The following is a 57,432-nucleotide window of genomic DNA, read 5'->3' as shown; positions in this document are numbered from 1 at the left end:
CCGTGTGCCCCGAGCGGATGGCGGTCAACCTGGAGGCCACTGGCGGGCAGCTCGTCTCCGAGCGGGTCTGCGCCGTGCTCGCCCCGAGGCTGGGCAAGGTGGCCGCGAAGGAACTGCTGACGCGGGCGTCGCTGCGGTCGGCCGAGACGGCACGCCCGCTGGCCGCCGTGCTGGCGGAGTCCGACGCGCTGCGGGGGGTGCTCACGCACGCGGAGCTGACCGCGCTGCTCGACCCGGCCGGTTACACCGGTGCGGCCGGGCCGCTGGTCGACCGGGCGCTGGCCATCGGCCGCTTCGACGCCGACACCTGACTTGATCTTCGACCCCGGGACCCCGGGGTCGAAGATCAGGTCAGGCCGTGTCCGCGGAGTCCCGCCCGCCCCGCGCCCGGCTGTTCCTCCTGGACGGTCGAACCGACGCAGGAGCAGCGTCGATCTCAGACCGCCGGTACCGGAGGAACTCGGTCCACGGGCGCGGGGGCCAGGCGTCAGACGGTGCCGAGGCGGAAGCCGACGCCGCGGACGGTGACGATCCAGCCGGAGTTGCCCAGCTTGCCGCGAACGCTGCTGACGTGGGTGTCCACGGTGCGGCGCGACCAGGAGTTGCCCCACACCTGCTGGAGCAGCTGCCTGCGCGGGACGACGGTGTCGGGGTGCTGCGCCAGCACGCACAGCAGGTCGAACTCCTTGCGCGTGAGGGTGACCGGCGTGCCGTCGACGGTCACCTCGCGGGAGCCGACCTCGATGCGCAGCCGGCCGTGCCGGATCTCCTGGGCCGGGCCCGCGGCCGCCGCCGGCTGCCACTGCGTGCGGCGCATGACGGCCTCGATCCGGGCCATCAGCTCGCGGATCCCGAAGGGTCTGGTGACGTAGTCGTCCGCGCCCGCCTGGAGTCCGAGCACGCAGTCGATCTCGGACTCGCGGGAGGTGACGATGATGAGCGGCACCCGGCTGACCGACCGGATCGCCCGGCACACCTCCAGCCCGTCCAGGTCCGGCAGTTCGAGGTCGAGCAGAACGAGGTCGGCGCTGCCGTAGGCCTGCAGGGCCGCGCCGCCGTGGGTCGCCCTGGTACAGGTGTGGCCGTGTCGGCGCAGCTGGTGCGACAGCCCGTCCCCGGCGTCGGCGCCCACGACCAGGACGTGCCGACCGCAGACCGCGGGCGCCGGCCGGGGTGCGGCCCCGCCCGGTCCGTCGCGGGGCGACGTCTGACCGAGGGCGCCCGGTCCGGGCACGCTCTGGACGGGGCTCCTCTGGCCGGGGGGCCACGCACCAGGGGATCCGGGGCGCGGCGGCCACGCCTCCCGTACCGGCGCGGGGGCCCGCGGCTCATCGTGCTCGGGGTGCGGAGCGGACGTCTGGTGCTCCGGCAGTGCCTGCGCCTGAACCTGACTCATGCCTCCCCCGGGGGTCGTGGCGAGGCCGGCCCGGTTCGGCCGCCTCCCGCGCCGACGCTAGCGGTGTGCGGTCGAATCCTGGTGCAGGGCCGGTCCAGGTCCGCCCGGCCGCTCGCCGGTCCGGTCCGCGGCCGGCCCGTCCCCTACACCGCGAACACCTCGGTGGCGCCGTGGTTCGGGTCGCCCGCCCGCAGGTGCAGCTCGCCCGCCCCGGGCAGCATGACCACCGAGGCCACCGTCTTCTCCAGGCGGTAGATCCCGTGGTCGGCGATGCATACCGGCGGCCGGGACAGCACCGCGAAGTGCTCCTCCGCCGTGGCCTGTGGGTCGAGTCCGGCCAGCCCCTTCGTCACGGCCTCCAGCCGGTCGTCGGAGTTGACGCGGTCGGGGGCCGACTGCCGGTCGAGCGGGGTGAAGTCCTCGTGCAGGTAGTGGTTGGTGTGCACGGCCTCCCGCGAGGCGGGCTCGGTCACCCGCAGCTCGGTCCCGCACACCTCGGCGTACACCGCGCGCCGCCGGTCGCACAGCACCAGGTTGCGCGAGCTGGACAGGGTGAGCCCGGCCAGTATCTCCAGGGCCTCGTCCACGCTCCCGGCACGGTCCAGCAGGTGGCGGATGGTCAGGTACGGCGTGACGCCGGGCCGCCACAGGCCGTCGGTCACCAGGTTCAGCCCGATCGCGAGCCCGTCGCTGTTCATGCCGAGGTACCCGAGCAGGCCCGCGAAGCTGAGCACCGTCACCCGGCGCGGCCCGCCCGTCCGGGCCAGCGACAGCACCGCGATGTGGCTGTCGATGTCCGCGTTGAGGTCCACCGTCTGCGCCAGCACCGGCCGGGCGGCCGGCCCGGTGCGCGCGTACGCCGTGCAGTCCCCGGCGCTCGGCACCCCGGTGTAGCCCATGACCTCGCGGCGCAGCTGCAGCAGCCACGCCTCGTCCTCGGAAATCCCGGCCCCCGCCGCCAGCCCCGCGACCTCCTCGGCGAGGTCCGGGACCGCCGCCGTGATCTCCGCGCGGTACGTGGTGATCGACGGCAGCAGCCCGGCGAACGTCAGCGGCCGGTCGGCGAGGGGCTCCAGCCGCGCCAGGCCGTCGCGGAGGAAGCCGCGCAGCGGGCCGGCGAGTGCCGCCCCGTGGGTGCGGCCCAGCTCGAAGGGGGTGCCGGCGGCCCTGACGTACGCGACGCTCATGCGGAGGCGGCCGCCTTCTTCGGGCCCTGGGAGAGGGCGTCGAGCACCTGCGGCCACTCGGCGCGCAGGATGCTGTAGAAGACCGCGTCGCGGCGGCGTCCGCCCGGCATGTAGTTGAAGGAGCGCAGGGTGCCCTCCTCGGTGGCGCCGATGTTGCGCAGGCCCTTGCGGGCCTGGACGTTGAGCTCGTCCGTCTTGAACTCCACCCGCTCGGCCTCCAGCACCTCGAAGGAGTGCTGGAGCAGCAGCAGCTTCGCCCAGTGGTTGACGCCCTTGCCGCGGAAGTCGTGGCCCAGCCAGGAGGCCCCGATCTCCAGTCGGCGGTCCTTCTCGGCGAAGCTCAGCAGGCTCATGCTGCCCGCGACCCGGCCGCTCTTCCTGTCGCTGATCACGTAGACGGCGCGGCGGCCGGCGGTGTGCTCGGCGAGGTTCGAGTCGAAGAACGCCTCGAAGTCCGCGTCGTCGCCGACGACGACCGTGAAGTAGCGCCAGATCTCGGGGTCGAGGGCCACGGCGCGGATGCCCTCGCGGTCCGCCTCGCTGAGCGGGGTCAACAGGACGTGCTCGTTCTCCAGCGTGGTGGCGGCTTTCTCGGACCAGCTCATGGTGAGGGACTCCATAGGGCGAAGAGGGGATGGCAAGAGATGGGTGGGGCAAGTCTGGACAGCGGGTCGGCCTTTTCCAAGATCAGTCCGTCAGCACACGAAGTTTCTCCAACCGGCTGTGCACCACGTCGTGGTGGACGAGGAAGTCCTCGGGCTCGCGCGGGCTGCTCTGCACGCCCTCCTCGGCCAGGGCCTCGCCGAAGTTCTGCCCGTACTCCGCGGTGCGTTTGGCCGCCGCCTGCACCGCCCGGTAGGCCTGGTCGCGTTCGACGCCGGCCTCCAGCAGCTCCACCAGCACCGACGACGAGCACACCAGCCCGTTCGTGGCGGCGATCGAGTCCCGCATGCGGTCCTTGTCGATACGCAGGTTCTCCAGCAGGTCCGCGGCCTTGACCGTCTGGAAGTGCGCCACCATCAGCGCGTCCGGCAGCAGCACCTTCTCGACCGCCTGGTGGGCCAGGTCCCGCTCGTGCCACAGCGCCACGTTCTCGAGCGCCGTGCCGGCGTACCCGCGCAGCAGCCGCGCCAGTCCGCACAGCAGCTCGCTGCCCGTCGGGTTGGCCTTGTGAGGCATCGCGCTGGAGCCCTGGTAAGCCTCGACGCGCTGCTCCTCGACCTCGCGCACCTCGGTGCGCTGCAGCAGCCGCAGCTCCAGGGCGATCTGCTCGATGCAGGCACCCAGCACGGCCACCGCCTGGATCAGCTGGGCGTGCCGGTCGCGGGCCACGACCTGGCTGGGGGAGGGCTCGACGCCCAGTCCCAGTTGCTCGCACACGTAACCCTCCACGGCCGGGTCGATCAGCGAGTACGTGCCGACCGCGCCCGACACGGTGCCCACGGCGACGGCCTCGCGGGCGGCGGCCAGCCGCTGCAGGGACCGCTCGACGGCGAAGGCGTAGCCGCCCAGCTTGTGGCCGAGCGTGGTGGGCTCGGCGTGCACGCCGTGGGTGCGGCCCACCATCACCGTGTCCCAGTGCTCGAAGGCCCGGTCGACGAGCACCTTGCGCAGCCGCTGGGCGGCGGAGGTGAGCACGTCCGTGGCGCGGGCCAGGATGAAGCCGAGGGCCGTGTCGACCAGGTCGTAGCTGGTCATGCCCAGGTGCACCCAGCGAGCGGAGGACTCCGGCATCTGCTCGGTGTACGCGGTCAGGAAGGAGATCACCTCGTGGTCGCGTTCCTTCTTGATCTCCACGACCCGGGACGGCCGCGGGGCCGTGGCCGCGCGCATGTCGTCGAGGACCGCGGCCGGTACGCGGCCGAGCCGCACCTGTGCCTCGGTCGCGAGGATCTCCACGCGGACGTAGGTCTCGTACCGGTACTCGTCCGAGAAGAGGTGCGCCATCTCAGGCAGGGTGAAATGAGGAATCATGGGACAGCCTTCGTCGGTTGCGGTGGTCGTGGTCGGGGCCTCCCGGGCGTCAGAAGGCCGCGAAGTACTCGCGCTGCTCCCACTCGGTGACCTGGCCCGGCACCGGGGCGGCCTGCAGGGTCCAGGCCTCGTACCGGCGCACCTCGCTTTCCTTGAGCCTGGCCAGACAGGCGGCCAGCGGGTCGCCCAGCAGCCGGGCGGCCCGGCCCGCCGTGAACGCCTCCAGGGCCTCGCGCAGGGACTGCGGGACGGTGTCCGAGCCCTCGCGGGGCCCGTCGGCCGAGCCCCCGTCGAGGCCCTCGAGGCCGGCGAACAGCTGGGCGGCGATGTTCAGGTACGGGTTCGCGCTCGGCTCGCCGATGCGGTTCTCGATGTGCGCGCCGGCCCCCGAGCCGACCACGCGCAGCATGGCCGTGCGCGACTCCAGGCTCAGGCTCACCCGGGTCGGGGACAGGGCGTGCTGCGTGCCCAGGCGCTGGTAGCCGTTGACCGTGGGCACCGACAGCAGGAACAGGTCGCGCAGCCAGTCCTGCAGGCCCTCGGCGTACGCCTTGCTCGTGGGGGAGAGCCCCACCGAGAGGCCCTCGGCGCCGAAGACGTTGCGGCCGGTGGCGGTCTCCAGGACGGACTGGTTCAGGTGCCAGCCGCTCGGGTCCGCCCCGGCGATCGCCGGTTGCGACATGAACGAGGCGTGCAGGCCCCGGGCCGCGCACCAGCGTTTGGTGAAGACGCGGAAGAAGAGCATCGCGTCCGCGGTGTCCAGCGCCGACATGGGGTCGAACGTGGTCTCCACCTGCCCGGGGCCCATCTCGTGCTCCATCGACCGCACCGGCAGCCCCAGGCCGAGCAGGGCGAGGGCCAGCGGGTCGGTGACCGGGGCGACCGTGTCGTACGCGGCGTCCAGGTTGAACTGGTAGCCCGCGTTCATCGCGGCCACCCGCGGGGCCGGACCCTGCAGGCCGAAGCCGTTCCCCTCGTTGCCCGGCTCGTCGTCCAGGCGGCGCGCCAGGTACCACTCGACCTCCAGGCCGAGTACGGGCGTCAGCCCGCGGCCGGCGTAGCGGTCCAGCACCCGGTGCAGCACGTGCCGCGAGGACAGCGGGTGGGGGCGGCCGTCGCGCAGGTACTCGTCGCCGATCACCCAGGCCGTGCGCGCCCCCTCGCCGGGCAGCACCAGGAAGGTCAGCGGGTCGGGCACCAGCACGAAGTTGCCCAGGCCGGCGATCTCGTCGACGCCGATGCCGTGCTCGCCCCGGTAGTCCACCGCCGTGGTGCAGGCGGTGTCCTTCAGGAACGGGCCGGGGCTGTAGTTCATGCCGTTGCGCAGCACCCCGCGGAAGGTGCGGGCGGTCAGCGTCTTGGAACGCACCAGGCCGTGCGGGTCGCCCCACACCAGACGGACGAAGTCGATCCCGTCCAGCCCCGCCCCGATCCGCTCGGCGGCCGCCAGCCGGGCGTCGTCCCACAGCCCGTGTTCGGCGACGAACGCGTGGCTCCCGACGCCGCCCTCCGTGGCAGGGGTCGACCATGATCTGGAATACATGACGGGAGCGTCCTTTCGTCAGGAGGTCGACAGGGGGCGTGTCAGGGCGACGGGGGTCGTCCCGGGCCGGCCAGGGCGGCCCTCTCGACCGGGGTGCCGGTGACGGACCTCCAGTGCCAGGCCGAGTCGAAGGCCGTCACATCGGCCTGCTCCCCCTGCTCGGCGAGCGCGGCCGCCTGCTGCGTCATCCGGGCGATGAAGGCGGCCACCTGGTGCGCCGCGAGCATCTCCTGCTCGGTGTACGGCTCCCCGTCGGCGCGGACGATGCGCAGGTCCATGAATCCGTTGAAGGGCCGGCCGCACACCTCGACCGACTGGGGGCTGCGGATCGTGAAGCGCACCATGTTGTTGACGTGCCCGTGGTGGTGCTGGTCGGAGAAGTGGGCGATGTCGGGGATGGTGGGCGGCACGAAGTGGTCGCGCTCCAGGACCTTCGAGGTCCGCGGCAGGTTGCCGGCGATGAAGTGCCAGGAGTTGTACTGCATGCGCGAGGACATCGCCCAGGCGGTGTCGGCGAGCGCGGCGAGCGAGTCGCCGTAGTGCCGCCGGGCCTCCTGCGCGGGGACCACGCAGCAGAAGAAGTCCGTGATGCCCCAGGCGCTGATCTCGTCCCAGGCCTCCGCGCGCAGCGCGCGGACCAGCTCCGGCAGCGACCGGATGCCGCGGCTCATCGAGAAGTCGGCCCCGAACGCGGCGGTGGTGGCGGCGACCGCCTCGTACACGACCGCCTCCAGACCGGTGCCGAACTCGCCGTAGGGGCGGGCCAGCCAGGCCGGGTCGGCGTCGTCGGCGAGCCGCAGCCCGGCCAGCCGGTCGCCGGCCACGGGCAGCGTGGCGCGCAGGCGGTCGGTGACCTGCCGGTCCCGGTCCTCGGCCACCTCGCCGTACGGGGCCGCGATCTTCTCCACCTTGTGGATCAGGGCGCCGTGGATCTCGCGGTACAGCTGGACAGTGCGGGTCACCTCGGGGCGGTGCGCGCCCAGCGCCGTGGCCAGGGCCATCAGCGCGTCGATGCCGGCGCCGGGACCGGCCGCGGGGATCCGCTCCCCGCCCAGGGCCCCGTTGTAGTTGCGGCGGGTGCGCTCCAGCAGCCGGCCCACGTTCTCCGCGGTGAGCTGCGAGCCGTTGACCTCTTCGATGCGGCCGTACCCGGCCGAGCGGATGAGCAGGCCGATGCCCACGACCAGCAGGGCGTCGTGGTCCGACCACAGCTCCAGCGGCAGGCCGGCCAGGCTGGCGAACACGCAGTCCGGGTGGCCCGGCCACAGCGTCTTGCCCACGACCGTGTTGGTGTCGCGGAAGTTCGTGTACTGCTTGTCCTCGATGTAGAGCATGAAGGGGGCGGTGCGCTGCGCGCCCTCGGTCAGCTGCGCCAGCAGCGCCTCGCGGTCCTCGCGGCCCTGCTCCGCCAGCCAGCGGCGGCTGTCGGCCGCGTCGCGGTCGAACCGCTCCTGAGCCGTCGTCACCTCGCGCTGGTAGTCGTCCAGGTGCCGCAGGGTCCACGGAACCCGCAGCACGCCGGCGACCAGCGTGTGCTGCTTGGCGAGCGGCTGCTGGGAGGGGACGCGGACGACGACCCGGCCGCCGGTGGTCAGGCCGATCTCACCGAGGAACACGGTGCGCTCCACGGGGTCCGCGACGGCCCCGGCCGGTTCGGATGCGTCTGCGGACAGGCCGGCGACGACCTTCAGCGCGGCGGCGTCCGCGGTGCGCAGGGCGCGCTCCTGGACCTCCGCGGGCACGTGTCCGTCGAGCGTGAGCAGGATGTCCAGGGCCGCGCGCAGGTCGGCGGCGGCCGAGGCCTTCCGCCATACCCGGGCCAGCAGCCCGGGGAACCCGGCGTCCTCCTCGCGTACCCGGTCCGGCTTGGGCGTGGCACCGGCCGCCAGGCCCAGGCGGCTGGGCCGCCGGCTCTGGCGCTTGCGGGAGTTGGCGGCTCGACGGGAGCTTTCGCGGTCTACGGGCGCGGTCATGCGGTACCTTCCCCGGTGAGTGCGATGTGGCTCCACATCGCGTCGTCGGTGGGCGTCCAGTCCTCGTCGACGTAGATGCAGTCGACCGGGCACTCCAGGACGCAGACGGGGCAGCCCGAGCACAGCTCGGGGATGATCACGACGTCGAGCCCGCGGTCGAAGATCGCGCCGAATTGTTCCGGACAGCCGCGCAGGCAGCTGTCGCAGGTGATGCACTCGGACGTCTCGATGCGGCGCGGGGGCTTGGTCCAGTTGTCGGCGCGGCTGCGCGTGGCGATCCGCAGGTCCCGCCCGGACGGCACATCTGACGAAGCGTTGCTTTCCACGGGCATGGGACCCCTTAGGCGTCGTGTCGATGACGGCTCGAACGGACGCTTCGAGCATCCGGGGTTCCTCTCGACCAACTCCTGAACCCCGGTCGGGGCGTGCTGGAGCGTCACACCCGGGACGCCGTCGCATTGGCCGGGCGGGAGCGTTCCGTGGAACCGACGGCTCCGGATCGCCGGCGTCGCTCAAGCCGAGCGCGATGCGTCCACGGCAGGCTGCTGATGGATCTACACGTTGTGAGGTGCGTAATGGACACAGCAATGGAAAGGGCTGTCGAGTGCATTCGGGAGCATTACGGTGAGCCCCTGGCCCTTGCACGGATCGCAGAAAGCGCTCTGCTCAGCCGGTTCTATTTCACGCGGCTGTTCAAAGAGGAGACCGGGCTCACCCCCGGCAGGTTCCTGGCCGCGGTCCGCATGCACGAGGCCAAGCGGCTTATCGAGAAGACCTCGATGAGCATCACCGAGGTTTCCTGCGCAGTCGGATACAACAGTCTCGGCTCGTTCACGAACTACTTCACGGCCAGCGTCGGAGTGTCCCCCAGCCGGTTCCGCCGGCTGGCGCGGGACGGCGGGGACGGCCTGCCGGTAACGGAGCCCGGCCCGTGGTCGGAACGGGGCACGGTCGGCGGAACCGTCAGTCTGCCCGAGGGCCATGGGAACGCGCGCGTGTTCCTGGGTGCCTTCGCCACGCCCGTCGTCCAGCACCCGTGTGTCGCCTCGGCCGTCTTCGACGTACCGAGCGGCCGGCCGTCCTGCTACACCCTGAAGAACGTCCCCGAGGGGAGTTGGCACCTGCTCGCAGTAGCGGTGGCCGACAGCCTCGGGCCCGACCGGACGGCCCGCCGGACCCCGCTCGCCGGGGGGCGCGGCGTGATGCCCGTGACGGTGACCGCCGACGGCGTCACGAGCGCGGCGGTGCGGCTGCGCCCGAGCCGGCCGACCGATCCGCCGGTCCTGCTGGCGTTGCCCGAGCTCGTGCCCCCGGTCACCTTCGTGCCGGCCCCCGGGTGTCCGTCCATCACCCCGCCTCAGGGCGCCGACGACCAGCCCCGGGCCGCGGGCCACCTCCGGCTGGTGTCCACGGCGCCGGTGCCGTGACGGGCGTGCCCGCAGTTCACGGCATCATGTCCTGCTTGGTCTTGAGCCCCTCGGCGAGCAGGCTCCATTCCTTGCCGATGCGCTCGGCGATCGGGGCGATGACGCCGAGCCAGTGAGCCGGAACCGCGTCGATCAGCTCCCGCCAGCCGTCGTCCGGCTCGGCGGCGTGCAGCTGCATCCAGCGGAGGAACTCCCGGCCGCCCGCGGTGTAGCGGATGGTGGGATCGGCGGCCATCTTCGCCGCCACCGTCGTCCAGGCCGGAATCTCGTCGGTGCTGTTCCTGCGCTGCGGCGCGCTGTTGATGCTCGGTGCCACCCGCAGCGGCACATGGGCTGCGCCACCGGAATCCGCGCCGCCGGGAACCGCCGGGGCGGGCCGCGACGGTTCCCCGGACAGCTGTACGGGGTGGACGGATCGCAGGGGCTGCGCCGCCGCGTCGGGTGTCCGGCGGCCGCTGCGCCCGGGGCTTTCGCCGCGCCGCAGCCGGGCGCTCACGTCGTGGACCGTGCCGAGCGACACGTCGGTCTCCCGGGCGACCTGACGGAGCGGGGCGTTCGGGTGCTCGGCGATGTACTCGGCGGCCCGCAGCCGGCCCTCGCCCGGGCCCACCGGACGCCGCCTGCCGTCCCGGCCGATGCGCTTGCCGTCGAGCGGTGTTCCCTCACCCGACTTCTCGCGCAGCGACGCGATCGTCTTCGCGCTCAGCCCGGTGATGCGGGCGACGGCACGGTCGGACCAGTCCGGGTGGGAACTCAGGACACGCTGGGCTCCGGACACGCGGTCGGTCTTCGACAGTGGCAGTCCGTGCGAGCTGTTCGCCTTCATGGCGATGACGAGCGCCTCGGAGTCCGAACAGTCGACGAAGCGCGCCTTGATGCTGGTGTCGCCGCGCAGCCTGGCGGCTTCCAGTCGGTGCAGGCCGTCGATGATGCGGTAGCCGTCGATCCGGACCAGAATGGGCGGCAGCTCCGCCGAGCCGGCCGCGTCGACGAGAAGCTGGATGTGCGCGGCGTCCGTGCCGCTCTGGCGCAGGGACAGGCCCGCCGACAGAGCGTTGACGAGGACGTCGCAGGCGGGAAGCTGCTCGAGGTTCTTCAGATCGAATTCGCTGCGGGCCGACGCGTCGACGCCTTCCGTCCTGACGGAGCCGAACGCGTTCGTGATCAAGATGGCCTGCGCGCTGCTCTGAGCCATTCCTTCACTTCCTCTCTGCTGCCGCTGCCGATGAGCGTCGCAGGAGGGGCTCTAGCTGCAGTTGAGGGGAGATTGAAGTTTCCTGGAAATGCAGGACAGCGGGTGTCCGCCGGACCGGCGGACACCCGCCGCGGCAGCACCGCGGCGACGGCCGGCAGGGCGGCCGCCCGGAGTGCGAGCATCCCTGCGGGCCACGAGGCGGACCGTGCGGCGAGGCGGCCGAATACCTTCGCGGTGAGCGTGCCGGGGAAGACGGTGAACCACAGCGCGGGTAAAGGGGTCCCCGTCTGTGATATCAGGAGGGTCATTCCGTTCAGTAGGCGTCGGCCTGCCGGGTTTTGAACGATGGCCGCCGCTTTACGCAAACGGCTATTTTATTGCCGTTATGACTCTCCGCGGAAGCGGATGTTGCATCTGCCTACTTTCCTCAGTTGAACCCGGAAATCCATGAAGGTGGCTATGAAATCATTCGTGAATGGTTCGGCGAGCACGGGGCGGCCGGTGATCGGGATCTGTGCGCGGACCGCGCCGGTCACGTTCCAGGGCAGCGACATGGTCGTCAGCTTCGCGCTCCAGTCCCACCTGGCCTTCCTGACCGCGGCGGGCTGCACACCCCTGCTGCTTCCGCTGCTGCCCGGCGTCGAGGCCATGGCGGACCGGATCGACGGCCTGCTGATCCCGGGTGGCCCCGATGTGGATCCGGCGCTGTACGGCGAGGACCCGCGCCCCGGCACGCGGGCGATGACCCCGGACGCCGACCGCGCCGAACTGGCGCTGATCCGGGCGGCACTTGACGCCGAGCTGCCCGTGCTGGGCATCTGTCGCGGCATGCAGCTGCTCAACGTGCTGCACGGAGGCACGCTGCACCAGCACCTGCCCGAGGTCACGGGCCACGACGGCCACCGCCCGGATACGCCGTCCTTCACCCTCGGCTCCCACCCGTTGAAGCTGGAGCCGGGCAGCCGGATCGCCGGTGTCCTCGACGAGGACGCGCCGGTGACGGCCTGCCATCACCACCAGGCCGTCGACCAACTCGGTGCCGGCCTCACCGCCACCGGCTGGGCGCAGGACGGGACCGTCGAGGCCATCGAAGTCACACATCGCCCCTTCGCCGTCGGCGTGCAGTGGGAAGCGGGATTCACGCCCGACCAACGACTTCATCACGCACTCGTGCACGCTGCCGGACGCTGACCCGCAGGTCTTCGGCGATCACCGGACGTGCCCCCCGGGGCGAGGTCGTGCCCGGGTCCGGCACCAGGCCGATGTGCTGCCCCGCGACATCGTGGCCGACGTAGTGGTCCCCGTCGGTCTGCGGCTCGCTCATCGGTTCATTCCGACTCCAGCAGGTTTCGAGCCGCTTCAGAGACCCCCTTGCCACGCTGTGTGCGCCGTGCATCCAGAAGGGGTATCCATGAAAAAGCTCGCATTGGCCACTGCGGTGATCGTGATCGGCCTGTCGGTTCCGGCCGTCACCCCCGTGGCGGCGGCCGAGGGGGCTGCCGCGCCGGCCACGGGAACAATCGCCTGGTCGCCGTGTCCTGACATCGACCCGAACCTCGGCGCGTTGCTCAAGGGCCTGGAGTGCGGCTCGGTGGAGGTCCCGCTCGACTACGCCCGGCCCAGCGGTCAGAAGATCAAGCTGGCGCTGACCCGCGCCAAGCACACCGTCACCGACGACCAGTACAAGGGCGTCGTGCTGCTGCACCGCGGCCAGTGGCCCGGCCCGATCAGCCGCGACATGCCCACCCGGTACGCCAAGGGCACGACCGGGCTGGCGAAGGACGTCGGTGCCGCTTACGACTGGATCGGCTTCGACCCGCGCGGCGTCGGGGGCAGCGAGCCGGCGATCGTGTGCGACCCGTCCTACATCAACCCGGTGCTGGCCGACCCCGTGCCGAAGACGGCCGAGGACGAGCAGAACGCCGTGGCCAAGGCCGAGGCGTACGCCAAGAGCTGTGGTGACAAGTACGGCGACCTGCTCAACCACTTCACCACCAGGGACTCGGCGCGCGACCTCGACCAGATGCGGATCGCGCTCGGCCAGGAGCAGATCACCTACTACGGCATTGACTGGGGCGGCTACCTCGGCTCGGTCTACGCGACGATGTACCCGACCCGGGTGAAGCGCATGGTGCTCGACAGCGTGCCCAGCCCCAGCGGCGTGGGGTACCAGAACCAGATGTCCAAGAACATCACGTCCGAGCACAACGGCGGGATCTTCTTCGCCTGGGTCGCCAAGTACGACTCCGTCTACCACCTGGGCACGACCGCCGACGAGGTCGAGGCGAACTACTACAAGGGCCAGGACGCCCTCCGTGCGGCGCCGGTCGACGGCAGGATCGGACCGGGCGAGTGGGCGAACGTCTTCGAGCAGGTCGTCTACCGCAGCTGGACCTGGGTGAGCCGCGCGAAGATACTCTCCGACTTCGTGGTGCGCGGTGACGCGACGGCGCTGCGCGCCGACTCCCCGACCCCTGGCTTCCCGCAGCAGAACCGCGTCGCGACGACCAACGCGGTCAACTGCACCGACGGCCGGTGGCCGAAGGACTGGACGGTGTGGAGCGCCACCCTCGCCAGCCAGTACGCCGCCGGGAACCATCTCCTGACCTGGAGCAACGGCTGGTACAGCGCGCCGTGCGCCTTCTGGCCGGCGCAGGCCCAGGCTCCGGCGCGGGTCGGCAACGGCAGCGCCGACGTCCTGCTGGTGCAGCCGCAGTACGACGGCGCACACGGGATGTTCGGCGCTCTCGACATGCGTATCCGGTTCCCCAACTCCCGTCTCATCATGGAGCTGGGCGGCCACAACGTCGGCTCGGCGCTGTCGGCGAACAACAACCCCTGCCTCAACACCTACGTCAGCGACTACCTGAGGGACGGCACCCGTCCCACCTCGTTGTGGGGCATCGACGCCACCTGCCAGGCGCCCGCGGACCCGGTGCCGCCGACGCCCTGATCCGTCGCCGGCCGGGCCCCGCATGATCACCGTGCGGGGCCCGCCGTATGCCGTCAGCGCGTTGCGGAGGCCGGTCAGTGCAGGGGGCGAACGCCGTGCGCTCGCCCCCTGCACTCCATCTTGATCATGCGTTCCGCAGACGTCTTCTCCAGGTTTGCCCGGTGTTCGCGGTTGCAGCGGTGACCAAGACCGTGATGCCGGCGGCCACGAAGGCCGCGGGCCCGCGAGGTCGCACAGCGCGCCCATGACGAGGATGGACACCGCCACGCCCGAGGGCAGCAGCGTGGCCCGCAGCGCCACCACCGGCAAGAGCTCCCCGTCGGATGCCGCGGCTCGGGCGACGACGTCGCGTACGCCACCGAGGTCGCCGAACACCTGGGCGTACCGCCATCAGCTCCTCGGCCTGCGCCCCGAGGGCTTCCCCTGGATCAAGGTCAACGGGCGTGAGCTGACCGGGACCACGGTCCTCGACCTGGACGCCTCGGTGATACCGGCCCACAGCGACAAGGAAGGCGCCGAGGCGAACTTCAAGGGCTACGGCCACCACCCGCTGCTGATGTTCTGCGACAACACCGAGGAACTCCTGGTCAACCGGCTGCGTCCGGGATCGGCCGGCTCCAACACCGCGGACGACCACATCGAGGGAGTATCGAGGGTCTGCGGCAGCTGCCCACCCGACGGCGCCGCCGCGTCCTGTTCCGCACCGACGGTGCGGGCGCCACCAAGGAGTTCCTCACCTGGATCACCCGCGGCGGCGGCAACACCCACATCTGCTAGGAGTACTCCGTCGGACACACCCGGGACGAGGACTTCTGGACAGCCCTGGCCAAGGTCCCCGCGAAGGCATGGACATCGGCCCTGGACGCCGACCCTGTTGCCCATTCGCTCAGCGTGACCGTGCGGACCGATGCGCTCAGTCCTGTCGGCTGCGGGATCGACATGAAACGGACGCGCGGAATCAGATGCGCGACGCGCCCGGTGACTCGGCGTCGAATGGGCAACAGGGCCGAGGCCAAGGGCAAACCGCGCAAGGACGCGGACCTCGCCGAGATCACCGGCATGCTCGACCTGACCGGCTGGCCCGACGGGATGCGGGTGATCGTGCGCCGCGAGCCGATCCACCCCAAGTACGCACGCGAGCTCAAGCCGCACGAGAAGAAGACCGGCTACCACTACCAGGCCATCGCCACCAACACCGAGGGCGGACAGCTTCAGTTCCTCGACGCCCGGGCCCGCTCGCACACTCACGTCGAGGCCGGCATCCACCGGAGCAAGGCCCTCTCGCTGAACCTGATGCCCTCCAAGAGCTTCGCGATCAACCAGGCCCGGTGCACCCTCCTTGCCCTGGCCATCGACCTCGCCCGCTGGTTCCAACTCCTCGCCGTCCAAGGGAAACTCGCCCGCGCCGAACCCGCCACCCTGCGCAACCGGCTCCTCGACGCTCCCGCGAAACTCACCGCACACGCCCGCCGACGCGAACTCAAACTCGACCCCGACCGGCCCGCCACCGCTCACGTCCCTCCATGCCTGGAACGCGGTCCAGGCCCTGACCGACCCCGACTGACCGCCTCCCGATCGCCCCAAGATCCGGAAGGAGGAGACCCGCAGGACCCCCGGCCCGTGGAAGCCGACGACCACCCGCGACGACACACCTCAACGCCCGGCAGACCACCTCGGGCCGGCGCGCGCACGTGAATGATCGAGGCCAGGATGGTGGCGCCTGAACCTGCCGTTCAACTGTCGAATTCGCGCAGTTGAACAAGGTGGATCGGCTCGATCAACCACGCGAAAAATCCGTGAACTTGACAGAGCGGAGCGCTCAACGGGAACGTTAATGTCCTCGGTTATCGATACATCCCGAGGAGGTGAAAAAGATGAAGACGCTTCGCCAGTGGAACGCTCTGCGCTCGCAGCGCAAGGGTGGTGTCCGTCCGGCCGGTACGCACTTCAAGTGGGCTGCCTGATCGGTCAATCTCTTTTCCTGTGGAGGGTCATATGGCCCTCCACAGGAGGGGTTCCGGGCCGTAGAAATCTATGACCATGGTAATCGAGGTGGAATCCAGTGCATCGATGGAGTTATGAGTGCTTTGCCGTCGACCAGAAGACCTTGAGTGGGCTTGTGGATCGTTTTATGGCCCCCGAGTCAGGGCGGAAATTGCGCGATCCGTTGACCGATGGGGAACGCGCCGAACTGCGTGAGGAGATCGCGGGACTGCGGCATCCCAGGGTCATTGACGAACTCTGTGCGCTGGCGGCGACTCACCCTGGTGCGGATGTCCGCTTGTCGGTGCTTGAGGGGGTCGAGCCGTTCCTGGCCACTCATCCCGCGACGCGGGAGTTCTTGGTCTGGCTGCTCGGCGATGACGAGGACTTCGTCGTGTTCTCTGCCGCGAAGATCGCCGGCCGGCATGGCATCGGCGAGGCCTATGACGAACTGGTGCACATCACCGGACCGGCCGAGGCCGGTTTGTTCCGCAGCACCAAACCGGTAGGCATCGGCGCCGCCATCGTGGCCAAGGCGATGGACCAGATACTGGGTGCCGAGGATCGTGCGGCCCGCCTGGAACTCGAGCGGGAGCACGCTGAGACCGGGAAGCTGCCGCGGGGAACCGCACTGGGTGAGCACTGGGACTACGACCCGGAGAACCTGCCACGTCCTGTCCCCGACGGCATGGTGCGCATCCCGGCGTCGGAGTTCGTCGTCGGAATTGGCATGAACGACGTCGTTCATCCGCTGTATGACGTGGATGACGCGGTCCCCAGGCAGCGACGCTACTTGCCCGAGTTCCTCATCGACCGGTACCCGGTGACCAATCGGCAGTACGACGAGTGGGCACAGAGCCCAGCGGCCGCCGAGCACGACCTCTGCCACCCCGATGAGCCTGAGGACAAAGATCACCGCCGCGGGATCGTCGGGGATACCCGGTTCGGCCCCGACCACCCCGCGACCGGTGTCGACTGGTTCGACGCCCATGCCTACCTCGCTCACCTCGGCAAAAGGCTGCCGACCGAGCTGGAGTGGGAAAAGGCGGCACGGGGCGAGAGCGGATCTTTCTATCCATGGGGTGACGATTTCGACCCGGACGCCTTGCGGTGGTTCGGCGCGTCGTTCGGTGTGCCGCAGAGCCTGGAACACTGGCGCGACACCCTGAGCACCTTCGACGAGAAGACTCCCGAGGTCACCACGGTCCCGGTCGGTTCCCACCCCAAGAACGTCAGTTGTTACGGGGTCGCGGATCTGGTCGGAAACTGCTGGGAGTGGACGGACACCAACTTCTTCACCCGCGACCGGATGAAGCCGATGATCTCCGGTCGGCCCCGTACCGAGTGGGCGACGGCCGAGGAGACCTCGGTGGTCATCCGTGGCGGTGCGTGGACCTCTATGCGGGAGCAGGTCACGACGTTCTTCCGAGGCAAGGATCTCTTCACGGACCGGCATAACGAGATCGGATTCAGAGGAGTGATCCGGTGAGTGCGACGCAGCGCGTTCCGCGGTTCCGGTACGACGGAACGGTGACGGAGGAACAACGCGCCTTCTACGAGCAGTACGGGTTCGTGATCTACCGGGGTGTGTTCGACGCGCAGGACGTCGAGGTCATCCAACGCGATGCCGAGCGGCTGGAACGCGACACGCTCGACGGGAAAGTACCGGCCGAGCATCGCGATCGGGTGATCAAGCCGTCGTACGACGAGAAGGGCCGGGCGACCCTGCACCGGCTGCCCTATTTCACGCTGCACAGTGCGCACACTCGAGAGCTGATCGAACGACGGAAGCTGGATGCACTCGGCCCCGGTCTGCTTGGACGGCCGACGTGGCGGTTCGAGGACGCCATCGACGGAGCCGTGTGGCAGATGAAACGGGGCAAGCGAAGCTCGTACAGCGCGTTGGACTGGCACCTCGACTTTCCGCACGATCTCCCGGTGACACCGCTGGTGAACGTGGGCATCTACCTCGATGCCGCCACCATGCGCAACGGCTGCCTGGTGCTCGTGCCCGGATCCCACCGGTATCCGCCACGGCGGCTGGAGGCCGTGAGTCTTCCGCTCGAAGCCGAGGCGGGTGACGTCATTTGCCACACCTACAACATCCTCCACCGTTCTGGGCCGGTGCTGGACGACACCAGCCGGGCGACGCTGTACGTGTACTACTCCGCGGGGCAGAAGCCCTCGGCGGGCACGGAGTACAGCCACCGGGCGGGCGAGGATTTCGCGAAAATGATCACCGGAGCGGAGGTCGGCGCGCGATGACCACGACCGAGCAGTTCTCCCTCGAGCCTGTCACCCCGGAAGTTCCGTTCGAGGTCATGCGGATCGCCGGCTGGACCGAGGGGACGGCGCAGGAGCGCGACGCCCTGCTCCGCGGCTATCTGCGCACACTGGAGCGGTTCACCGACCCCCAACTGCTCGGGGAGTATCTGGCAGTCGGCCTGCTGCACGAAACGCCCGAGATACGTCGGCAAACCCTGGCGGCCGCCGTACGGCTCTGCCCGGACGTGGCGGCCGAGGCCATCGGGTGGGCGCTGGCCGACCCGGACGAGACCGTGCGGGGGCCCGCACTCGCGTCCCTGGCCGGGAATCCGTCCCTCCTGTCGGCAGGCGGCTCATCGGCACTCGACGCCCTGCTGGCCGTGCTCGGCCGGTCGCCGGAGCAGATCGCCGCGGGCGTCGGCAACTATGTGACGGTGGCGGACGCGCACGCACTTGCCTCGGCACAAACGCTGCTCGCCGATACGGCACTGGCCGACGTGGTCCTGGGCGATCTGCCTGTCCCGCTGTCGGCCGACCGGTTGCCCAGTCGGCTCTCCCGGGGCGGGATGCGGCACATCCCGTCCGGACGGCTGTGTCGCGGGACGCACCCCGGCCAGGAACGCTCCTGGGGTGACCCGGCCGAGCCGACGGTGGGTGAGGTCGTTGTGGAGGGCTTCTACTTGGACACCTGTCCGGTCACCAATGACGAGTACGACGAGTTCGTCGCCGATGTCGGTGTGCGGGGCCACCTGTGGTGCCATCCGGACGAGCCGAGGAACACCGATCACACACGCTCCACCGTCGACGATCCGCGCTGTGCCGGCGATCACCCGGTGACCGGGGTCAGTTGGTACGACGCGGTGGCCTACGCCGACTGGTGCGGCAAGCGGCTGCCCACCGAGGACGAATGGGAGCGGGCCGCGCGGGGGGACAACCATCGTCGTTACCCCTGGGGTGCGCAGTTCCGGCCGGATCTGGTGCGGGGCCTGCACTCGGTCCTCGCGTGGGACGGTACGAGCGACCTGGACCGCCGGGCGTGGCTGCATCGGCTCGCGGACCTGCACATCGGAGAACTGTCCGCGCTGACCGGCCCGGTGAATGACCTGCCGGGCAACGAGTCCCCGTTCGGGGTCCGGGACATGTGCGGCAATGTATGGGAGTGGACGTCTTCCCGGTTCCTGGACGGCCTCCCGATCGAGCCGCGCTTCGGCACGATGGATCCGGGCGACCTGTGGGGTGAGTGGTCGGCCGAGGTCAGTGTGCGCGGCGGGGCGTGGAGCTCTCCTCCCGCGCTGCTCACCGCGGTGAGCCGGGCAGGAAAGACGTTGGTGACCCGAAGCCCGGAGATCGGGTTCCGCTGTGCGGTGAGCGAGTCCGAGGCGCGGAGGCATAACCAAAATGCAGCGAATTGAGCGGATGCTGCCCAAGAGCTACACCCGCTGTCTCGCCAACCCGGACTTCCGTCGGCTGCAGCCCGGCTTCTTGGTCTCCTTCCTCGGCGACGGCATGAGCTTCGTCGGTGTGACGTGGCTGGCCATCGAACTTGCCGCCCCGGCCGACCGGTCCATGGTGGTAGCGCTGGCCGTCGCTGCATACAGCCTCCCTGCCGTGATCGGCTCGCTCACGCTGGGACGCTGGCTGAGCGGACGCAACGCCAGGAGCCTGATCCTGGCGAACTCGCTCCTGCGCGGGGCCGTGTTCGCACTGATCCCGGCGCTGTACTGGATGGGGCTGCTGGACGCCCCGACCTACATCGTCCTGCTCGCGTTCTCCTCGGTCCTGCATGTCTGGGGGACCGCCGGTCGGCAGACGTTCGTCGCCGAGACCCTGCCGGCACAGGACCGCCTGGCCGGTCACTCGCTGGTGGGCAGCCAGGAGCAGTTGTCGTACATCGCTGGACCACCGCTGGCCGGTCTGGTGTCGGCAGCCTTCGGGCCGGCCGCGGTGCTGGCCGGTGACGCGGTCAGCTATCTGTACCTTGCCCGCGTGACGGCCCGGGTGCGCGGCGACAGCACGGTCGGCAGCCGTCCCGCGATCCCGTTGCGGCGCAGCGGCAGGACCCTCGCCCGCCACCGGGACTTGATGGGCCTGCTCGCGCTCACGTTCGTGTTCTACCTGCTGTACGGGCCGATCGAGGTGGCGGTCCCGATTTTCGTGGTGGAGCGGATGGGCGCAGATCCCACCGTGCTGGGGTGGATCTGGGGTGCGTTCGGTATCGGCGCAGTGATCGGGGCGCTGCTTGCTGGATCGCTGCGGCGGCTACCGCTGTGGCCGACCGTGCTGGCCATCGTGGCTGGTTGGGGGCTGGCGATCCTCCCCTTCGCACAGTTCGGCACGCTCGCCGCGGGAATCGCGGGCTTCGGCCTCGGCGGGCTGATCTACGCGCCGTACGGGCCGGTGACGATCACTTTGTTGCAGCGGAAGGCGCCCGTCGAGGAGCTGGTGAGCCTCAGTGCCTTCCGCAGCGCGATCCTGGTGATCGCGACTCCGCTGGGCGCGGTGCTCGGCGGGCTCCTGGTCGGCGCGTTCGGGGCAGCGGGCACGATTCGCATTTCCGGCCTGGCCACCGTCGGCCTCGCTGTCCTGGGCGTGATCTTGATCCTGCTGGTACCGCCGCACCGACACCGCGGGGCGCCGGAGGAACCCCAGGAACCCCAGGTGTCCGACCGACGGCACGTCGATCAGGCCTGAGCGGCCGTTGGTGTGCCTGCGTACCACGGTGAGCGACCTCGCACGGTTCACCCGCCCTTGAGTCGGGAGCACGACAAACCCATATCAGGTTGCGAGGTCAGCGCACGGCGCCGTGACCTCGGCATCGTCATTCTCGGCGCCGGAGACAAGGACCTGTGATGAAACTCGGGCATGACGAGATGCGAAGCCGGTTCGAGCGGGCGCGGGCCGTCCGGGTGGCCACGCTCGACGAGCGCGGATGTGCCCATGTGGTGCCGGTCATTTTCGTGGTTGACGGTGACGTCTTCTACTCACCGACCGACAAGCCGAAAGGCCGAAATCCCCGGCCCAAGCGGCTGCGCAACCTGGACCACGATCAGCGGGTCACGATCCTGGCCGACTGCTACGACGAGGACTGGCTCAAGGCATGGTGGGTACGGCTGCGCGGCACCGGCCGGGTGGTCGGCGAGAGCCCTGAGCGCACGCATGCGCTCGGCCTGCTGGATCGCAAGTACGGGCAGTTCGATGGTCCCCGGTACCTCAAGGACGGCGGACCGGTGCTGGCGGTTGACGTCAAGGACTGGCTCGGCTGGGCGTACAGCGATCGTTCCGCACAGGCTGCGGACGTCGGCCGTCGGCGGCCGTGGCGTGACCGGTTGCGTCGGCGCTCGGGGTGACCCGGCGTGTTTCCGGTGCTCGCTGAGTCAGCGTCCGCTGCGATGTCGCCGTCGGCGACATCGCGGATTCCACCCGTGCTTGACCGGAGCTGAAGGGGGACTTGCCAGGCTGCCTGAGCGAGGCATCCGTCGTTTCTGGAAGGGCGAACATGGAAGCAATCGAAGTTCCGGTCCTGATCGTGGGTGGCGGCGGATGTGGTCTGTCCGCCTCTGTTTTCCTGTCCGACCAGGGCGTCGATCATCTGCTGGTGGAGCGGCACGCGGACACGTCGAGGGTGCCGAAGGCGCACTACCTCAATCAGCGCACGATGGAGATCTTCCGCCAGCACGGGATCCGCGATGACGTCCTCGCGGAGGCGGCGCCGCTGGACAAGTTCGGCAAGGTGCGCTGGGCGACCACGTTCGCTGGTGACGGGCCGCTGGACGCTCGCCAGATCCATGAGATGGACGCCTTCGGCGGTGGCGAACTGACGGAGCGCTACGGGGCGGCCGGGCCGGAACTGCCCTCGAAGCTGCCGCAGATGTGGCTGGAGCCGATCCTGCGTCGTCACGCGGAGCAGCGCAGTCCGGGGCGGATCCTCTTCGGCCACGAGGTGATCGACTTCTCCGACGAGGGCGACCACGTCGTCGCCGAGGTGCGCAACGTCGAGACCGGCGAGGTCATCACGGTCAAGGCGCAGTACCTCCTCGGCGCCGATGGCGGCCGCTTCGTCGGCTCCAAGGTCGGCATCGAGATGCAAGGCCCGCCCGGCAACGTCAACACGACGACCGTGTACTTCTCCGCGGACCTGTCGCAGTGGTGGGAGGAGGGCACGCTCATCACGCACTACCTCAGCCCGGAGGACCCCGACCTCTCCGTCAACCTCATCGAGATGGGTCCGAGCTGGGGCAAGGCCTGCGAGCAGTGGGGCCTGCACATGGCCCCCGGCCCGGCCGGCCGCTGGGACAACGAGACGGTCGTCGACCGCATCCGTGAAGTGCTGAAGGTGCCGGATCTGGAAGTGACCGTGCACAAGATCACGGACTGGATCGTGAACGCGATCCTCGCCGACAAGTACCGGGTCGGCCGGGTGCTGATCGCGGGCGACGCCGCGCACAAGCAGCCGCCCGCCGTGGGCCTCGGCCTCAACACCGGCATCCAGGACGCGCACAACATCGCCTGGAAGCTGGCCGCGGTACTGACCGGCAGCGCGCCCGAGAGCCTGATCGACACCTACGAGTCCGAGCGCCGGCCCGTAGGCCGCGAGAACGTCGACTGGGCGGTCTCCGCCGCTCAGCACCACCAGGTGGTCATCGACGCCATCGGCGGCGGCCACAACATCCCGGCGGGGCGCCGCGGGCAGCGTCTGGCGGCGTACTTCGACCCGTCCCCGCTCGGCGACACCGTGCGGGCGCGGGCCCTGGAGATATTCGACACCCACCGCGGCGGCTGCCAGTCGTTCGAGATGGAGATCGGCTTCGCCTACGAGGAGGGCGCGGTCATCCCCGACGGCACCGAGCGCCCGGCCCGCGTCCCCATGCGCGACGAGCACACGCCGACGTCGCGCCCCGGCCACCGGCTGCCGCACGCCTGGATCACCCGGGACGGCGAGCGCCTGTCCACCCTCGACCTGACGGGCAGGACCGGCTTCACGCTGATCACCGGCCCGGAGGGGACGGCGTGGAGCGAGGCGGCCGCGCGCGTGGCGGCGAAGTTCTCCGTCCGGATCAACGCGGTTCGCATCGGCGACGGCGCCGAGTACGCCGACGTGGACGGCGGTTGGGAGGCCGTCCGGCAGATCACCGGTGGCGGCGCGCTCCTGATCCGTCCCGACCAGCACGTGGCCTGGCGCAGCACCGGCGCCGGCGAGGACGCGGAGCAGGCGCTGACGGAGGTCTTCGCCACGATCCTGGACCGCTGATGCGGTCAGGGATCCGATCGGAGATCCGATCCCTGACCGGATCTTCTGGGTTCCGCGACGAAGACCGCCCGTTCCGCGACGCGGAACGGGCGGGACGAGAAGGGGCCGTGCCCGGGCACGGCCCCTTCCGTGCGCCCGTAAGCCGGCGCACTCATGCCGATTCCACCGGAGTGACCACTTCGGGGTCACTCCAGTGGAATCGGGCTCACACTCCGGCTGCGACCGGGGCGGCGGCCGCCGCCTTCTTCACGACGGGGAGGATCTGGTCGACGGCCCTGCGCGAGGTCATCATGCAGACACCGACGCCCACGCCGTCGTACACCGCACCGCACACCGCGAGTCCGGGCTGGGTCGCCACGGTCTCTCGGATCCGCCGCACCCGGTCCACGTGGCCGACGGTGTACTGCGGCAGGGCGCTCTCCCAGCGGCTCACGCGGGACGCCACCGGGACACCGGTCACGCCGGTGGCCTCGGCGAGCTCGGCCGTCGCCAGCGCGACCAGGTCGGCGTCGTCGAACTGGAGCAGGCGATCCTCGCCGAACCGTCCGAGCGAGCAGCGCACGATCTCCACCTCGCCCGCCAGGTGCGGCCACTTCACCGTGGTGAACGTGACCTCCTTGACGGCCTTCCCCTCCTCCGCCGGCACCCGGTAGCCGGCGTAGCCGCGGCCCGAGAGCCCATTGGGGAACGCCGTGCGCGGGTAGGCGAGCGTCACCATGGCCACGCTGGAGTACGGCACCTCGGAGAGCGCCGAGACAGCGGAGGACGTACCCGGGACCCCGGCGAGCAGGCTGCCCGTCGGGCCGGCCGGGGTGGCGATGATGACCGCGTCGGCGTCGATGACCTCCGAGCCGGTGGCCGACCCCACGGTCACCTGCCAGCGGTCACCCTTGCGCGTCAGGTCCCGGACGGGGGTCCCGGTGCGCAGGGCCGTGTCCGGCGCGGCGTCCAGCACCTGCTGGACGATCGCCGCGGGCAGCGTGCCGAAGCCGCCCTCGAGGGTGGCGACGCTCACCGGCGGGGGCTTCTCGCCCTCCTGCAGGGGCGGCACCAGCGAGCCGGCCGCGTCCGCGAGCGAGATGTGATCGCGGGACGCCCTCGCCAGCGGGGTCAGGGTGGCTTCGAACGAGAGGTCCGAGGCACGCCCGGCGAACACACCGGCGAGGAACGGCTCGACGAGGCGGTCCACGACCTCCTGGCCGAACCGCCCGCCGACGAAGGACGCGACCGAGATGTCGCCATTCAGGTCGAACGAGGGCAGCACGAGGTCCTGCTGCGCCCGCTCCAGGCCCTCGGCGGACAGCACCCCGGACCGGGCGAGGCCGTCGATGTCACAGGGCACACCCATGAACTGACGGTCGGGCTGGTGCCTGATCGTGCCCCCGGTCCAGATCGCCGACGCGGTGACGGGGCCCGCCGACATAATCTGCTCGCCGAGTCCCGCCTCCTTGATCAGGCCGGTGGTCTTCCTGCGGTTGGCGTACAGCGACTCGGCGCCCTCGTCGACCGCGACTCCTGCCACGTCGGAGACCAGCAGCTTTCCGCCCAGCCGGGTCGAGGCCTCGAGGAGCGTCACGCGCACCGGCTCGTTCCGCAGGTGGAACGCCGCCGCCAGTCCCGAGATCCCGCCACCGACGATGACCACGTGGGGCTTGCCGCTCGCCCGAGCCTGTTCGCTCCCAGTCATTCCACCAGCTCCTTCATGGTTACGGTGTCGTAAGGCCCGTACGGTCGGCGCCGAGACAGGCCGTGGGCAGTCTGGCCGAGCGCCCCGGACCCCGGGTGGAGGGCGCCTTGAAGGCGGGCCGGTCTTTCGCGATTGCTCGCCGGTCGGCTGTTCGACCGCGGGCTTTCGGCGTTTGAACAGGGTCGTTCGACGGCAACATCGGAGGTGCCCGGGCATTTGCGTTTCGTACCGTGAACGTATTAATTCATTGCTTAAAAACCGGGCGCACGATGTTCCGCTCGCCGCCTCCGCGTATCCGGCGAAGTGGCGTTCCGGAGGCAGTGGAACCTGGACCCCTCACGAAAGGGAAAAACGTGCCGTTCGAGAAGGTCGCGCTCATCACGGGCGCCAACAAGGGCATCGGATTCGCCATTGCGCGGCAACTCGGCGAGCAGCGGATCACCGTTCTCATCGGCGCCCGGGACGAGGTGCTCGGCAAGCAGGCCGCCGACGCGCTGGCAGACGAAGGCGTCACGGCCGTGCCGCTCCGGCTCGACGTGACGGACCCGGCCTCCGTGGGGGAGGCGGCCCGCGAGATCGAGCGGCGGTTCGGGCGCCTGGACATCCTGGTGAACAACGCCGGCATCGCGGGCGGCTTCACCGGGACGCCCAGTGAGGCGACCGCCGTCGACCTGCGGGAGGTCTTCGAGACCAATGTGTTCGGGGTGGTCACCGTGACCCACACGATGCTGCCGCTGCTGCGCCGTTCCCCTGCCGGCCGCATCGTCAACCTGTCCAGTCACGTGGGCTCGCTGACCCTGGCCTCGGCTCCGAGCGGTCCTCTGGCGGGCCTCAGCATGATCGCCTACCAGTCCTCGAAGACCGCCCTGAACGCGGTGACGCTCGCGTACGCGAAGGAGCTGCGGGAGACCCCGATCAAGGTCAACGCGGCGCTCCCCGGAGTGGTGGCGACCGACATCAACCACAACCGCGGGTTCCGGTCCCCCGCCGAGGGCGCGGAGATCGCCGTCCGGCTCGCCACGCTGGACGAGGCCGGCCCGTCGGGCCAGTGCCTGTCCGACGACGGCCCCGTTCCGTGGTAGCGCGCAACGTCACCATCCCGCGAAGGACCTCGGCCGTTCGCGGCCATCACACCTGACAGCCGGGCCGGACGAGGCCTGACGGGCACACGACATGGAGGCAGACAGTGGCGGTTGCAGAGACGATCCTGGTGACGGGCGGCACCGGCCGGCAGGGCGGGGCGGTCGCCCGCGACCTGCTGCGGCGCGGTTTCTCCGTGCGCGCCCTGGTCCGCGACCCGCAGAAGGCGCAGGCGCGGGCGCTGGAGGAGGCGGGCGCGGTCCTCGTCCGCGGTGACATGGACGACGAGGCGTCGCTGGCGGCGGCGACGGAGGGTGTGTACGGGGTCTTCAGCGTGCAGACCTTCCGCGGCCCCGGCGGCGTCGAGGCCGAGATCCGCCAGGGCAAGGCGGTGGCCGACGCCGCGGTGCGGGCCGGGGTGAAGCACTTCGTCTACAGCTCGGTCGGCGGTGCGGACCGGGACACCCGCGTCCCGCACTTCGAGAGCAAGCTGGTGGGCGAGCAGTACCTGGCGACGCTCGACCTGCCGGCCACGGTGCTGCGGCCGTCGATGTTCCACGACATCCTCCTCGACATCGCCCCGCGCGCGAGGCAGGGCGAGCTCGTCCTGGCCATGTGGCTCGACCCCGGGACCTCGGTGCAGGTCATGGCGACGAGCGACATCGGCGCCTTCGCCGCGGACGCCTTCGAGAACCCGCAGGAATGGATCGGCCGGACGGTCGACATCGCCAGCGACGAGCTGACCGGGCCGCAGATGGCCGCGGCGTTCGAGGCCGTCTCCGGCATCCCGACCCGCTTCCAGCAGCTGCCCATCGAGCCGCTGCGCGCGGGTCGCCCGGACCTGGCCAACATGTTCGACTGGTTCGAGCGTGACGGTTTCCAGGCCGACCTGACCGAACTGCGCAAGAACAGGCCGAACCTGGTCTCCGTGGAGGCGTGGCTGAAGGACAACTGGACCGCCCCGGCGGTCGCGGCCCGCGGCTGACGCCCGGGCCGGCCGTGGTGGACGCCGGGGCTCAGACGAAGATCGGGTTCCGGGTCCGGGTGCGCTTGAGCTCGAAGAACCCGTCGGTCCCGGCCACCGCGAGCACGCCGTCCCAGAGCTTCACCGCGGCCTCCCCCCGCGGTGTGGGCGTCACCACGGGTCCGAAGAAGGCCACGTCCCCCACGGCGACGACGGGGGTGCCCACATCGGTGCCGACGCGGGCGATGCCGTCGTGGTGCGAAGCACACACCGCGCTGTCGAACGCGTCGGACCCGGCCGCGTCGGCCAGCGCGGGATCGAGGCCCGATGCGGCCAGGGCCGCCTCGTAAGTGGCCCGCTCCCTGGGCGCCTTCCCGAGGTGGAACCGGGTGCCGAGTTCGGTGTAGAGCCGGCGCAGCGCCCCGGGTCCGTACGTGTGCTCGGCGGCGGCGCAGACCCGTACCGGCTCCATTCGCAGGGCCAGGTCACGGTGCCAGCGCTCGTCCAGGTCCGCGCGCCCCTCGTTGAGCAGCGTCAGGCTCATGATGTGCCAGCGGATCTCCAGGGGCCGTCGCTCCGCGACCTCAAGGACCCACCGGGATGTCATCCACGCCCAGGGGCAGGTCGGGTCGAACCAGAAATCCACCGGGGTCGGGGTGTCGTGGGCCAACGTCGGCCTCCTCAAGGCGATTGCGAGTTCGCGGTCGGCACAGCCTGACAAGCGGGGTCGGATTCCCGGTCGAGTGTTAGTGGAGGTGGGCTCCGTTCAAACGCGAGAATTCCCCGGTTGAACATGCTTGTCAATAGTGTGAGAAACTTGGTCGGTTGCGGCGGAGAGAAGCGTCGAATTATCGTCCGGAATCCGAGAAAAGACACTCTGAGGGGAAAGCGATGTCCGCTTCGGCCGAGGTCCGCGACCAGTCGGATTCTTACGCGCTGCTCGAATTGATTCAGGGTGCCGTCATCACCCAGGCGATCTCCGTCGCAGCCCGGCTCGGCATCGCCGACGTGCTCGCCGACGCGCCGCTGTCCGCCGAGGACATCGCACTGCGGGTCGAAGCCGACCCGCGGGCGACCCACCGGATCCTGCGCGCGCTGTCCGGCCACGGAGTCTTCGCGGTCCGTCCGGACGGGCGGTACGAGAACACGGCGCTGTCCGGCAAGCTCCGCGAGGACGCCCAGGACTCGATGCGGAAGTTCGCCCAGCTGATGAGCCACCCCCTGCTGCACGAGGAGTGGGGTCACCTGCTCACCACCGTGCAGACCGGCGAGGCCAACCTGCCCAAGCTGCGCGGCATGAGCACGCTGGACTTCTTCCACGCGAACCACGCCTACGCCGCCGCGTTCTTCCAGGCGTTCGGCAAGGTCTCGGAGTCGGAGACCGACCCGGTCCTGGCCGCCTACGACTTCTCCCGGTTCCGCACCGTCGTGGACGTCATCGGCGGCCGCGGCTACCTCCTGGCGGGGGTCCTCCAGCAGGCGCCGAACGCCAGGGGCGTGCTGTACGACTTCGAGATCGCGACCGTGGACTCGGCCTCGCTCTTCGAGGAGGCCGGCGTCGCGGACCGCTGCACCGTCGAGCACGGCGGCTACCTCGGCAAGCTGCCGAAGGGCGGTGATGCGTACCTGTTCAAGCGCATCATCCACAACTTCTCCGAGGAGGACGCCCTGACCGCCCTGCGCAACGCACGCGAGGCGATCGGCCCCGACGGCAAGCTGCTCTGCATCGAGTACCTGCTCCCCGAGAACAACGAGCGCCACATCGGCCACACCATCGACCTCTGGCTGATGCTGATGATCGGTTCCCAGGACCGCACCCTCGCGCAGTACACCGAGCTGTTCGGCAGGGCGGGCTTCAAGATCGCCAGGGTGATCCCCACCGCGTCACCGATCTCGATCATCGAGGCGATCCCGGTCTGACGGCCCTGTCCGACGTCCTCTCACCTTCCAGCGCACCGCTATCACACAGGAGAACTCCCGATGGCTCAACGGATGGGCAACCCCTCCCTGGTCGTTCCCGGCGCCCTGCAGCCCCTGCTCGACCTGTCCGAGGTCATCGGCAAGGTCGGCGTGCCGCAGTCGACCCTCGACTTCATCCGGCTGCGCGTCGCCGCGCTCAACGGCCGGGTCTACACCTTCCCGGCCGAGCCCGCGGACAAGCGCCTGTCCCTGGTGGACACGTGGCGGACCGAGCCCTCCTTCACCGACGCCGAGCGCGCCGCCCTGGAGCTGGCCGAGGCCGTCACCCTGCAGACCGACGCCCGGAGCGCGCCGTCGGACGAGGTCTGGGCGGACTCCTCCAAGCACTACACCGACGTGCAGCTCGGAGCCCTGGTCATGCACATCAGTCTGGTCAACTTCTGGAACAGGGTGAACGTCGCCACCCACCAGGACGACGCGGTCTGGCGCTGAGGAAGAGGAAACATCACCGTGTTGAAGCTCATCAACGCCGGCCTGGGCCGGACCGGCACGACATCACTGCAGGTGGCCCTGGAGCGGCTCGGCCTCGGGCCCTGCTTCCACATGTTCGAGATCGTCGACGACGAACAGCGCCTCGCCCAGTGGGAGCGGATCATCTGCGACGGCGAGCGCCCCGACTGGGCCGCGCTCTACGACGGCTACACCTGCGCGGTGGACGGCCCCTCCACCGTCTACTACCGGCAGATCAGCGAGGCGCTCCCCGGGACCAGGGTGGTCCTCACCGTGCGCGACGCCGAGGGCTGGTACAAGAGCACCCACGACACGCTGTACCAGTTCGCGCTGCGGACCATGGAGCACCCGCCCGAGCCGGGCTCCCGGCAGGCCCGGCTGTTCCGCGTCGTCAACGCCCTGGTCTGGGAGGGCCTCTTCGACGGCCGGTTCGCGGACAAGGACCACGCCATCGAGGTCTACCACCGGCACACCGAGGACGTCGTACGCGCCCTCGGCGCGGACAACGTCCTCGTGTACGACGTGAAGCAGGGGTGGGAGCCGCTGTGCGCGTTCCTCGGGGTCGAGGTTCCCGACGAGGAGTTCCCGCGCGCCAACAGCTCCGAGGAGATGCGTCAGCGGATAGCCCAGGCAGCCGGCGCCGGCCCGGTCCCTGCCGGTTGAGCCGGCGAGTCCCGGCATCACGACGGGAACGGCAGCCGGCGTCCGAGGACGCCGGCTGCCGTTCCCGGGTTCTGAGCGCGCCCCGTGGGCCCGCGCCGATCACCGGCGCGGGCCCACGGCGTTGTGCGTGCGTGGTTGTCCGGACAGACCGAGAACTGCACGTCGCCCGGGTGAGCGGCCCGTGGCCGGGCCGAAGTCGACGGCCTTGACGGGGATGTCGCCCGTCGGCCGGTTCTCCCGGACGATCCGCAGCCGGCGCCGGCCCCGCCACTTCGGCAGGGCCGTCGGGGAGGCGGATTTCAGACCGCTATGGGCTCGCTGTCCCGGTTGATGAGCGTCGCGTAGTGGCCGCCGCGCAGGAGCAGCTCGTCGTGGGTGCCGCGCTCGGAGACCCGGCCCCGGTCCAGCACGATGATCTCGTCGGCGTTGCGGACGGTCGACAGCCGGTGGGCGACCGTGATGGTGGTACGGCCCACGCTGGCCGCGTCGATGGCCTTCTGCACGGCCTGCTCGGTATGGGCGTCCAAGGCGCTGGTGGCCTCGTCGAGCACCAGGATCGGCGGGTCGCGCAGGATGGTGCGGGCAATCGCCAGCCGCTGCTTCTCGCCGCCGGAGAACCGGTACCCGCGCTCGCCGACCACCGTGTCGTAGCCGTCGGGCAGCAACATCAGATAGTCGTGGATGTGGGCGATCCGCGCCGCCGCGAACAGCTCCCCGTCGGTCGCGTCGGGCTTGGCGAACCGCAGGTTGTCCGCGACCGTGGCGTGGAACAGGTACGTCTCCTGGGAGACGACGCCGACCGCGGCCCTGAGCGTGTCGAAGGACAGGTCGCGTACATCGACCCCGTCGATCGTGACGGAACCGGACGTGACGTCGTACAGCCGCGGGATGAGGTAGCTGAGCGTGGTCTTGCCCGAGCCGGTCTCTCCGACGATCGCGAGGCTGCGGCCCGCGGGGACGGTCACGTCGACGTCGGCCAGCGTCGGCTGCTCCGTTCCCGCATAGGAGAAGCCGACCCCCCGCATGCGCACCCGCCCCCGCAAGGCGGCCGGCTCGACCGGCCGCTCGGGCTCGGCGATGTCGACGGGCAGGTCGAGGTACTCGAAGATGCGGCCGAACAGCTCGAGAGAGCCCTGGATCTCGATCCCGACGGTCAGCAGCCGCTGCGCCGGGCGGAACAGGCTCTGCTGGAGGGACGTGAACGCGACCAGGGAGCCGATGGAGATGGCCATGTGGCCGTTGTTCGAGGTCAGCCCCGAGACCCAGTAGATCATCGCCGGCATGGAGGCTATGACGATCCAGATCGTGGACTGGTACCACAGGCCCGCGGTGGTGACGCGCACCTCGACGTCGGTGAGCCTGCGCGACTGCCGCGCGAAGTTGTCGGTCAGGGAGCGCGAACGGCCCATGGTGTGGCTGAGCAGGATCCCGCTGATCGACAGCGACTCCTGCATGGTCGAGGACAGCTCGGCGAGCTGCCGCTGCCGGTCACGGGTGATGTTCCGCCGCTCGTTCCCGACGCGACGGCTCACCAGGGCGAACGCCGGAAGCATGAGCATGGACGCGAGCGTCAGCCGCCAGTCGAGCAGGAACATGGCGGTGGTCGCGGCGATGACGACCGTCATGTCGGACAGCAGCGCCGTGGCGGTGGTCGTAATGGTGACCTGCATCCCGCCGATGTCGTTGGAGATGCGCGACTGCACCTCGCCGGTACGGGTGCGGGCGAAGAAGGCCAGCGACATCCGCTGGAGGTGGGAGTACACCGCCGTGCGCAGGTCGTGCATGACGAGCTGGCCCACCGTGGCCGACACGTGCGTCTGCCAGACGTTGAACGAGCTGGTGGTGACCGACACCATGATCATTCCGAGGGAGAGCAGGGACAGCAGCCCCAGCCTGTCCTGCGGCAGCGCCGTGTCCATGATCTCGCGGATCAGGAACGGGTTGACGAGGGCGACCAGGGAGGAGCCCGCGACCAGCAACACGACGGACAGCAGCTGCCTCCGGTACGGGCGGAACAGCCCGAGGATGCGTCGCAACTGGCCGTCTTTCATCAGTGCCCGGGGACGCGTGGTGCCCGATCCGGCGCTGCTCACCCTGGCCTCCTTCTCTTGTTGGTCGGTTCCGGTCGACGGAACGCAGGACGACCGCGGAGTTGAAGCCGCCGGAGCCCCGCGCCGGAACGAGAGCCGTGGACACAGGCATGTGCCGCGGCGTGGTCACCAGATCCAGGTCGTGCCTATTGCAACTGCCTGACCAGTGCCGTCCACTGGGCGAGCTCCGCTTCCGACAGCGGTGGCAGGCACGGCTGGTCGGCAGGCAGGGCGGCGGATTCCTTCCATACGTAGGGGGGACACATGCCGTTCCACGCAAGCCCCGTCCACATCAGGCCTTCGGCCAATGTCTTCCACAGGGATCGCATAGCGGACCTGGGCCTCTCGCCCATGTCGATCTCCATTCGTAGGGGAACCGCCCAAGGGCATCTCGTGCAACGGTGCTCAACCCGACATCGGGACCGTGCCGGGTTCCGCCGGCGGACGGGCGCCTCACCGCGCGGCCAGCAGCCCGCGGCTGCGCAGCACCCGGCGCTCCAGCGGGCTGAAGAACAGCAGGTCGATGGCGACGCCGACGACGAAGATCAGGATGATGCCGAGCAGCACACCCGGCATGTCGGAGAACTCCCGCTGGTTCTCCAGGTAGCGGCCGAGGCCGGTCCCCAGATCGGGGGAGGAGGCGATGAGTTCAGCGGCCATCAGCGACCGCCAGGAGAACGCCCAGCCCTGCTTCAGACCGGCCAGGTACCCGGGCAGGGCGGCGGGCAGCAGCACGTGCCGGGCGCCGCGCAGACCGTTCGCACCGAGCGTACGACCGGCCCGCAGGAACAGCGGCGGCACCTGGTCGACCCCGGCGATCAGGCCGTTGGCGATCGAGGGCGCCGCACCCAGCAGGATCACGGCGTACATGGCCGAGTTGTTGATGCCGAGCCAGATGACGGCGGCCGGCACCCAGGCGACCGAAGGCAGCGACTGCAGGCCCGTCAGCACCGGCCCGATGGCGGCCCGTATCGGCTTGACCTGGGCGACGAGCAGGCCGATCGGCGTACCGATCGCGACGGCCGCCACGAAGCCCGTGACGCCGCGCCAGAGGCTGGTCCAGATGACGGAGAACAGGGTGCCGTCGCCCCACAGGAGCGTGAGCGCGTGCCACACCTCGGCCGGACTCGACAGCTTCTCGGGGCTGGCCAGGTGCAGGCTGTAGGCGAGCTGCCAGAGACCGACGACCAGCACGAAGCCCAGGATCGGCGGCAGCACTTTCGCCCTCAGTACCTGGCCGAACGAGGCGCGCTGCGCGTGGCCGGCCTCCAGTGCGTCCAGGCCGGCCCCCAGTGTGTCGAGGCCGGCCCCCACGTCGTCGCGGCGGGCGGCGCGGCCGCTCGCCGCGGGCCGGGCGTCAGTGCTGGACATGGCGGCGTATCTCCCCACGCAGGTGCTCGGTGATTTCGATGGACAGCGCCGCGACCTCGGCGGGCTCGCTCCGCAGCGAATGCGGCAGGTCGACGCGCCACTCCCGGGCGATCCGGCCGGGCCGGGACGACAGCAGGACGACGCGCTGGGCGAGGCGCACGGCCTCTCTGACGTTGTGGGTGACGAACAGGACGGTGAGCTTGCGCTCGTTCCAGATCCGGGTGATCTCCTCGTGCAGGACGTCCCGGGTGATGGCGTCGAGTGCGGCGAACGGCTCGTCCATCAGCAGTACGGTGCTGCCCTGGGCGAGCGCGCGCGCCACGGCCACGCGCTGGCGCATGCCGCCGGAGAGCTCGTGCACCCGCTTGCGGTACGCACCGCCGAGGCGGACCAGCTCCAGCAGTCGCTCGGCCTCGGGCCTGCGGTTCTCGCGCGGTACGCCCGCCAGGCGCAGCGCCAGCTCGATGTTCCGGCCCGCGCTCAGCCACGGGAACAGCGCGTGGTCCTGGAACATCAGCGACGGCCGGGTGCCGGGTACCTCGATGGTTCCGGCGCTGGGTTCGTCGAGCCCCGCCACCAGGTTCAACAGGGTGGATTTGCCGCAGCCGGAAGCGCCGAGCAGGGTGACGAACTCGCCCGGGGCCACGTCCAGGTTGATGTTGTCGAGCACGACGGAGCCCGCACCGGGACGGCCGAAGGCCTTGGAGACGTGCGAGAGCCGGACCGCCGGGTAGTCGTCCGTGGTCTCGACGACGGGGGCGCACTTCGGGATGGTCAGTGCCGTGGTCATGGCGGAAACCTCCTGCGGGAGTGGACGGGGCGCTGCGCGGAGCTACGGGGTGCGGGTCGTCACTTGACGCCGAGCCCGGCGTCCGCCACGGCGGGCCGGCCCGCCGCCGTGAGTACCTTGTTGAGCAGGGTCAGGTCGACGATCCCGGAGAGTTCGGGCTTGTCGAGCAGGCCCGCGGCGACCGCGTGGTCGGCCACGGTCCGCAGGGTGGCGGCCAGCGGGTCGTCGATGAAGTCGATGCCTGCCCACGCGGGGTCGAGGACGGCGGGCGGCAGCGCTTTGCCCGTGTCGGCCTTGATCCGCAGGTTGGCGTCGGCCTTCGCCTTCTCCGGGTCGGCCTTGATGAAGGCGTTGGCCGCCAGCGAGCCGCGCAGCACGGCCTCGACCACGTCGGGGTGCGCGGTCAGGAACTTCTGCGAGACGATGATGCTGGCGGTCACGAACTTGCCGTCCGGCCACAGCGACTTCTCGTCCAGCAGGACCTTCGCGCCGAGCGTGACCAGCTTGGAGGCGGTCGGCTCGGGCACCCAGGCGCCGTCGATGGAGCCGGACTTGTACGCCTCCGGCACCACCTTGTTCTCCGTACGGAGAACACTGACGTCGCCCGCGCCGGAGGCCGGGTCCACCTTGTAGCCCTTGCCCGCCAGATAGTTGAGCAGGGCGACGTCCTGGGTACCGCCCAGTTGCGGGGTGGCGAGCTTCTTGCCCCGGAGGTCGTCCAGCGAGCTGATCCTCGCCGGGTTGACCACCAGCTTCACACCGCCGGATGCCGCGCCGCCGATGATCCGCAGGGACGTGCCGTGCGACTTGGCGTAGCCGTTGATCGCCGAGTTCGGGCCGATCCAGCCGATGTCGACCGAACCGGCGTTGAGCGCCTCGATTTCGGCCGGACCGGCGTTGAAGGACTGGGACTTGATCCGGGTCGACCCCAGCTCCTTCTGGAACAGGCCGTCCTGCAGGCCCACCAGGGCGGTCCCGTGCGTGAGGTTCGGGAAGTAGCCGATCCTCACGGTGCCGGCGGAGAGCTTCGCGCCCGGGGCGCCGTAGGTCTGCTTCGCCGGGGCTGCCTCGACACTGGCTCCGTAGCCGCAGCCCGACAGCAGCCCGGTAGCCGCGGTCACCGCTACGGCCGCCATGGCCACGCGCCCGATCGTCTGGTGGTGCATCAGACCCAGTCCTCCTCGTTGGTTGCCTCGGCTGTGCGCCGTACGGTCCCGAAGGGCCCACCCGCCATGCCGGCCGCGAGGGTGGCGCCGTCGGCCGGGTCGATCAGCAGGAACGAGCCCGTCCGGCGGTTGTCGGCGTAGGGGTCGAGCGCGAGCGGCTCGGCCGTGCGCAGCACGACGTGGCCGATGTCGTTGACCTGCAGACCCGCCGCGCCGGGGCGCCGTTCGAGCGTGCTGATGTCGATCCGGTACGAGATGTCCTCGACCACGGCGCGCACGGTGCGGGTGGTGTGCTTGAGCAGGACCTTGGCGCCGACGTGCAGGGGGCGCTCGTTGAGGTGGCAGACACTGGCCCCGATGTCCTTGGTGGGCGCCCCGGCCGTGCCCCCGGCCGCGATCAGGTCGCCGCGCGAGACGTCGACATCGTCGGTGAGCCGGACGGTGACGGACTGGGGCGCCCAGGCGACGTCCGTCTGCCTGCCGAGCGTGTCGATGGCCGCGACGGCAGTGGTGCGGCCGGAGGGCAGGACGGTGACGGCGTCCCCGACCCGCAGCACGCCGGAGGCGATCTGGCCGGCGTAGCCCCGGTAGTCGGGGTGCTCGGCGGTCTGCGGGCGGATCACGTACTGGACCGGGAAGCGGGCGGGCTCCTCCCTCGGGTCGCTGCCGACCGGGACGGTCTCCAGGTGCTCCAGCAGGGTCCGGCCGCCGTACCAGTCCATGGTGGCGGAGTGCTCGACGACGTTGTCGCCGGCCAGCGCGGAGAGCGGGATCGCCACGACGTTCTTGACCCCGAGCGTGGCGGCGTACGAGGCGAACTCCTCGGCGATCTTCGCGAAGACGCACTCCTCGTAGCCGACGAGGTCCATCTTGTTGACGGCCAGGACCAAGTGGGGCACCCGCAGCAGGGCGGCGACCGCGGTGTGCCGGCGGGTCTGCTCGACCATGCCGTTGCGGGCGTCGACGAGTACGACCGCGAGGTCGGCGGTGGAGGCGCCGGTGACCATGTTGCGGGTGTACTGCACGTGCCCGGGGGTGTCGGCGAGGATGAACCGGCGGCGCGCGGTGGCGAAGTAGCGGTAGGCGACGTCGATGGTGATGCCCTGCTCCCGCTCGGCCCGCAGGCCGTCGGTCAGCAGGGCCAGGTCGGGGGTGTCCTGTCCGCGGCCGGCCGAGACCCGTGCGACGGCCTCCAACTGGTCGGTGAGGACCGACTTGGAGTCGTGCAGCAGGCGGCCGACCAGGGTGGACTTGCCGTCGTCGACGGAACCCGCGGTGGCGAAGCGCAGCAGCGTGGTGGCGCTGAGCTGCTCGGTGGTGGTGGTCATCGCTAGAAGTACCCTTCGCGCTTGCGGTCTTCCATCGCGGCCTCGGACAGCTTGTCGTCGGCCCGGGTCGCGCCCCGCTCGGTGAGGCGGGAGACAGCGATCTCGGCGATCACCGCGTCGAGCGTGGCGGCGTCGGAGTCGACGGCGCCGGTGCAGGACATGTCGCCCACGGTGCGGTAGCGGACGAGCCGCTTCTCGACCCTCTCGCCGTCCTTCGGGCCGCCCCACTCGCCAGCGGTCAGCCACATGCCGCCCCGCAGGAAGACGTCCCGTTCGTGGGCGAAGTAGATCTCCGGCAGTTCGATCTTCTCGCGGGCGATGTACTGCCACACGTCCAGCTCGGTCCAGTTGGAGAGCGGGAAGACGCGCACGTGCTCGCCCGGCGCGTGGCGGCCGTTGTAGAGCTGCCACAGCTCGGGGCGCTGGCGGCGCGGGTCCCACTGGGAGAACTCGTTGCGCAGGGAGAAGACGCGCTCCTTGGCGCGGGCCTTCTCCTCGTCGCGGCGGCCGCCGCCGAAGACGGCGTCGAACCTGTGCTGCTGGATCGCCTCGGTCAGCGGGACGGTCTGCAGCGGGTTGCGGGTGCCGTCGGGGCGCTCCTTGAGCTTGCCGGCGTCGATGTAGTCCTGGACCGAGGCCACGTGCAGGCGCAGGTTGTGCTGCGCCACCGTGCGGTCCCGGTAGTCGATGGCCTCGCGGAAGTTGTGACCGGTGTCGACGTGCAGCAGCACGAACGGCACCGGTGCCGGCGCGAACGCCTTGAGCGCCAGGTGCAGCATGACGATCGAGTCCTTGCCGCCGGAGAAGAGGATCACCGGCTTCTCGAACTCGCCCGCCACCTCGCGGAAGATGTGGACCGCCTCGGACTCCAGCGAGTCCAGGTGCGTCAGCGCGAAGGGGTTCCCCGACGCCTCGATCAGGCGATGGGTCACGGTCGTCATGCCAGGCCCCTCTCGGTCAGGAAGGTGTGTAGCTCGGCTGCGGAATCGGCCACCGAGCGGCTCTGCGTCTGGATGCGCAGCTCCGGGCTCTCAGGTACCTCGTACGGGTCGTCGACGCCCGTGAGACCGGAGACCTCACCGGCCGCCTGCTTGGCGTACAGGCCCTTCACGTCGCGCTGGGAACAGAGCGTGACCGGGGTGGCCACGTGGATCTCCAGGAACGGTGTGCCGCAGGCGGCGTGCCGGGCACGGACGGCGGCTCGGGAGTCGGCGTACGGGGCGATGACCGGAACCAGCGTCTTGACGCCGTGGGAGGCCAGCAGCCCGGCCACGAGGCCGATCCGCTGCACGTTGGTGTGCCGGTCCTCGCGGGTGAAGCCCAGGCCCGCGGAGAGGAACCTGCGGATCTCGTCGCCGTCGAGCACCTCGACCTCGTGTCCCTCGGCGCGCAGGCGCTCGGCGAGGGTGCGGGCGAGAGTGGACTTGCCGGCGCTGGGCAGCCCGGTCAGCCACACGGTGGCGCCGCGCGCAGCGGCCGGGGCCGCCTCTGCGGTGTCCCCGGCGGCCAGGGTGTGAGCCGTGGTCACGGTGGTGTTCTCCCGGGAGGTAGTTGGCGTACTTTCAGGGATGGGTCGAGCACGTCCGCCGCGCTGCAGGGCGTCGGCGCGGGCAGGGGTGGCGGGACCTTTCAGGCGGTGGCGAACTCGACCAGCGTCCGGCCGAGCACATCCATGTCGATCCGGTGCCAGGATCCGGGCAGCTCGAGGCCCCGGCCGTTGGGCAGGGCCGCCGCGGTCGCCTGCGCCGCCGCACGCAGCCAGGCGCTGGTGCTGTCGCTGTTGAGGACCAGCGTCTCCGTCCGGAATCCGGCGAGACGGCCGGCCGGGACGGTGAAGTCGCCGCAGATCCTGACGTCGTACAGCAGCGTGTGCGCGTTCGCCTCGTTCATCGCCCAGATCGGGCTCCTGCGCCACTCCGCGACCGCGTCGGGGGTCAGGCCCAGGACGGGGCCGAGGAAGTACTCGGCCGCCTCGTCGCGCCGGTCGCCTTCCTCCAGGATGACCCGGAGCGTCTCCGCGGAGTTCGACGGGGGCTTGGGGAACCCGTCGACCCGGAAGAACGGCTCGTGGAGCGCCAGCTTGGCGATCGGCGTGCCCGCGAGCGCCGCCTGGAGCGCCATGTTCGCGCCCGTGGACCCGGCGAACACGGCCGCTGAGCCGCCCGCCTCCTCGATCACGGCCTGGAGATCCTCGATCTCCCGCTCGACGGCGTACTCGGGAGCGTCACCGCTCTGGCCGCGCCCGCGGCGGTCGTAGGCATACACGGTGCAGTGCTGCGCCAGCTCGGGAACGAGCTCGTCGAAGATCGTGTGATCGCGGAATGCACCGTTGAGCAGCACGAGTGGGGGGCCCTCGCCCGACTTGTCGTAGGCGATCGTCGTGCCGTCCCGGGAAACGACCTTGCGCATACGCACTCCTCATGCCGACCGGAGGTGCTCTCACCTCGCCCTGTGTCTGCAGCTTCGAGTGCGCCGGTGCATCACCGGTCGAGAACCGATAGCGGCCCGCTTGCACCGCCTGCTGCCCCCGGCGGCGCCCAGTAGGTGACCTGCGGTTCTTCCCGGGAGAACGCAAACAGCCGTTCTTCACGCTTCGAGGTGTCGACCAACGAAGCGCTGAGGAACGGCTGGTGCGTATGGCGTCGGAGGCCTGCCCCCCCGGGGGGTCAGCCCCGCAGGGTGGCGATGGCCTTCTCGATGCGCCGCCGGCGCGTCTCGGGCATCTTCGCGCTCTCGACGGCACGCACGTGCTCGCGCTTGCGGCTGTACGTGAGGTGGTCGTACGCGGCGCGGGCGACCGGGTCGTCGTCCAGGGCTCGGGCGAAATCCTCCGGCTCGACGACGACGCGCGGCTCGGTGTCGAGCTCCAACTCGACCTCGACCTCCTCGCCGATCTCGACACCCGCGGCCTGCCGGTTGGCGTGGCTGAGGCCGATCAGGTGGCGGCCGCGCAGGAAGGCGACCCGGCTCCTCCAGGAATGCCCGTTGAGCGTGATCGTCACCGGTGGCCGCGAGCCCTCGCCGAGAGCTTCCACCACCTCGGGTGGAACCAGCAGGCCCCGCATGGGCTCGGGCGGCTCGACGTGGGACAGAAACTTCATGATCTACCTCCTGTTGTTCTGCCGGCCCGCCGCGGATCCGGCCCGCCCGGCTCCGGTGGCCGCTCCCGCTTCCCGCACGGGCCCATCGCCGTCCGGGACGGCTGTGAGGCAGGGAACCGCGGCTACTCGGCGTAGGGCTGGTCGGTTCCCTGGGTGCTGAAGCCGAGACTCCAGACGTAGCCGTCCGGGTCGGCGAAGGTGCCGCCGTACCCGCCCCACGGCAGAGCGCCGGCGGGCTTGAGGACCGTGGCGCCGGCCTTCGCGGCCTCCGCCATGATCTCGTCGACCCGCGCCTCGCTGCGGACGACGTAGGTCAGGACCAGTCCGCTGAAGCCGCTGCCCTCATGGTCCGTGCCCACCTGGTCGGCCAGTCCTTCGCGGCTGTAGAAGCCGACGGGCGAGGCGCCGTCCGATTCGAAGAACACCGAGATGCCGTAGTCACTCTGGACCTTCCAGCCGAGCCCCTCGGTGTAGAACTGCTTGGCCCGGTCCATGTCCCGGACGCCGAGAAGGATCGAGCTGACGTGTGCCTTCATCGGGGCTCTCCTTTGTGGAAACCCCCGCCTTCAGGCGGGGGAGGAAACGAAGCACCCGCGGAGCGGGGCAGGGAAAGCCGGTTCGCCGTCAGGGCGGACCGGCGTCCACCACGCGATACCGGGATTCGGTCACAAGCTGGCGTGGTAGTTTGTGAGATATGGCTACTCACGTGAAGCGGGCGTTTAAGTACCGCTTCTACCCGGACGATGCGCAGGCGGCGGAGCTGTCGCGCACGTTCGGATGCGTGCGGAAGGTCTACAACCTGGCTCTCCAGGCCCGTACCGTCGCGTGGTACCAGCGGCAGGAGCGGGTCAACTACAACGCGACGTCGGCGATGCTCACGGCGTGGAAGAAGACCGAGGAACTGGCTTTCTTGTCCGAGGTGTCCTCGGTGCCGTTGCAGCAGTGCCTGAGGCACCTGCAAGGCGCGTTCACCAGCTTCTTCGAGGGACGGGCGAAGTACCCGCGCTTCAAGTCGCGGAAGAAGTCCCGCAAGAGTGCCGAGTACACCAGCTCGGCGTTCCGCTACCGCGACGGTGCCCTGACGCTCGCCAAGATGCGCGAGCCCCTGAACATCGTGTGGTCCCGGCCGCTCCCCGAAGGCGCGCAGCCCTCGACGGTGACGGTGTCGCAGGACGCGGCGGGGCGCTGGTTCGTGTCCCTGCTGTGCGACGATGCGATCACCCCCGCCCCGGCCACCACGGCCGCCGTCGGGATCGACGCCGGGATCACCTGTCTGGTGACCCTGTCCACCGGGGAGAAGGTCACCAACCCCCGGCACGAGCGCCGCGACCGGGCCCGCCTGGCGAAGGCGCAACGGCAGCTGTCCCGCAAGGAGAAGGGCTCCGCCAACCGGGACAAGGCCCGGCTGAAGGTCGCCAAGGTCCACGCCCGGATCACCGACCGGCGCCGCGACCACCTGCACAAGCTGACCACTCGTCTCGTCCGTGAGAACCAAACGGTCGTGATCGAGGACCTGACCGTCCGCAACATGGTCAAGAACGGCAAGCTCGCCCGAGCCATCTCGGACGCGGCCTGGCGCGACCTGCGGACGATGCTGGAGTACAAGTGCGCCTGGTACGGGCGCGAACTCGTCGTGGTCGACCGCTGGTTCCCCAGCTCCAAGCTGTGCGGGGCCTGCGGCACGATCCGGGCGAAGCTGCCGTTGAACGTCCGTGAGTGGACGTGCGACTGCGGCACCGTGCATGACCGTGACGTGAACGCGGCACGCAACATTCTCGCGGCCGGGCTGGCCGTGACAGCCTGTGGAGACGGTGTAAGACCTCAACGGGAGTCCTCCCGGACGGGGCAGTCGTCGGTGAAGCAGGAAACCCAGCGGGCGACCGCTGGAATCCCCCGCCTTTAGGCAGGGGAGGAAGTCAAGTCGTACTCCTTGAGCTGCAGCAGAGGTATACGTGTCGGACATCCGGGCCGGGGCCCGGCTGTCACAGGGACGGAGGTCAGGACGGCGTGGGGGCGGCAGCTTCCCAGGCGAACCCGTCCGGGTCGGTGAAGGCGTCGGCGGTGCTGCCGAGGACGATGCGGTGCGAGCCGGTGCCGTCGGCGGGGACGCCGACCTCCTTGGCCAGGGCGCGGCGCTTGTACAGCGCCATTTTGACGGGGTGGGACTGACCGGGGGCGAACTCGACGTACTTGCTGCCGAAGCTCTTGGTCACGGTCATGCCCCGGTCGGTGTAGAACTGCTTGGTGGCCTTCACGGCCTCGACGCCGATCAACAGGACGACCTCGTCGATGTCGCGGGTGTCGGGGCCGGTGTCCTTCTTCGCCGGGGTCGCGATCTTCCAGATCGTCCCGTCCGGGGCCTGGACGACACCGCTGTAGCCCCACAGCGACTTCGCGGCGGGCTTCAGGACCGTGGCGCCGGCGTCCACGGCGGCGCCGAAGAAGCCGTCGACGGTGGCCGGCCCGGACACCGTGAGCGCCAGGGTGAAGCCGCGGAATCCGGTGGAGTGCGCCTCGGACGCCCGCAGGCGCAGGTACGTGTCCACGCCGAAGGCGCTGTAGAAGCGCCGGGCGGCCTCGATGTCGGCCACCTCAAGGGTGACGGACGCGATGGACGTGGTAGCAGTGGTGGAAGTGGAGGTTGCCATGACCATCACGCTAGGGGCTGTGCGGCGGCCGCGGCTTCTCGATTCCTGACCGGTCTCGAGACCTGCTTCGCCACGCACGCCGGCATCCCCTCCACCCTGATCGCCGGCCCGGCATCACGGGCCGCACCCGCAGCACCGGCATGGCCGGCCGCCGCATCGGCCGCCTGGCGCCGGAAGGCCCCGGGCGGCATACCGACCAGCTCGGTGAAGCGGGTGGTGAACGTCCCCAGCGACGCGCAGCCCACCGCGAAGCAGACCTCGAGCACGCTCAGGTCACCCCGCCGCAGCAGCGCCGACGCCCGCTCGATACGACGCGTCATCAGGTACGCGTACGGCGACTCACCATAGGCGGCCCGGAACTGCCGACTCAGGTGCCCCGCGGACACGTTCACATCACGGGCGAGCGCCTCCACGTCCAGTGGCCGCGCGTATTCCCTGTCGATCCGGTCGCGGACGCGGCGCAGCCGCGCGAGATCATCCAGACGCTGCGCCTGGATACGTGCACGCCGCCATTCAGGCTTGCACATGAGAACCCTCCCCTTTCGTCTTTCGTCTTCGACCTTCTTCGACGTCTTCCTCACGACATCTTCGATGCGTCGGGGGTGCCCACTGCGGTGCGCCGCCGCGTTCCCTATGGGCGGTGGCGATGCCGGCCCGCACGGCTGCATCGGTACCCGCACTGCTCAGCGAAGCTCCTGGATGCGGACCAGGTTGCCCGACGGGTCGCGGAAGGCGCAGTCGCGGATGCCGTACGGCTGCTCGGTCGGCTCCTGGACGACTTCGGTGTCACCGGCCTGCACCTTCTCGAACGTGGCGTCGACGTCCGGGGTGGCCAGCAGGATCCATCCGTAGGTGCCCTTGGCCATCATCTCCGTGATCATGCGGCGCTCGTCCTCGGTGATGCCGGGATCGGCGGCAGGCGGTGTCAGCAGGATCGAGGTGCCCGGCTGACCGGCCGGGCCTACCGTGATCCAGCGCATCCTGCCCTGGCCGACATCGCTGCGGACCTCGAAACCGAGGACGTCGCGATAGAAGGCGAGCGAAGCGTCCGGGTCGTCATGCGGCAGAGAAGCCGTGTGAATGGTGATGTCCATAGCAAGCAGGTTAGAGGCGACCCCGCGAACCGAACTTCTCGATTCCTGACCGACCCTGACACGCCGTGACGGTCACGGGGCGGCGCGATCACCGGCCACGGCTTCCTCGGACTCCCCGCCGCGTACGGTCCCGCACGGCTGCAGCACCGCCGGCGGCCGCGATCCGTGAGGCCCTCGCGGCCGTCCTGTCGGCCTCTGGGTGGCAGGTTCGTCCTCAATCGCCGGACGGGCTGAATTCAGCCCGTCCGGCGATTGAGGACAAGCGCGGCCGGAGGCTGCGCAACCCGGTGAACCAAGGCGGCCACCGCACTAGCTCCAGGCGGCGCCCGCGGGCTCCTGGACGGTGGCGTTCAGCCGGTTGAAGAAGTTCGTCGTCGCGATCATGAGGATGATCGCGGCGAGCTGCTGCTCCGTGAAGTGGTCGGCGGCCTCGTCCCAGACCGCGTCCGACACGGCCTGCCCGCTGTGGTCGGCCAGCCGGGTGGCAGCCTCGGTCAGTGCCAGCGCGGCGCGCTCGGCGTCCGAGAAGAACGGCGCCTCGCGCCAGGCGGCGACGGCGTGCAGGCGCTCGTCGGTCTCCCCGGCCTTCTTGGCGCCCGTGACGCCGGCGTGGACACAGGAGCTGCAGCCGTTGATCTGGCTCGCGCGGAGGTGCACCAGGTCCAGTGTGTGCGGGTCGACCCCGCCCTGGTGAATGGCCTTGTAGAGGTTCTGAATGCCGTTCATGGCGTCCGGCAGAACCTTGGCTGCGTTCTTCATACGAGCCTTCATCGGGTGCTCCCTCAGCGGTGTTCTTCGTTCTTCCGTCCGTCACAACACTGACGGATCCCGCCCCACGGGTGGGACCGGCGAACGCGACAAACCTTTCGAGCGGCGGCACGCCCCCCTCCAGTGACCAGCGGCGATTAGGGAGCCTCAGGCGCGTCTGTGCCACTGCTCAAGCGAGCCTCATGCGTGCCTGCGCCACCGCTCCGAGGAACCTCATGCGCTCCTGTACGACCGCAACGGTGACGGGTGACCGGTCCACACCCATCGCGGCACCCGGTCGTACGTGCTGCTCGACGGGATCGGCAGCGGCGGCGAGGTACGCGACCGGGCCCGGGCCACCGCCCGCCGCCTCGTCCGCGCCGCCCCGGGCCCCTTCCCGGGCGGCGCTCCCGCGCAGCGCGCCCCTCCTGCTCGACCGGAATCCGGCCGGAAACGGACCGTCATCGGGCGAGGGAATCCGAGTTCAAGCCAACTCGAGGGGCGCTCCACCAGGACTCCACCCCTGTGGTGAAGAACCTTTGTATACCCAGTTCCGTACGAGCCCCCGCTCCACGGCTCCTGACCCTCAGTGAGCGTCACATGACGACCCAGACCCCGGCACCATCCCCCACGGAAACGGTTCCACCGCCCGTTCCTTCCCCCACCGTTGCGCGCCGATACGCTGCCTTCGTCGCCGGCCGGCGCTCCAAGTGGGTCGTGCTTGTGCTGTGGCTCCTGCTCATGGGTATCGGTGGCTCGCTGGCCGCCGGCCTGGCAGACGTACAGGACAACGACCCTGAAGCCTGGCTGCCGTCGAGCGCCCAGTCGACCAAGGCGGTGCAGCTCGCGGAGCAGTACTTCGCCGACAAGGACTCCAGTACCGCAGTCATCGTCTACGCCCGCGAGGGCGGCCTCACCCAGGCCGACCTGTCCCGGATCGACGGCGATCGCACCCGGCTCGCCGACAAGGTGGCCATCGGCGAGGTCTCCCCCGCCGTGGTCTCCCAGGACAAGGTCGCGGCCTTCGTGAGCGTTCCGCTGCGCACCTCGCCCAGCGACAACAAAGTGCTCACCGACAAGGTGACGGAAGCCGGCAAGCTCACCTCCGACGGCGCCCCCACCGGTCTCGACGTCAAGATCACCGGCGAGGCCGGGAGCATCGCCGACTTCGCCGAGGTCTACTCCGGCATGGACGGCGCACTGCTGGGTGTCGCACTCGGCGTGGTGGCGCTGCTGCTCCTCATGACCTACCGCAGCCCGGTGCTGTGGCTGATTCCGCTGATCGCCGTGGGGCTGGCCAGCCAGGTGGCGAGCGGCGTGGTCTACCTCCTCGCCAAGCATGCGGGGCTGGTGGTCAACGGTCAGAGCGCCTATGTACTGATGGTGCTGTCAGTGGGCGTGGGCACCGACTACGCCCTGCTGATCATCGCCCGCTACCGGGAAGAGCTGCACCGGCACGAAGACCGCCACACGGCGATGGCGCTGGCCGTGAACGGCTCGCTGCCGGCTCTGGCCGCCTCCGCCGCGACGGTGGCGCTCGCGACGCTGTGCCTGGTGTTCGGCAGCATGAACAGCACCCAGGGTCTGGGACCGGTCGTCGCCATCGGTGTGGTCCTGGTGTTCTTCGCCATGACCTCGCTGCTGCCGGCGCTGCTGGTGATCCTGGGCCGCTGGGTGTTCTGGCCCGTGAAACCGCGCGTCACGGCGGGATACGACCCGAACTCGGCGCAGGGGCACAGCAGGTGGGCAAAGATCGCCGCGGCCGTGGGACGGCGCCCGCGCGCGGTGTGGATCGGCACGGCGCTGGTGCTGGGCGTCATGGCGCTGGGCATCACCGGCGTGCAGACCGGCCAGACGCAGGCGGAGCAGTTCACCGGCAAGGTCGACTCGGTCACCGGCCAGCAGGTTCTGGCCAAGCACTTCGCCGCAGGCTCGTCTGCTCCTGCGGATGTGTACGTCCGCGACGCCGGGGCCGAATCTGCGACGGCCGTCGTCGCCACGGTGCCCGGTGTGTCCTCCGTCAGCACCCAGGTGGCCAAGGGCGGCTGGACGCACCTGACAGCAGTACTCCGCGACGCCCCGGACTCCGCGGCCGCCAAGGACACCGTCCGGGACATCAGGACGGCGCTGGACGGATCGACCGGGCCGGCAGCCGACGCGGTCGTCGGGGGCCAGAGCGCGGTGGCGCTCGACGTCTCCGAGGCGCAGGGTGACGAGGAGACGCTGCTGATCCCGCTGATCCTCGCGGTGGTGCTGGTGATGCTCCTCATCCTGCTGCGGGCGACCATCGCATCTGCGGTGCTGCTCGGGTCCGTGGTGCTGTCGTTCGCGGCGGCCGTCGGCACGGCCTCGCTGCTGTTCCACGCACTCGACCACGCGAAGATCGACCGCGGGCTGGTGCTGTTCGGCTTCATCTTCCTCGTCGCGCTGGGCGTCGACTACACCATCTTCCTGATGACACGCGCAAAGGAAGAGGTGCGGCTGCGTGGCCACCGCGAGGGAATCCTCACCGCGGTAACGGTGACCGGCGGTGTCATCACGTCGGCGGGCGTGGTGCTGGCTGCCACGTTCTGCGTCCTTGCGGCCATCCCCACGGTGAGCGCACTGCAGCAGGGGCTCCTGATAGCGGTCGGTATCCTCCTCGACACGTTCCTGGTACGCAGCCTGCTGGTTCCGGCGCTGGCCCTGGACCTGGGGCCGCGCATCTGGCGGCCGGGCCTGACGCCACAGGAGACGGCGCCGCACGAGTCCGGGAAGAGCCGGGCAGAAGCGCCGTCCACCGTCTGAGTTTGCGGTGTGACGTCGCGGGTCACTCGACGAGCTGATCCGCGGTTCTTCCCGGGACGACGCAGGCGGCCGCTCCTCACGCTTCGAGGTGTCAAGCAACGAAGCGCTGAGGAACGGCCGCCTGCGTTTGAGTGTCCTTTCCCCGGACGGCCTGCTCGTCTGCGTGGAGGCGGGTGGCGACGGCGCCTTCGCCATCTGCCGGAAACTGCACGGCATGCGACTCGCGGGCTTCCTCGACCGGGCGAACGCCGTCCTCGTCGGCCGGCCAACGCGCCCGACGCCGGCTCCCTCAGCCAGCACGAGGCCGTCCTCGACGCCCTGGGGTCCCTCAACGTACCGATCATCACCGACGCGGAGTGCGGCCATGTCCCGCCGTACATCCGGCGGCCGGCGTCTCCAGCCGGGCCCGCAGCCGCGGATACCGCCCGGCGACCTCCTCGGCCTTGGCCATGGTCTCCCGCAGCAGCACCTCGCTCCTGTGGTGTTGAGTGCGCCACGAGGCAGAAGGAGTGCCCGGCGGGGTCGGCGTAGACGTCCCAGCCGCGGCCGCACCCACCGCCGTCCAGGAGGGCCGCCACCACAACGTCGTCGACGGCGGCCGCGACCGCACCGCCCGCGACGAGTTCTGCGCGCCCCTCGGGCCGCTGCCTCGACCTCCTCCTCACCAAGGTCCACCCGGCCCTCGCGGCAGCCACCGCCGCTCGGTGACCACCCGGGTCCCGCCGCGGCGACCCACCAGGGTCCCGTTGGGTGACTTCCTCCCGGGGCGTCCCGCCAGCCGAACCGCGACCCAGTCGCCGTCCCGCAACGAGTTGCGGGACGGCAGGCGAAGCCGTGCCACCGGAAGCCACCCCCGACCCGCGCGACGACCCGGTGCGTTTCGGCCAGTGGGTCGCGTCTCCCGCCCCCACCGGCCTGCGGTGCTCGCCCGCCCCCGTACCGGCGAAGGCGCCGCGCCGCCGGTACGGGGGCGGCGGCCCGGCGCGAGGCGGGCGGGCGGGCCCCGGTTCCGGATCCGGCCGGCGACGACCGGTGCTTGAGCGGTCCTCGAGCGCCGGGTGGGATTCCTCTAACGACACCTTTTCCTACTCACTCGGTCGGAAAAGTGCGCGCGACCCGAAGGCGGAGCTCCGTTCCACCGGCCCCGCCGCCGATAACTGCCGGAGGCTTATGTGAGTCCAGTCCGTGAGCGGTACACGGTGGCCGTCGTCGGTGCGGGTGCGGCCGGCACGCTGACCGCCGTCCACCTCTGTGAGGCGGCCACGCGCCGCCGAACCCCCCTCGACCTGGTCCTGATCGACCCGGCCCCCGAAGCGGGCCGCGGCACCGCCTACACCACCCGGGATCCCGGGCACCGCCTCAACGTGCCTGCGGGCGGCATGAGCTGTTACCCCGACGACCCCGGCCACTTCACCCGGTGGCTCTGCCGCCACGGCGAACCCACCGTCACCGCCGCCGACTTCGCGACCCGCTACCGCTACGGCGCCTACCTCGCCGACACGCTCGCCCAGGCCATCGTCCGCGCGCACGGCACCGTGTCCGTACGCCAGCTGACCACCCGCGCCGAGCACGTCGCCGGCGCCCCGGACGCCGGGGTGACCCTCCGGCTCGCCGACGGTACGCGGCTCGCCGCCGACGGCGCGGTCCTGGCCACCGGCCCCGCCGCGTCGACCGCGGCCTGGGCCCCCGCGCAGCTGCGCGCCGCCGCCCGCTTCGTCGCGGACCCCTGGACCAGCGGCGCGCTGGACGGACCCCGCGCCGACGACAGCGACGTCCTCCTCATCGGCACCGGCCTGACCTCCGGCGACCTCACCCTCACCCTCGAACGCCCCGGCCGCACGGTGCACGCCGTGTCCCGCAACGGCCTGCTGCCCCAGCCGCACGCCCTGACCCCGGCCGGCCCCATGCCCGCCCCCGAAAGCCTCTACGACACTTCCTTCGAGCAGCTGCGCCGCACCGTCTACCGCCACGTCGCCCGCGCCGTGCGCCTGCACGGCGACTGGCGCCCCGCGCTCGACAGCCTGCGCCCGCACACCGCGCACCTGTGGCGCCGCCTCACCCCCGAGGACCGCGCCGAATTCCTCACCCGCGACGGCGCGTTGTGGAACACCCACCGCCACCGCATGGCGCCCGCCACCGGCGAGTCCGTCCTGCGCGCCCGCACCGCGCGCCGCCTGGCCGTCCACGCCGGCACCGTCACCCGCGCCGACGTCCGCGCCGACGGATCGCTGGACATCGGGCTCTCCGGCGGGCGCGACCTGCACGTGGGCTGGGCCATCGACTGCACGGGCCCGGGCCCGGTCCTGGATGACCCCCTGTGGCGCTCCCTGTTCGAAGCCGGCGCCGCGGTGCCCGGCCCGCTCGGCATGGGCGTCGCCACCCTCGACGGGCGCCTGCTCGACGGGCAAGGGGCCACCGGCCTGCCCCTGTACACCCTCGGCGCCCCGCGCCGCGGCGAGCTGTGGGAGACCACCGCCATCCCCGAGATCCGCGTCCAGGCGGCGGCCCTCGCCCAGGAGCTGCTCGCACCGCTCACTCCCCGGCGCCGCACCACGCGCCGCCCGCTCGACGGGCACGGCCTCGCCCTGTCCACCCACGCCGAGGCGGCCGCCGCCTACCGCACCGGACTCGACCGGATCCTGAAGGTCCGCTCGGGCGCCGAGGACTCCCTCAGCCGCGCGGTCGCCCTCGACCCCGGCTTCGCCCTCGGGCACGCGGCCCTCGCCCTGCTGGGACACGAGTGCGGAGCCGCCGTCGACGTACCCCGGGCCCTGGCGGAGGCGCAACGCTGCGCCCGGGAGCGGGCGTGTGAACGCGAGCGCTCCTTCGTGGAGGTCGTCACCCGCCGCGTCCACGGAGACGAAGGCGACGCGGCCCTCGCACGGCACCTGGAGCACCACCCGGCCGACGCGCTCGCCCTCGCCGTTGCCGTGCCCACCATCGCCTTCTCCGGCGTCGACGACCTCGACGACGACTACGCGCTGCGCCTGGTCGAGCGAACCTCCTCCGCGTACGACGGCCACTGGTTCCACACCTCCCTGCTGGCGTTCCTGCGCCAGGAGCAGGGCCGCCTGCACGAGGCCGGCGAACTCGCCCACCGCGCCCTGGCCGCCGAGCCCGCCTCCGGGAACGCCGCGCACGCGCTCGCCCACGTCCACTACGAGACCGGCGCGCACGGCGCGGGCCGCGACTGGCTGGAACGGTGGGTCGCCGGGCGGGGCCGCCGCGCCGTGCACCGGGCCCATTTCTCCTGGCACATCGCCCTGCACGAACTGGCCCTCGACGACCCCGCCGCCGTACGCAAGCGCTGGTTCACCCAGCTCGCCCCAGGCCGGGTGACCGGCGTACGCGCCCTGGTGGACTCGGGGTCGCTGCTGTGGCGCGCCCGGCTCAGCGACAGCTGGCGCGGCGACCTGCCCGTCGCGGACGTCCTGGACGCGGTGGAGGCAGAGATCCTGGAACGGCCCGCGACCGCCTTCACCGCCCTGCACTGCGCCATCACCCTCACTGCCGTCGGCGACCTGGCCGCCCTGCGCCGGCTGCGCGACCACGCGGCGGCCGCCGACGAGGTCCAGCGCGAGGTCATCGCCCCCCTGTGCGAGGCGTTCGCCGCGCTCGTCGAGGAACGCTTCCGGGACGCCGCCCGCGGCCTCGACGCGCTCCTGCCCGTCCTGCGCCGGGTCGGCGGAAGCGCGGCGCAGCGCGAGGTCGTCGAGGAGACCCTGCTGTACGCGCTGACGGCGGACGGCCGCTGCGAGGCGGCGGCCCGCCTGCTGGACGCCCGCCTGGAGCGTACGCAGGCCCCCCGGGACCGGCGGATGCGGGCGGGCCTGCTATGACCGGCCATTGATGTTGTCGTGGGTCGTTCTTGTTGAGCAGTGGGCAGAGTCCTGACCTGGTGTTACTCAATTTGGGCGAGTGTGTGGTTGTGGTGGGTGAGGTGGATCTGAGCGGTCTCTTCTGTGAGTGGCACCGAGCGTTCTATGGGTGCCTGATCAGGGGATATTTCGGCGCTGCCGAGCAGGGTTGGTTCGATTGCTCACGTGGAGCGGGTGCTGCGCACGTTCGCGGGTTCGTCAAAGGAGCGGTCGGGGATGCTGAGGCATTGCGCCGTTCCCTGGCCGCCGTCTATGCGTCCGGGCGTCCCGCCATCCGTGCGGGTGCCGATTCGGCTCGTCGGCGGTCTTGCGCCGCTGGCCGAGCACCACAGCCACCGGGGTTCCAGGTCGCGGTCACCCGGCAGGTGCCCGACCTTCAGACGTGGCAGAACAGCTTCTGTTCTTTTCCTGCCCGCACCAACGCGATGGCGCGGGCGCGGAACTCAGCGGGGTAGGCGCGGGGCATGTCTGGCAGCCTTTCGTGAAGGCCGTCAGTTAGCCAGCAGAACTGGAACCTGAGAGGTGGGGCAGGTCAAGATGTCACCCGATCGTGCGGCAGACCCCTTGTCGTGGTCAGCCATCCTGGACGGCGGCGCCGGCCTCGCCCACCGCATCACCACCGCCCAACACGGCACCCTCACCATCAACCCCACAAGCCCCGGCGCCCACTTCACCCTTCGCCTCCCCACCCGCGACACCACTCCGTAAGCAAGGCCGCGGCTGGCGGCGCGACTTGTCCCGTCCGGTTCATGGTTGAGCAGCAGAGCGAGGTGAGCAGGGCCGCAGTGACTGCCAGCCGCCACGCCGGGACCAAGGACTACGGTGACTGCTCAGGGCAGCCGTGCCGTGTTGTCGCTCTCGCCCCACGGCGTCCTGACGTGGAGCAGGTGCCCGTGCGCCTGGTGGCAGCTGCGAAGCGCGGCACCCGGATACAGCTGACGGTTTAGCCGAGGCCGGGTGTGTTCATGTTGCTTGGGTGTCGCCGCCGGCCCTGTTGTCCCGATGGTGTCATAAGATCAGGAATCCGCAGGCTGGCGTGGTCCTGGGTGCTGGTCTGTTGAGGGGGCGGGTTTGGGCTGGTCGGCTGCATGTCGGCCTCGTCGGGGAGGAACGGCGGATCCGGTGCCGTCGGGGCCCTGGGGGTGAGGCGGCGCTGCAGCGGCGAGCCCAGCCGGGGAGACGCCGTGGGGCAGCATCACGAGCGCGGTGGTGCCGCCGGAGTCCGACGGGCGGAGCTGGATGCGGATGCCGTGGCGCAGGGACAGCCGGCCGACCACGAACAGGCCCATGCGGCGGGCGACGGAGACGTCCACCGTCGGCGGGTTGGCGAGCCGCTCGTTGATGTCGTCCAGGTCCTCGGGGGACAGGCCAATGCCGGTGTCGTGGATTTCGATCAGCACACGGCCGTCGGGCAGCGCGTTACCGATGACCCGCACCTTGGTCTGCGGCGAGGAGAACGAGGTGGCGTTCTCCAGCAGCTCGGCGAACAGGTGGACGAGGTCGTTGACGACGCGGCTGGTGACCTGGGTGGGTGGCACTGAGGTGAGTTCGATGCGCTCGTACTCCTCTACCTCGGAGACGGCGGCGCGCAGCACGTCGGCCAGCGGGACCGGGCTGGTCCAGAGGCGGCCGGGCTCCTCACCGGCCAGGACGAGAAGGTTTTCGCCGTGGCGACGCATACGGACGGCGAGGTGGTCGAGTTTGAAGAGGCCTGCCAGCCGGTCCCGGTCCGTCTCCCGGCTCTCCAGCTCGTAGATCAGGCTCAGCTGGCGCTGGATGAGGCCCTGGCTGCGGCGCGAGAGGTTGGTGAACATCGCGTTGACGTTGCCTCGCAGCAGCGCCTGCTCGGCGGCTAGTCGGACGGCCTCGCGGTGGACCTCGTCGAACGCCCGTGCCACCTGGTTGATCTCGCCATGGGAGAAGACCCCCACAGATTCGACGGAGACGTCCACATCCTGCGGGTCGGACTCCGACAGGTGCTTGACCAGCTCTGGCAGTCTCCGGCGCGCAACATCTTGGGCGGCGTCGCGAAGCTGACGCAGGGCCTCGGACCTTTTCACTGCAGGGGGCCAGAGCTTACTGCCCTTCGCTTTCTCGATGATCTCCCTGGCCCGGAGCTCGGCCTCGGACAACTGATCATTCGCAGCCTGGACAAGCTCCTCGGCGCGCTTGCCGGCTGTCTGGATGATCTCAGCCGACTCCAGCCGGGCCTGCTGACGCAGTTCCTCGATTTCACTTCCGATGTGGGACCACAGCTCGTCAGCCTGCTGCTTCATCGCGGCCGCATCCTTGTGGGCCTGACTGGTCAGACGGTCCACTTCGGCCGCTGCCTCCCGGCGGATTTCCTCTGCCTGCTCATGCGCCTCGGTCCGCACCAACTCCGCTTCCGCAATTGCTTCCGCGACCGCTGCCTTAGTGGCGTGGCGGACCCGCCTCGATGACGCTTGCACTTCCCGTTGCCGGTACTTGACCTCCCTCCACCGATCCCGCCATTCGTCCACGCGCCCCGGATGCGAAACATGCGCCGGCGCTGCGCGCTGCTCCGGGGGCAGGAGGTTGGTGACGACGCGGACGAATTCCACGAGGGCATCCATGGAAGGCAACCGCTTGCCGGACAGGGCTTCGTTGATACCAGCCTTGGTCAGCTTCGGGCGGACGGATGCTTTGACGATCTCGCTGTAGGAAGGAGCGCCGAACTCGATGTGCAGGCGATTCAGGGCGTTGGTGAAGTCCGCCAGAGCCGCGTCATAGATCGCCATGGACTCAAGATCGTCCTCATCCACCCCATGACTCTTCTGCGTCACTGTTCCCCCTCTGGCACTACGCAGAGAACCCTAGAGGGCGGCTGCTCTGAACGTCCACAGATTCTCTTGAACGAACCTGAACGAATTCAGCGTTCGCCAAAGGTGCGTAAGCGTCTGTCACTTGGCCGCCGATGTACGGGATCTTGCGGGCCTGTCCGGGCCGCTTCGCATCACGCCAGGAGCAGGGTCTGCTGGAGACATGGACGACATCAGCACCAACTCCGTGCACCATGCCTCCGACACTGCGATCGCCACACCGTCACCAGACGAAGGGACACCGCAGCATCACCGCATACTGGATCTCGGCGCTTTGATCGCGCTACTGGGCCTGGTCGCTCTTGTGTACCTCGTCGTGGGGGACGTCGGCTTTTCGGCGATCATCAGCGCGGCAGCCGGGCTGTTTGGCATCTGGCGGGCCCGTCGGTGACGGCTGCACACGTTAGCCGCGAACCGATCGCCACAGCGCTGACGGGGCAACGGCACGCAGACGGCTGCGCCCTTCCTGTCGATCCACCTTATGCCGCATTGCCATGGCATGAGGTGCGGGTCGTCCGGCAGACCGCCCTCCTCAACCTCGTCATGCCCATTCGATGCCGAGTTTGGTGAGTGCTGCCCGCTGGGGTTCGGTGAGCTTGTCCCGCCTGGATTTGGTGTTACTCATAAATACCCCCAGCTTCAGAGCGTGCTCCTGGCCATCGACGACGATCCGTTCTACGTGGGTGCGGCCGACGACGTGGGTGCCTTCGCGTGCGATGTATTGCGCGAGGGCGGTGAGGCCCCGCTGGAACGCCGCTGGCATTTTGCTGCCAGCCGTGCTCTTCCTGGCAGGGGCGGGAGAGGGCCGTTCAGCGGGTTTGATGCCCAGCCCGGTCAGCCGTTCCTGTTGTTCGGTGGAGAGCTGCGCCCAGTCGCGGGCCTGCCGGGCAAGCCATTTCCCGAGGTCGTCGCCTTCGTAGAGGACGCCGGGGTGGATGTCGGGGAGGGTGCCGTCGGCGTCGAGGAGGTCGCGTAGGACGGCGTAGTGGCGTTGCCAGTCCAGGGGCCAGGGGCAGTCCCAGTCGGGGTCGATCGCGGCCAGTTGCTCCGCGCGGGCCTCCGTGCGCTCCGGGTTTTTGCCGAGGCCGCCCTTGCGGCGCAGATTGGCCATGTGCTGCCCGATTGGCTCCTCCAGCCACACGGCGTCCTGCCTCGGAGCGAGGTGGTTATGCGCCCGGTGGAAGCCTCGAAGGGCGGCCAGCTTGCTCTCCCATGCCTCGTCTCCGGGCTCCCACACCATTCCTTCGTCCTCGAGTTGGAGGCGGCGGTGGTCTTCGAGTTCGCCGGCGCGGTAGGCGCGCCGCTGCTGCGCCGTCCAGCGCCCCAAGGGAAACTGCGTGACACCGACGGTGACCTCGGTGTCGTACGGCACGGCGTACAGGCCCCTGATGCCGTTCTCGGCCCGCCAGCGCCGCAGCGCCTGGAAGCCCTCCAGCCAGACCAGGGATTCCGGCCGGTAGACCCGGGTGCGCAGGAACGCCGCGATCGTGGCGGCGTCGCGCGGGCCGGAGAACCGCATCAGCGCACTCTCGATCGCCTCGGGCTGCTCCTGGCCCTGCCCACCGTCTCCCTCTCCCTCCGCGCCCTCGCCCGCTGCCCTGGCCGCGATGATGCGGCCCTGGGCATCGCGCCGGACGTTGATGCGCCGCTGCTCCCGGCCCCGCGACAGGGCGCGGGAGGCGAGCTGCTCCACGAGGCGTTCCGAGTGTGAGCGCAGGCCCTGCAGGACGGCTACGAGAGGCTTGTAGCTGGAGGAGGCGACCATGTCCTCGGGGTTCTCGCCGGGCGCGAGGAAGACCGGCACGAGGATCCTGGCCACTTTGGTCGTGCCGTCCGGGTTCGGCCGCAAGGCTCTGCCGATGTTCTGGACGATCTCGACTTGGGAGCCGCGGGTGTCGGCGAAGCAGATCGCTTCCACGCCTCGCTCGCCGACGATGTCGACGCCTTCCCCGAGGACCCGCACCGAGCACAGGAACGCGCGGTGGACCCGACGCCCGGCGGCGTTGATGCCGTTGGCGAACTGCCGGATCACCTCGCGGCGTTCGGCGACCAGGTGGTCCCCGCACAGCCACTGCGCCCACACCCGGTTAGCGGGCACGTGCCGGTAGGTCTCCAGCTCGTACGGTTCCGCCCCCATCGAGGACGGCGGCAGCTGCGCGGCGTCTTCCAGGGCCTTGTCGGACACCTCGGTGGCGTAGAGCTCCGCAGCGGTCTCCGGCAGCTTCGCTGCGAAGGCTTCCGCTTCCTCCACGCGCTGGTGAAAAACCATCACGGTGTTGAGGTTGTGGGCTGCGGCGTGCTCCAGCAGTGCGGTCTGCAGCAGCGCCAGGCGCCGGCCCCGCAGCGCCTCCTCGGACAGCACCAGCATGGGGTCGGGGTCGCGGATCTCCAGGACGTCGATCTCGAACCCGGCCAAAATCCCGCGCTCGATGGCCTCGGACAGCCCGAGGTCTACGATCCGCTCGCCGTAGGTTCCCTCCGGGTCGGAGGTCATCGACGCGACCTCCAGTTCCTGGCCGTCCAGCCCTTTCTGCGGCCGAGGCGCGGCGAGGATCCGCGGGGTCGCGGTGAGGTAGAGCCTGTAGTCGGCGTGGATGCGCGCCTGGTCGTGGATGGCAGCCCAGGGCCGACCAAGATCACCAGCGGTTCCGTGGGCCTCATCCACCACAGCGAGGTCGAAGGGCGCGAGCCGCTGCCCGTACATCAGCTCCCCGCCCGCCAGCGCGTGCTCGATCGGCCCCCGGATCCTCCGCTTCCCGGTGATGTCCCTCGGGTCCTCCCGGTCCACCAGGGAGGCGTACGTGGCGAACACGACGACCGGACCACTGCCGGCCCACAGAGCGAGCTGGACCGGGTTGGTGGTGGTCCGCACCCCGAGCTGCTCCAGCACCTGGTCCTTCTCCAGCGAGCACACCGCCACCATCGGACTGCGGTGGCCGATCGCGCGCCACGCCTGGGCGGTCTGCACCAGCAGATCGAGGGTGGGCACCATGACCACGATCCGGCCGTCACGGAACAGGTCCAGCGCAGCCGCAGCAGCCGTGTACGTCTTCCCGGATCCGGTCGCGGACACCATCGTGGCGCGGGCCCCGTGTTCCGGCACGAGATTATTCGAAGGGAATCCGACCCACTTACGGATACGCGAATTCGCATCCACCTGATGTTCACGAAGCCGAATCGCAGACATTAGGAAAGCTCCATTCCATATCCCGGGGCCCTAATGGGAGGGGGTGTTCCAATATTCTGCCAAGCCTACATGCTGCATCTAACTGATACACGCACTACGCTGAAGCCCCACCAGGCGAGCCCCCGTCACCCCTTGCTGCCAGCCAGACCCGCGTAGCGGGTCCTGGTCCTGGAGGCGAAGCCGGAAGGACCCCGGGGTGGGGAAGTGCGCAGCACGCCCCAACTCCCCGTACTGCAGAAGGAATTAGTGGTACCTGACATGCGATCAACCAGGCCGTGCGAAGCACGGACTGACGGCCCGCAACGCGGGCCGTACCCACGGCCGTTGAAGCGAAGCGGAAACGGCCGGCCAGCGAAGCCGGGCACGGTGAGCGAAGCGAACCGCAATACCCCGCGAAGCGGGGGTATTCACTTGCACATCGCGCAGCGATGTGGTAC

Annotated in this window: 48 protein-coding genes and 2 pseudogenes (1 of these 50 only partly in view); 23 read left to right on the top strand and 27 right to left on the bottom strand. The window is 70.3% G+C overall.

The features are described from left to right. A protein-coding gene (gene pcaB / locus OG607_RS00250; protein WP_405717159.1) for a 3-carboxy-cis,cis-muconate cycloisomerase crosses the window boundary here: on the top strand, nt 1–311 show its end. The gene continues 1,105 nt to the left of window position 1, outside the view; the window shows 311 of its 1,416 coding nt (coding positions 1,106–1,416); its start codon lies beyond the left edge, outside the window; the stop codon is at nt 309–311. Nucleotides 312–487: 176 nt separating this feature from the next. On the opposite strand, the gene OG607_RS00245 is transcribed toward pcaB, so the two are convergent. The 7 genes from OG607_RS00245 to OG607_RS00215 form a co-directional block, all read right to left on the bottom strand. Then, complete coding sequence (locus tag OG607_RS00245; RefSeq protein WP_405717156.1) at nt 488–1,234, bottom strand: response regulator transcription factor; 747 nt, start codon at nt 1,232–1,234, stop codon at nt 488–490. A gap of 305 nt (nt 1,235–1,539) precedes the next feature. After that, complete coding sequence (locus OG607_RS00240) at nt 1,540–2,583, bottom strand: C45 family autoproteolytic acyltransferase/hydolase (protein ID WP_405717153.1); 1,044 nt, start codon at nt 2,581–2,583, stop codon at nt 1,540–1,542. Continuing rightward, nucleotides 2,580–3,188 (bottom strand): GNAT family N-acetyltransferase, encoded by a 609-nt coding sequence (locus OG607_RS00235; RefSeq protein WP_405717150.1) that lies wholly within the window; start codon nt 3,186–3,188, stop codon nt 2,580–2,582. Before OG607_RS00235 ends, OG607_RS00240 begins: the two co-directional genes overlap by 4 nt. Nucleotides 3,189–3,270: 82 nt before the next feature. Further along, entirely contained in the window at nt 3,271–4,557 is a 1,287-nt protein-coding gene (gene purB, locus OG607_RS00230; RefSeq protein WP_405717148.1) for an adenylosuccinate lyase, read from the bottom strand. Between the two features lie 49 nt (nt 4,558–4,606). Next, nucleotides 4,607–6,100 carry a glutamine synthetase gene (locus tag OG607_RS00225; protein WP_405717145.1) on the bottom strand — a complete coding sequence of 498 codons (1,494 nt, stop codon included), beginning with the start codon at nt 6,098–6,100 and terminating at the stop codon, nt 4,607–4,609. A gap of 41 nt (nt 6,101–6,141) precedes the next feature. After that, entirely contained in the window at nt 6,142–8,073 is a 1,932-nt protein-coding gene (locus tag OG607_RS00220) for a hypothetical protein (RefSeq protein WP_405717143.1), read from the bottom strand. Then, entirely contained in the window at nt 8,070–8,399 is a 330-nt protein-coding gene (locus OG607_RS00215; protein ID WP_405717141.1) for a 4Fe-4S dicluster-binding protein, read from the bottom strand. Before OG607_RS00215 ends, OG607_RS00220 begins: the two co-directional genes overlap by 4 nt. A gap of 261 nt (nt 8,400–8,660) precedes the next feature. Here OG607_RS00215 and OG607_RS00210 point away from each other — a divergent pair, with 261 nt between their 5' ends. Then, nucleotides 8,661–9,500 (top strand): helix-turn-helix domain-containing protein, encoded by an 840-nt coding sequence (locus tag OG607_RS00210; RefSeq protein WP_405717139.1) that lies wholly within the window; start codon nt 8,661–8,663, stop codon nt 9,498–9,500. 16 nt (nt 9,501–9,516) lie between these two features. Here OG607_RS00210 and OG607_RS00205 read toward each other — a convergent pair whose 3' ends face one another. Further along, the gene (locus tag OG607_RS00205) at nt 9,517–10,695 is read right to left on the bottom strand and encodes a ParB/RepB/Spo0J family partition protein (RefSeq protein ID WP_405717137.1); all 1,179 of its coding nucleotides are present in this window, start codon (nt 10,693–10,695) and stop codon (nt 9,517–9,519) included. 459 nt (nt 10,696–11,154) lie between these two features. Here OG607_RS00205 and OG607_RS00200 point away from each other — a divergent pair, with 459 nt between their 5' ends. From OG607_RS00200 to OG607_RS00155, 10 genes are all read left to right on the top strand, one after another. Next, nucleotides 11,155–11,886, top strand: a complete 732-nt coding sequence (locus tag OG607_RS00200; RefSeq protein WP_405717134.1) for a gamma-glutamyl-gamma-aminobutyrate hydrolase family protein — start codon at nt 11,155–11,157, stop codon at nt 11,884–11,886. A 220-nt stretch (nt 11,887–12,106) separates the two neighbouring features. Further along, nucleotides 12,107–13,648 (top strand): alpha/beta fold hydrolase, encoded by a 1,542-nt coding sequence (locus OG607_RS00195; RefSeq protein ID WP_405717131.1) that lies wholly within the window; start codon nt 12,107–12,109, stop codon nt 13,646–13,648. Between the two features lie 244 nt (nt 13,649–13,892). Then, complete coding sequence (locus OG607_RS00190) at nt 13,893–14,543, top strand: transposase (protein WP_405717129.1); 651 nt, start codon at nt 13,893–13,895, stop codon at nt 14,541–14,543. Nucleotides 14,544–14,641: 98 nt separating this feature from the next. Then, complete coding sequence (locus tag OG607_RS00185; protein ID WP_405717127.1) at nt 14,642–15,343, top strand: transposase; 702 nt, start codon at nt 14,642–14,644, stop codon at nt 15,341–15,343. Between the two features lie 367 nt (nt 15,344–15,710). Further along, nucleotides 15,711–17,120 (top strand): formylglycine-generating enzyme family protein, encoded by a 1,410-nt coding sequence (locus tag OG607_RS00180; RefSeq protein WP_405717125.1) that lies wholly within the window; start codon nt 15,711–15,713, stop codon nt 17,118–17,120. After that, on the top strand, nt 17,117–17,896 hold the full coding sequence (locus OG607_RS00175; RefSeq protein ID WP_405717122.1) for a phytanoyl-CoA dioxygenase family protein: 780 nt from the start codon (nt 17,117–17,119) through the stop codon (nt 17,894–17,896). Before OG607_RS00180 ends, OG607_RS00175 begins: the two co-directional genes overlap by 4 nt. Next, nucleotides 17,893–19,308 carry a formylglycine-generating enzyme family protein gene (locus OG607_RS00170; protein ID WP_405717120.1) on the top strand — a complete coding sequence of 472 codons (1,416 nt, stop codon included), beginning with the start codon at nt 17,893–17,895 and terminating at the stop codon, nt 19,306–19,308. The genes OG607_RS00175 and OG607_RS00170 overlap by 4 nt, the downstream gene beginning before the upstream one ends. A gap of 4 nt (nt 19,309–19,312) precedes the next feature. Continuing rightward, entirely contained in the window at nt 19,313–20,587 is a 1,275-nt protein-coding gene (locus OG607_RS00165; protein ID WP_405717117.1) for an MFS transporter, read from the top strand. Nucleotides 20,588–20,745: 158 nt separating this feature from the next. Next, a complete protein-coding gene (locus OG607_RS00160) occupies nt 20,746–21,243 on the top strand; it encodes a pyridoxamine 5'-phosphate oxidase family protein (protein ID WP_405717114.1) in 498 nt (165 codons plus the stop codon). A gap of 149 nt (nt 21,244–21,392) precedes the next feature. Then, entirely contained in the window at nt 21,393–23,144 is a 1,752-nt protein-coding gene (locus OG607_RS00155; RefSeq protein ID WP_405717111.1) for an FAD-dependent monooxygenase, read from the top strand. 205 nt (nt 23,145–23,349) lie between these two features. On the opposite strand, the gene hemG is transcribed toward OG607_RS00155, so the two are convergent. Then, on the bottom strand, nt 23,350–24,831 hold the full coding sequence (hemG, locus tag OG607_RS00150) for a protoporphyrinogen oxidase (RefSeq protein WP_405717108.1): 1,482 nt from the start codon (nt 24,829–24,831) through the stop codon (nt 23,350–23,352). Between the two features lie 353 nt (nt 24,832–25,184). Between hemG and OG607_RS00145 the strand changes: the two genes are divergently transcribed. Then, nucleotides 25,185–25,913, top strand: coding sequence for an SDR family oxidoreductase (locus tag OG607_RS00145; RefSeq protein ID WP_405717106.1), 729 nt, complete (start codon nt 25,185–25,187; stop codon nt 25,911–25,913). A gap of 104 nt (nt 25,914–26,017) precedes the next feature. Next, nucleotides 26,018–26,896: an NmrA/HSCARG family protein gene (locus tag OG607_RS00140; protein ID WP_405717104.1), complete on the top strand. Its 879-nt coding sequence runs from the start codon at nt 26,018–26,020 to the stop codon at nt 26,894–26,896. A 31-nt stretch (nt 26,897–26,927) separates the two neighbouring features. Here OG607_RS00140 and OG607_RS00135 read toward each other — a convergent pair whose 3' ends face one another. Continuing rightward, nucleotides 26,928–27,545: a DsbA family protein gene (locus OG607_RS00135; protein WP_405717101.1), complete on the bottom strand. Its 618-nt coding sequence runs from the start codon at nt 27,543–27,545 to the stop codon at nt 26,928–26,930. Between the two features lie 221 nt (nt 27,546–27,766). Here OG607_RS00135 and OG607_RS00130 point away from each other — a divergent pair, with 221 nt between their 5' ends. Genes OG607_RS00130 through OG607_RS00120 form a run of 3 tightly spaced genes read left to right on the top strand, consistent with a single transcriptional unit; the run spans nt 27,767 to nt 29,968 of the window. Further along, complete coding sequence (locus OG607_RS00130) at nt 27,767–28,795, top strand: methyltransferase (protein ID WP_405717098.1); 1,029 nt, start codon at nt 27,767–27,769, stop codon at nt 28,793–28,795. A 60-nt stretch (nt 28,796–28,855) separates the two neighbouring features. Beyond that, the gene (locus tag OG607_RS00125) at nt 28,856–29,287 is read left to right on the top strand and encodes a carboxymuconolactone decarboxylase family protein (protein WP_405717096.1); all 432 of its coding nucleotides are present in this window, start codon (nt 28,856–28,858) and stop codon (nt 29,285–29,287) included. Nucleotides 29,288–29,305: 18 nt separating this feature from the next. Then, entirely contained in the window at nt 29,306–29,968 is a 663-nt protein-coding gene (locus tag OG607_RS00120) for a sulfotransferase family protein (protein ID WP_405717094.1), read from the top strand. A 299-nt stretch (nt 29,969–30,267) separates the two neighbouring features. On the opposite strand, the gene OG607_RS00115 is transcribed toward OG607_RS00120, so the two are convergent. The 10 genes from OG607_RS00115 to OG607_RS00070 form a co-directional block, all read right to left on the bottom strand. Then, complete coding sequence (locus tag OG607_RS00115; protein ID WP_405736444.1) at nt 30,268–32,019, bottom strand: ABC transporter ATP-binding protein; 1,752 nt, start codon at nt 32,017–32,019, stop codon at nt 30,268–30,270. A gap of 492 nt (nt 32,020–32,511) precedes the next feature. Next, a complete protein-coding gene (locus tag OG607_RS00110) occupies nt 32,512–33,429 on the bottom strand; it encodes an ABC transporter permease (protein ID WP_405717092.1) in 918 nt (305 codons plus the stop codon). After that, nucleotides 33,416–34,219 (bottom strand): ABC transporter ATP-binding protein, encoded by an 804-nt coding sequence (locus OG607_RS00105; protein WP_405717090.1) that lies wholly within the window; start codon nt 34,217–34,219, stop codon nt 33,416–33,418. Before OG607_RS00105 ends, OG607_RS00110 begins: the two co-directional genes overlap by 14 nt. A gap of 59 nt (nt 34,220–34,278) precedes the next feature. Further along, nucleotides 34,279–35,385 (bottom strand): aliphatic sulfonate ABC transporter substrate-binding protein, encoded by a 1,107-nt coding sequence (locus tag OG607_RS00100; RefSeq protein WP_405717088.1) that lies wholly within the window; start codon nt 35,383–35,385, stop codon nt 34,279–34,281. Next, on the bottom strand, nt 35,385–36,713 hold the full coding sequence (locus OG607_RS00095; RefSeq protein ID WP_405717086.1) for a sulfate adenylyltransferase subunit 1: 1,329 nt from the start codon (nt 36,711–36,713) through the stop codon (nt 35,385–35,387). The genes OG607_RS00100 and OG607_RS00095 overlap by 1 nt, the downstream gene beginning before the upstream one ends. A 2-nt stretch (nt 36,714–36,715) precedes the next feature. After that, entirely contained in the window at nt 36,716–37,654 is a 939-nt protein-coding gene (gene cysD, locus OG607_RS00090; RefSeq protein ID WP_405717083.1) for a sulfate adenylyltransferase subunit CysD, read from the bottom strand. After that, nucleotides 37,651–38,241, bottom strand: a complete 591-nt coding sequence (cysC, locus tag OG607_RS00085) for an adenylyl-sulfate kinase (RefSeq protein WP_405717080.1) — start codon at nt 38,239–38,241, stop codon at nt 37,651–37,653. The genes cysD and cysC overlap by 4 nt, the downstream gene beginning before the upstream one ends. 101 nt (nt 38,242–38,342) lie before the next feature. Next, nucleotides 38,343–39,122 carry an alpha/beta fold hydrolase gene (locus OG607_RS00080; protein ID WP_405717078.1) on the bottom strand — a complete coding sequence of 260 codons (780 nt, stop codon included), beginning with the start codon at nt 39,120–39,122 and terminating at the stop codon, nt 38,343–38,345. A gap of 257 nt (nt 39,123–39,379) precedes the next feature. After that, nucleotides 39,380–39,814 carry a YdeI/OmpD-associated family protein gene (locus tag OG607_RS00075; protein WP_405717075.1) on the bottom strand — a complete coding sequence of 145 codons (435 nt, stop codon included), beginning with the start codon at nt 39,812–39,814 and terminating at the stop codon, nt 39,380–39,382. 122 nt (nt 39,815–39,936) lie between these two features. After that, the gene (locus OG607_RS00070; RefSeq protein WP_326782980.1) at nt 39,937–40,350 is read right to left on the bottom strand and encodes a VOC family protein; all 414 of its coding nucleotides are present in this window, start codon (nt 40,348–40,350) and stop codon (nt 39,937–39,939) included. Between the two features lie 158 nt (nt 40,351–40,508). Here OG607_RS00070 and OG607_RS00065 point away from each other — a divergent pair, with 158 nt between their 5' ends. Beyond that, on the top strand, nt 40,509–41,717 hold the full coding sequence (locus OG607_RS00065) for an RNA-guided endonuclease InsQ/TnpB family protein (RefSeq protein WP_405717073.1): 1,209 nt from the start codon (nt 40,509–40,511) through the stop codon (nt 41,715–41,717). Nucleotides 41,718–41,811: 94 nt separating this feature from the next. Here OG607_RS00065 and OG607_RS00060 read toward each other — a convergent pair whose 3' ends face one another. From OG607_RS00060 to OG607_RS00045, 4 genes are all read right to left on the bottom strand, one after another. Further along, on the bottom strand, nt 41,812–42,468 hold the full coding sequence (locus OG607_RS00060) for a glyoxalase (RefSeq protein WP_405717070.1): 657 nt from the start codon (nt 42,466–42,468) through the stop codon (nt 41,812–41,814). Further along, a complete protein-coding gene (locus OG607_RS00055) occupies nt 42,468–42,989 on the bottom strand; it encodes a helix-turn-helix domain-containing protein (protein ID WP_405717068.1) in 522 nt (173 codons plus the stop codon). Before OG607_RS00055 ends, OG607_RS00060 begins: the two co-directional genes overlap by 1 nt. A 156-nt stretch (nt 42,990–43,145) precedes the next feature. Next, nucleotides 43,146–43,556: a VOC family protein gene (locus OG607_RS00050; RefSeq protein ID WP_405717065.1), complete on the bottom strand. Its 411-nt coding sequence runs from the start codon at nt 43,554–43,556 to the stop codon at nt 43,146–43,148. Between the two features lie 309 nt (nt 43,557–43,865). Next, nucleotides 43,866–44,327 carry a carboxymuconolactone decarboxylase family protein gene (locus tag OG607_RS00045; protein WP_405717062.1) on the bottom strand — a complete coding sequence of 154 codons (462 nt, stop codon included), beginning with the start codon at nt 44,325–44,327 and terminating at the stop codon, nt 43,866–43,868. Between the two features lie 693 nt (nt 44,328–45,020). Between OG607_RS00045 and OG607_RS00040 the strand changes: the two genes are divergently transcribed. Both OG607_RS00040 and OG607_RS00035 read left to right on the top strand, forming a co-directional pair. Beyond that, complete coding sequence (locus tag OG607_RS00040) at nt 45,021–47,090, top strand: MMPL family transporter (RefSeq protein ID WP_405717060.1); 2,070 nt, start codon at nt 45,021–45,023, stop codon at nt 47,088–47,090. Between the two features lie 139 nt (nt 47,091–47,229). Then, nucleotides 47,230–47,471 (top strand): annotated as a pseudogene (locus tag OG607_RS00035) (LD-carboxypeptidase); the annotation flags it as partial. Here the strand turns inward: OG607_RS00035 and OG607_RS00030 are convergent. Beyond that, nucleotides 47,434–47,559 carry a hypothetical protein gene (locus OG607_RS00030; RefSeq protein ID WP_405737488.1) on the bottom strand — a complete coding sequence of 42 codons (126 nt, stop codon included), beginning with the start codon at nt 47,557–47,559 and terminating at the stop codon, nt 47,434–47,436. The pseudogene OG607_RS00035 and the gene OG607_RS00030 sit on opposite strands and share 38 nt — an antisense overlap. Nucleotides 47,560–48,262: 703 nt before the next feature. Here OG607_RS00030 and OG607_RS00025 point away from each other — a divergent pair. Continuing rightward, nucleotides 48,263–50,929 (top strand): FAD/NAD(P)-binding protein, encoded by a 2,667-nt coding sequence (locus OG607_RS00025; protein ID WP_405717058.1) that lies wholly within the window; start codon nt 48,263–48,265, stop codon nt 50,927–50,929. A 576-nt stretch (nt 50,930–51,505) separates the two neighbouring features. Beyond that, on the top strand, nt 51,506–51,676 hold the full coding sequence (locus OG607_RS00020; RefSeq protein ID WP_405717056.1) for a hypothetical protein: 171 nt from the start codon (nt 51,506–51,508) through the stop codon (nt 51,674–51,676). Between the two features lie 422 nt (nt 51,677–52,098). Here the strand turns inward: OG607_RS00020 and OG607_RS00015 are convergent. Next, nucleotides 52,099–53,010, bottom strand: a pseudogene (locus OG607_RS00015) (sensor histidine kinase); the annotation flags it as partial. Between the two features lie 961 nt (nt 53,011–53,971). Here OG607_RS00015 and OG607_RS00010 point away from each other — a divergent pair. Beyond that, complete coding sequence (locus OG607_RS00010) at nt 53,972–54,199, top strand: hypothetical protein (RefSeq protein WP_405717054.1); 228 nt, start codon at nt 53,972–53,974, stop codon at nt 54,197–54,199. Between the two features lie 150 nt (nt 54,200–54,349). Here the strand turns inward: OG607_RS00010 and OG607_RS00005 are convergent, their stop codons facing one another. Continuing rightward, nucleotides 54,350–56,995, bottom strand: coding sequence for a Helicase associated domain protein (locus OG607_RS00005; protein ID WP_405717052.1), 2,646 nt, complete (start codon nt 56,993–56,995; stop codon nt 54,350–54,352). Nucleotides 56,996–57,432: the final 437 nt, after the last annotated feature.

The organism is Streptomyces sp. NBC_01537 (assembly GCF_045040445.1).
In the GTDB taxonomy this organism is placed as follows: Bacteria; Actinomycetota; Actinomycetes; order Streptomycetales; family Streptomycetaceae; genus Actinacidiphila.
The sequence above is the reverse complement of the archived record's forward strand: the minus strand, read 5'-3'. Positions and strand labels throughout refer to the sequence as shown.

What these genes read in the sequence shown, in the direction of transcription:
- OG607_RS00130 (WP_405717098.1), top strand. Translation starts at nt 27,767, where the DNA reads ATGTCCGCTTCGGCCGAGGTCCGCGACCAGTCGGATTCTTACGCGCTG.
- OG607_RS00235 (WP_405717150.1), bottom strand. Translation starts at nt 3,188, where the DNA reads ATGAGCTGGTCCGAGAAAGCCGCCACCACGCTGGAGAACGAGCACGTC.
- OG607_RS00170 (WP_405717120.1), top strand. Translation starts at nt 17,893, where the DNA reads ATGACCACGACCGAGCAGTTCTCCCTCGAGCCTGTCACCCCGGAAGTT.
- OG607_RS00125 (WP_405717096.1), top strand. Translation starts at nt 28,856, where the DNA reads ATGGCTCAACGGATGGGCAACCCCTCCCTGGTCGTTCCCGGCGCCCTG.
- OG607_RS00050 (WP_405717065.1), bottom strand. Translation starts at nt 43,556, where the DNA reads ATGGACATCACCATTCACACGGCTTCTCTGCCGCATGACGACCCGGAC.
- OG607_RS00160 (WP_405717114.1), top strand. Translation starts at nt 20,746, where the DNA reads ATGAAACTCGGGCATGACGAGATGCGAAGCCGGTTCGAGCGGGCGCGG.
- OG607_RS00075 (WP_405717075.1), bottom strand. Translation starts at nt 39,814, where the DNA reads ATGAAGTTTCTGTCCCACGTCGAGCCGCCCGAGCCCATGCGGGGCCTG.
- cysD (WP_405717083.1), bottom strand. Translation starts at nt 37,654, where the DNA reads ATGACGACCGTGACCCATCGCCTGATCGAGGCGTCGGGGAACCCCTTC.
- OG607_RS00095 (WP_405717086.1), bottom strand. Translation starts at nt 36,713, where the DNA reads ATGACCACCACCACCGAGCAGCTCAGCGCCACCACGCTGCTGCGCTTC.
- OG607_RS00155 (WP_405717111.1), top strand. Translation starts at nt 21,393, where the DNA reads ATGGAAGCAATCGAAGTTCCGGTCCTGATCGTGGGTGGCGGCGGATGT.
- OG607_RS00070 (WP_326782980.1), bottom strand. Translation starts at nt 40,350, where the DNA reads ATGAAGGCACACGTCAGCTCGATCCTTCTCGGCGTCCGGGACATGGAC.
- hemG (WP_405717108.1), bottom strand. Translation starts at nt 24,831, where the DNA reads ATGACTGGGAGCGAACAGGCTCGGGCGAGCGGCAAGCCCCACGTGGTC.
- OG607_RS00115 (WP_405736444.1), bottom strand. Translation starts at nt 32,019, where the DNA reads ATGAAAGACGGCCAGTTGCGACGCATCCTCGGGCTGTTCCGCCCGTAC.
- OG607_RS00205 (WP_405717137.1), bottom strand. Translation starts at nt 10,695, where the DNA reads ATGGCTCAGAGCAGCGCGCAGGCCATCTTGATCACGAACGCGTTCGGC.
- OG607_RS00200 (WP_405717134.1), top strand. Translation starts at nt 11,155, where the DNA reads ATGAAATCATTCGTGAATGGTTCGGCGAGCACGGGGCGGCCGGTGATC.
- OG607_RS00100 (WP_405717088.1), bottom strand. Translation starts at nt 35,385, where the DNA reads ATGCACCACCAGACGATCGGGCGCGTGGCCATGGCGGCCGTAGCGGTG.
- purB (WP_405717148.1), bottom strand. Translation starts at nt 4,557, where the DNA reads ATGATTCCTCATTTCACCCTGCCTGAGATGGCGCACCTCTTCTCGGAC.
- OG607_RS00185 (WP_405717127.1), top strand. Translation starts at nt 14,642, where the DNA reads ATGGGCAACAGGGCCGAGGCCAAGGGCAAACCGCGCAAGGACGCGGAC.
- OG607_RS00225 (WP_405717145.1), bottom strand. Translation starts at nt 6,100, where the DNA reads ATGTATTCCAGATCATGGTCGACCCCTGCCACGGAGGGCGGCGTCGGG.
- OG607_RS00005 (WP_405717052.1), bottom strand. Translation starts at nt 56,995, where the DNA reads ATGTCTGCGATTCGGCTTCGTGAACATCAGGTGGATGCGAATTCGCGT.
- OG607_RS00105 (WP_405717090.1), bottom strand. Translation starts at nt 34,219, where the DNA reads ATGACCACGGCACTGACCATCCCGAAGTGCGCCCCCGTCGTCGAGACC.
- OG607_RS00110 (WP_405717092.1), bottom strand. Translation starts at nt 33,429, where the DNA reads ATGTCCAGCACTGACGCCCGGCCCGCGGCGAGCGGCCGCGCCGCCCGC.
- OG607_RS00010 (WP_405717054.1), top strand. Translation starts at nt 53,972, where the DNA reads ATGGACGACATCAGCACCAACTCCGTGCACCATGCCTCCGACACTGCG.
- OG607_RS00210 (WP_405717139.1), top strand. Translation starts at nt 8,661, where the DNA reads ATGGAAAGGGCTGTCGAGTGCATTCGGGAGCATTACGGTGAGCCCCTG.
- OG607_RS00190 (WP_405717129.1), top strand. Translation starts at nt 13,893, where the DNA reads ATGACGAGGATGGACACCGCCACGCCCGAGGGCAGCAGCGTGGCCCGC.
- OG607_RS00240 (WP_405717153.1), bottom strand. Translation starts at nt 2,583, where the DNA reads ATGAGCGTCGCGTACGTCAGGGCCGCCGGCACCCCCTTCGAGCTGGGC.
- OG607_RS00195 (WP_405717131.1), top strand. Translation starts at nt 12,107, where the DNA reads ATGAAAAAGCTCGCATTGGCCACTGCGGTGATCGTGATCGGCCTGTCG.
- OG607_RS00020 (WP_405717056.1), top strand. Translation starts at nt 51,506, where the DNA reads ATGTCACCCGATCGTGCGGCAGACCCCTTGTCGTGGTCAGCCATCCTG.
- OG607_RS00080 (WP_405717078.1), bottom strand. Translation starts at nt 39,122, where the DNA reads ATGCGCAAGGTCGTTTCCCGGGACGGCACGACGATCGCCTACGACAAG.
- OG607_RS00055 (WP_405717068.1), bottom strand. Translation starts at nt 42,989, where the DNA reads ATGTGCAAGCCTGAATGGCGGCGTGCACGTATCCAGGCGCAGCGTCTG.
- OG607_RS00220 (WP_405717143.1), bottom strand. Translation starts at nt 8,073, where the DNA reads ATGACCGCGCCCGTAGACCGCGAAAGCTCCCGTCGAGCCGCCAACTCC.
- OG607_RS00060 (WP_405717070.1), bottom strand. Translation starts at nt 42,468, where the DNA reads ATGGTCATGGCAACCTCCACTTCCACCACTGCTACCACGTCCATCGCG.
- OG607_RS00065 (WP_405717073.1), top strand. Translation starts at nt 40,509, where the DNA reads ATGGCTACTCACGTGAAGCGGGCGTTTAAGTACCGCTTCTACCCGGAC.
- OG607_RS00165 (WP_405717117.1), top strand. Translation starts at nt 19,313, where the DNA reads ATGCTGCCCAAGAGCTACACCCGCTGTCTCGCCAACCCGGACTTCCGT.
- OG607_RS00045 (WP_405717062.1), bottom strand. Translation starts at nt 44,327, where the DNA reads ATGAAGGCTCGTATGAAGAACGCAGCCAAGGTTCTGCCGGACGCCATG.